The 57,671-nt window shown below is 69.2% G+C and carries 49 protein-coding genes and 1 tRNA gene (2 of these 50 cut by a window edge); 33 read left to right on the top strand and 17 right to left on the bottom strand.

The window, feature by feature from the left end; translation table 11 throughout:
• The 6 genes from AAG565_RS00300 to AAG565_RS00325 form a co-directional block, all read left to right on the top strand.
• Nucleotides 1-182 carry the 3' portion of an HAD hydrolase-like protein gene (locus AAG565_RS00300; protein ID WP_348817529.1) on the top strand. 538 nt of this gene lie to the left of the window's left edge, so only the last 182 of its 720 coding nucleotides appear in the window; the start codon falls outside the window, past its left edge; the stop codon is at nt 180-182.
• Between the two features lie 144 nt (nt 183-326).
• A complete protein-coding gene (locus tag AAG565_RS00305; RefSeq protein ID WP_348817530.1) occupies nt 327-833 on the top strand; it encodes a YeeE/YedE thiosulfate transporter family protein in 507 nt (168 codons plus the stop codon).
• The gene (locus AAG565_RS00310; RefSeq protein WP_348817531.1) at nt 830-1,450 is read left to right on the top strand and encodes a YeeE/YedE thiosulfate transporter family protein; all 621 of its coding nucleotides are present in this window, start codon (nt 830-832) and stop codon (nt 1,448-1,450) included. Before AAG565_RS00305 ends, AAG565_RS00310 begins: the two co-directional genes overlap by 4 nt.
• A complete protein-coding gene (locus AAG565_RS00315) occupies nt 1,447-1,698 on the top strand; it encodes a hypothetical protein (protein WP_348817532.1) in 252 nt (83 codons plus the stop codon). Before AAG565_RS00310 ends, AAG565_RS00315 begins: the two co-directional genes overlap by 4 nt.
• A gap of 9 nt (nt 1,699-1,707) precedes the next feature.
• Nucleotides 1,708-2,346 carry a hypothetical protein gene (locus AAG565_RS00320; RefSeq protein ID WP_348817533.1) on the top strand — a complete coding sequence of 213 codons (639 nt, stop codon included), beginning with the start codon at nt 1,708-1,710 and terminating at the stop codon, nt 2,344-2,346.
• Nucleotides 2,347-2,374: 28 nt separating this feature from the next.
• Nucleotides 2,375-3,361, top strand: a complete 987-nt coding sequence (locus tag AAG565_RS00325) for a rhodanese-like domain-containing protein (RefSeq protein WP_348817534.1) — start codon at nt 2,375-2,377, stop codon at nt 3,359-3,361.
• 51 nt (nt 3,362-3,412) lie between these two features.
• Here the strand turns inward: AAG565_RS00325 and AAG565_RS00330 are convergent, their stop codons facing one another.
• From AAG565_RS00330 to AAG565_RS00340, 3 genes are read right to left on the bottom strand one after another with little or no spacing between them, the layout of a single operon-like run.
• Nucleotides 3,413-4,156, bottom strand: coding sequence for an amino acid ABC transporter ATP-binding protein (locus tag AAG565_RS00330; protein ID WP_348817535.1), 744 nt, complete (start codon nt 4,154-4,156; stop codon nt 3,413-3,415).
• Nucleotides 4,149-5,084, bottom strand: coding sequence for an amino acid ABC transporter permease (locus tag AAG565_RS00335; protein WP_348817536.1), 936 nt, complete (start codon nt 5,082-5,084; stop codon nt 4,149-4,151). Before AAG565_RS00335 ends, AAG565_RS00330 begins: the two co-directional genes overlap by 8 nt.
• Entirely contained in the window at nt 5,084-5,905 is an 822-nt protein-coding gene (locus AAG565_RS00340; RefSeq protein WP_348817537.1) for a transporter substrate-binding domain-containing protein, read from the bottom strand. The genes AAG565_RS00335 and AAG565_RS00340 overlap by 1 nt, the downstream gene beginning before the upstream one ends.
• Before the next feature lie 59 nt (nt 5,906-5,964).
• Here AAG565_RS00340 and AAG565_RS00345 point away from each other — a divergent pair, with 59 nt between their 5' ends.
• Genes AAG565_RS00345 through AAG565_RS00375 form a run of 7 tightly spaced genes read left to right on the top strand, consistent with a single transcriptional unit; the run spans nt 5,965 to nt 13,910 of the window.
• A complete protein-coding gene (locus AAG565_RS00345) occupies nt 5,965-7,179 on the top strand; it encodes a hydrolase (RefSeq protein ID WP_348817538.1) in 1,215 nt (404 codons plus the stop codon).
• Between the two features lie 4 nt (nt 7,180-7,183).
• The gene (gene astA / locus AAG565_RS00350) at nt 7,184-8,197 is read left to right on the top strand and encodes an arginine N-succinyltransferase (protein WP_348817539.1); all 1,014 of its coding nucleotides are present in this window, start codon (nt 7,184-7,186) and stop codon (nt 8,195-8,197) included.
• Between the two features lie 12 nt (nt 8,198-8,209).
• Complete coding sequence (astD, locus tag AAG565_RS00355; protein ID WP_348817540.1) at nt 8,210-9,679, top strand: succinylglutamate-semialdehyde dehydrogenase; 1,470 nt, start codon at nt 8,210-8,212, stop codon at nt 9,677-9,679.
• A 7-nt stretch (nt 9,680-9,686) separates the two neighbouring features.
• A complete protein-coding gene (gene astB / locus AAG565_RS00360) occupies nt 9,687-11,030 on the top strand; it encodes an N-succinylarginine dihydrolase (RefSeq protein ID WP_348817541.1) in 1,344 nt (447 codons plus the stop codon).
• A complete protein-coding gene (locus tag AAG565_RS00365; RefSeq protein ID WP_348817542.1) occupies nt 11,030-11,488 on the top strand; it encodes a GNAT family N-acetyltransferase in 459 nt (152 codons plus the stop codon). The genes astB and AAG565_RS00365 overlap by 1 nt, the downstream gene beginning before the upstream one ends.
• Nucleotides 11,489-11,526: 38 nt before the next feature.
• Complete coding sequence (locus AAG565_RS00370; protein WP_348817543.1) at nt 11,527-13,197, top strand: AAA family ATPase; 1,671 nt, start codon at nt 11,527-11,529, stop codon at nt 13,195-13,197.
• Nucleotides 13,194-13,910 (top strand): general secretion pathway protein GspB, encoded by a 717-nt coding sequence (locus AAG565_RS00375; protein ID WP_348817544.1) that lies wholly within the window; start codon nt 13,194-13,196, stop codon nt 13,908-13,910. Before AAG565_RS00370 ends, AAG565_RS00375 begins: the two co-directional genes overlap by 4 nt.
• A gap of 5 nt (nt 13,911-13,915) precedes the next feature.
• Here AAG565_RS00375 and AAG565_RS00380 read toward each other — a convergent pair whose 3' ends face one another.
• Nucleotides 13,916-15,118: an aspartate aminotransferase family protein gene (locus AAG565_RS00380; protein ID WP_348817545.1), complete on the bottom strand. Its 1,203-nt coding sequence runs from the start codon at nt 15,116-15,118 to the stop codon at nt 13,916-13,918.
• Nucleotides 15,119-15,387: 269 nt separating this feature from the next.
• A tRNA-Ala gene (locus tag AAG565_RS00385) sits at nt 15,388-15,463 on the bottom strand.
• An 80-nt stretch (nt 15,464-15,543) separates the two neighbouring features.
• On the opposite strand from AAG565_RS00385, the gene AAG565_RS00390 reads away from it, so the two are divergent.
• Both AAG565_RS00390 and AAG565_RS00395 read left to right on the top strand, forming a co-directional pair.
• Entirely contained in the window at nt 15,544-17,760 is a 2,217-nt protein-coding gene (locus tag AAG565_RS00390) for a S8 family serine peptidase (protein ID WP_348817546.1), read from the top strand.
• Nucleotides 17,761-17,817: 57 nt separating this feature from the next.
• A complete protein-coding gene (locus AAG565_RS00395; protein ID WP_348817547.1) occupies nt 17,818-18,042 on the top strand; it encodes a hypothetical protein in 225 nt (74 codons plus the stop codon).
• Between the two features lie 74 nt (nt 18,043-18,116).
• On the opposite strand, the gene AAG565_RS00400 is transcribed toward AAG565_RS00395, so the two are convergent.
• The 3 genes from AAG565_RS00400 to AAG565_RS00410 form a co-directional block, all read right to left on the bottom strand.
• Entirely contained in the window at nt 18,117-20,273 is a 2,157-nt protein-coding gene (locus AAG565_RS00400) for a DUF1631 family protein (RefSeq protein WP_348817548.1), read from the bottom strand.
• A 191-nt stretch (nt 20,274-20,464) separates the two neighbouring features.
• The gene (locus AAG565_RS00405) at nt 20,465-21,028 is read right to left on the bottom strand and encodes an HNH endonuclease (RefSeq protein ID WP_348817549.1); all 564 of its coding nucleotides are present in this window, start codon (nt 21,026-21,028) and stop codon (nt 20,465-20,467) included.
• Nucleotides 21,029-21,149: 121 nt separating this feature from the next.
• Complete coding sequence (locus AAG565_RS00410; RefSeq protein WP_348817550.1) at nt 21,150-22,541, bottom strand: undecaprenyl-phosphate glucose phosphotransferase; 1,392 nt, start codon at nt 22,539-22,541, stop codon at nt 21,150-21,152.
• Nucleotides 22,542-22,821: 280 nt separating this feature from the next.
• Here AAG565_RS00410 and clpB point away from each other — a divergent pair, with 280 nt between their 5' ends.
• Genes clpB through AAG565_RS00430 form a run of 4 tightly spaced genes read left to right on the top strand, consistent with a single transcriptional unit; the run spans nt 22,822 to nt 31,030 of the window.
• A complete protein-coding gene (gene clpB / locus AAG565_RS00415; RefSeq protein WP_348817551.1) occupies nt 22,822-25,416 on the top strand; it encodes an ATP-dependent chaperone ClpB in 2,595 nt (864 codons plus the stop codon).
• A gap of 24 nt (nt 25,417-25,440) precedes the next feature.
• Nucleotides 25,441-27,990: an MMPL family transporter gene (locus AAG565_RS00420; protein ID WP_348817552.1), complete on the top strand. Its 2,550-nt coding sequence runs from the start codon at nt 25,441-25,443 to the stop codon at nt 27,988-27,990.
• 53 nt (nt 27,991-28,043) lie between these two features.
• Complete coding sequence (locus AAG565_RS00425; RefSeq protein ID WP_348817553.1) at nt 28,044-28,670, top strand: ABC transporter substrate-binding protein; 627 nt, start codon at nt 28,044-28,046, stop codon at nt 28,668-28,670.
• Nucleotides 28,667-31,030, top strand: a complete 2,364-nt coding sequence (locus tag AAG565_RS00430) for a TonB-dependent receptor (RefSeq protein WP_348817554.1) — start codon at nt 28,667-28,669, stop codon at nt 31,028-31,030. The genes AAG565_RS00425 and AAG565_RS00430 overlap by 4 nt, the downstream gene beginning before the upstream one ends.
• Before the next feature lie 212 nt (nt 31,031-31,242).
• On the opposite strand, the gene AAG565_RS00435 is transcribed toward AAG565_RS00430, so the two are convergent.
• On the bottom strand, nt 31,243-34,014 hold the full coding sequence (locus tag AAG565_RS00435; protein ID WP_348817555.1) for a hypothetical protein: 2,772 nt from the start codon (nt 34,012-34,014) through the stop codon (nt 31,243-31,245).
• Nucleotides 34,015-34,211: 197 nt separating this feature from the next.
• Between AAG565_RS00435 and AAG565_RS00440 the strand changes: the two genes are divergently transcribed.
• From AAG565_RS00440 to AAG565_RS00500, 13 genes are all read left to right on the top strand, one after another.
• A complete protein-coding gene (locus AAG565_RS00440; RefSeq protein WP_348817556.1) occupies nt 34,212-34,454 on the top strand; it encodes a FeoA family protein in 243 nt (80 codons plus the stop codon).
• 3 nt (nt 34,455-34,457) lie between these two features.
• Nucleotides 34,458-36,290, top strand: coding sequence for a ferrous iron transporter B (locus AAG565_RS00445; protein ID WP_348817557.1), 1,833 nt, complete (start codon nt 34,458-34,460; stop codon nt 36,288-36,290).
• On the top strand, nt 36,287-36,538 hold the full coding sequence (locus AAG565_RS00450; protein ID WP_348817558.1) for a DUF6587 family protein: 252 nt from the start codon (nt 36,287-36,289) through the stop codon (nt 36,536-36,538). The genes AAG565_RS00445 and AAG565_RS00450 overlap by 4 nt, the downstream gene beginning before the upstream one ends.
• Before the next feature lie 92 nt (nt 36,539-36,630).
• Complete coding sequence (gene mfd / locus AAG565_RS00455; RefSeq protein ID WP_348817559.1) at nt 36,631-40,026, top strand: transcription-repair coupling factor; 3,396 nt, start codon at nt 36,631-36,633, stop codon at nt 40,024-40,026.
• A gap of 23 nt (nt 40,027-40,049) precedes the next feature.
• Nucleotides 40,050-40,646 (top strand): CsiV family protein, encoded by a 597-nt coding sequence (locus AAG565_RS00460; protein ID WP_348817560.1) that lies wholly within the window; start codon nt 40,050-40,052, stop codon nt 40,644-40,646.
• Between the two features lie 96 nt (nt 40,647-40,742).
• A complete protein-coding gene (locus AAG565_RS00465; protein ID WP_348817561.1) occupies nt 40,743-41,369 on the top strand; it encodes a TetR/AcrR family transcriptional regulator in 627 nt (208 codons plus the stop codon).
• Nucleotides 41,366-42,364: a 3-oxoacyl-ACP synthase gene (locus AAG565_RS00470; protein ID WP_348817562.1), complete on the top strand. Its 999-nt coding sequence runs from the start codon at nt 41,366-41,368 to the stop codon at nt 42,362-42,364. The genes AAG565_RS00465 and AAG565_RS00470 overlap by 4 nt, the downstream gene beginning before the upstream one ends.
• Before the next feature lie 5 nt (nt 42,365-42,369).
• Nucleotides 42,370-43,878 carry an AMP-binding protein gene (locus AAG565_RS00475; RefSeq protein ID WP_348817564.1) on the top strand — a complete coding sequence of 503 codons (1,509 nt, stop codon included), beginning with the start codon at nt 42,370-42,372 and terminating at the stop codon, nt 43,876-43,878.
• On the top strand, nt 43,853-45,040 hold the full coding sequence (locus AAG565_RS00480; RefSeq protein ID WP_348817565.1) for a transporter: 1,188 nt from the start codon (nt 43,853-43,855) through the stop codon (nt 45,038-45,040). Before AAG565_RS00475 ends, AAG565_RS00480 begins: the two co-directional genes overlap by 26 nt.
• A complete protein-coding gene (locus tag AAG565_RS00485) occupies nt 45,019-46,236 on the top strand; it encodes a transporter (RefSeq protein ID WP_348817566.1) in 1,218 nt (405 codons plus the stop codon). Before AAG565_RS00480 ends, AAG565_RS00485 begins: the two co-directional genes overlap by 22 nt.
• An 8-nt stretch (nt 46,237-46,244) precedes the next feature.
• A complete protein-coding gene (locus AAG565_RS00490) occupies nt 46,245-47,693 on the top strand; it encodes a chitobiase/beta-hexosaminidase C-terminal domain-containing protein (RefSeq protein WP_348817567.1) in 1,449 nt (482 codons plus the stop codon).
• Between the two features lie 8 nt (nt 47,694-47,701).
• On the top strand, nt 47,702-48,454 hold the full coding sequence (gene phbB, locus AAG565_RS00495; RefSeq protein ID WP_348817568.1) for an acetoacetyl-CoA reductase: 753 nt from the start codon (nt 47,702-47,704) through the stop codon (nt 48,452-48,454).
• 4 nt (nt 48,455-48,458) lie between these two features.
• Nucleotides 48,459-49,676: an MFS transporter gene (locus tag AAG565_RS00500; RefSeq protein ID WP_348817569.1), complete on the top strand. Its 1,218-nt coding sequence runs from the start codon at nt 48,459-48,461 to the stop codon at nt 49,674-49,676.
• Here the strand turns inward: AAG565_RS00500 and AAG565_RS00505 are convergent.
• The 8 genes from AAG565_RS00505 to cysM are packed head-to-tail and all read right to left on the bottom strand — an operon-like array spanning nt 49,661 to nt 55,944.
• On the bottom strand, nt 49,661-50,446 hold the full coding sequence (locus tag AAG565_RS00505; protein ID WP_348817570.1) for an S-methyl-5'-thioinosine phosphorylase: 786 nt from the start codon (nt 50,444-50,446) through the stop codon (nt 49,661-49,663). The genes AAG565_RS00500 and AAG565_RS00505 overlap by 16 nt on opposite strands.
• Complete coding sequence (locus AAG565_RS00510) at nt 50,443-51,000, bottom strand: hypoxanthine-guanine phosphoribosyltransferase (RefSeq protein WP_348817571.1); 558 nt, start codon at nt 50,998-51,000, stop codon at nt 50,443-50,445. The genes AAG565_RS00505 and AAG565_RS00510 overlap by 4 nt, the downstream gene beginning before the upstream one ends.
• Before the next feature lie 2 nt (nt 51,001-51,002).
• Nucleotides 51,003-51,989, bottom strand: a complete 987-nt coding sequence (gene nagZ / locus AAG565_RS00515) for a beta-N-acetylhexosaminidase (protein WP_348817572.1) — start codon at nt 51,987-51,989, stop codon at nt 51,003-51,005.
• Entirely contained in the window at nt 51,973-52,452 is a 480-nt protein-coding gene (locus AAG565_RS00520; protein WP_348817573.1) for a L,D-transpeptidase, read from the bottom strand. The genes nagZ and AAG565_RS00520 overlap by 17 nt, the downstream gene beginning before the upstream one ends.
• On the bottom strand, nt 52,442-52,921 hold the full coding sequence (locus AAG565_RS00525; RefSeq protein ID WP_348817574.1) for a CYTH domain-containing protein: 480 nt from the start codon (nt 52,919-52,921) through the stop codon (nt 52,442-52,444). Before AAG565_RS00525 ends, AAG565_RS00520 begins: the two co-directional genes overlap by 11 nt.
• Nucleotides 52,922-52,935: 14 nt before the next feature.
• Nucleotides 52,936-54,264: a 23S rRNA (uracil(1939)-C(5))-methyltransferase RlmD gene (gene rlmD, locus AAG565_RS00530; RefSeq protein ID WP_348817575.1), complete on the bottom strand. Its 1,329-nt coding sequence runs from the start codon at nt 54,262-54,264 to the stop codon at nt 52,936-52,938.
• Nucleotides 54,261-55,046 carry a 3'-5' exonuclease gene (locus AAG565_RS00535; RefSeq protein ID WP_348817576.1) on the bottom strand — a complete coding sequence of 262 codons (786 nt, stop codon included), beginning with the start codon at nt 55,044-55,046 and terminating at the stop codon, nt 54,261-54,263. Before AAG565_RS00535 ends, rlmD begins: the two co-directional genes overlap by 4 nt.
• A 7-nt stretch (nt 55,047-55,053) precedes the next feature.
• Complete coding sequence (gene cysM / locus AAG565_RS00540) at nt 55,054-55,944, bottom strand: cysteine synthase CysM (protein ID WP_348817577.1); 891 nt, start codon at nt 55,942-55,944, stop codon at nt 55,054-55,056.
• 56 nt (nt 55,945-56,000) lie between these two features.
• On the opposite strand from cysM, the gene AAG565_RS00545 reads away from it, so the two are divergent.
• A protein-coding gene (locus AAG565_RS00545) for an ATP-binding protein (protein ID WP_348817578.1) crosses the window boundary here: on the top strand, nt 56,001-57,671 show its 5' portion. 624 nt of this gene lie beyond the right edge of the window; only the first 1,671 of its 2,295 coding nucleotides appear in the window; the start codon lies at nt 56,001-56,003; the stop codon falls past the right edge of the window.

Below are 57,671 nucleotides of genomic sequence, written 5' to 3' on the forward strand. Positions count from 1 at the left end.
TCGATGCGCAGACCGCGCGCAATTCCGGCATCCGCTTCTGGGCCGTGCCCTATGGCTACAACGGCAGCACGCCGATCGAGGCGACCCGCCCGGATCGCCTGCTGTCCCACTTCGGCGAGCTGCTCGAACGGACCGCCGCGCCCGCCCGTGCCCTTGCCGGCCGCGCTGCCACGACCCGCTGATCGTTGTCACGGTCCCACGCCGATTGACGGGGGCACCTCACGGGTGTACAACACCGGTACCCGCAGGGGTATCCAACCCCGACGGAGGAGAGCATTCGATCAACCCGGTGCCGCAATGGACGGCGGGAGCGCTGCATGAATGGCATGCCCAAACCCCTTTGGAATCCTTACGCGGCCGGCGTCCTGCTCGGCCTGGGCTTGCTGCTCACGTTCATCCTGACCGGCCATGGCCTGGGTGCCAGTGGCTTTTCGACCTCCCTGGCCGCGAGTGCCAGCCACGTGATCGCCCCGGCCGCCACCGAGGCCAATCCCTACTTCGGCCCGATGGTCGAGGACAGCAGTCTGTTCGATCTGTGGATCACCTGGCAGGTCATTGGCGTCGCCATTGGCGCGCTGGTCGGCGCGATCAGCGCGGGCCGCTTCCGCTGGACCATCGACGGCCCCACCCGCCTGTCCATCGCCCGCCGCCTGCTGCTCGCCGTGATCGGCGGCGCGATCGCCGGCTTCGGTGCACGCCTGTCACTGGGCTGCACCAGTGGCCTGGGCCTGTCCGGCGCGGCGACGCTGGCCTCCGCGGGCTTCCTGTTCCTGATCGGATTCTTCGCCACCGGTGCGGCCTTCGGCCTGCTCATGAAGAGGTACTGGCAATGACGCTCCCGTTCGATTTCAGCGGCCCGGTGTCCGGCCTCCTCTGCGGCGGCATCTTCGGCTTCGCGCTGGAGCGCGCCGGCTTCGCCAGCGGCTGCAAGCTCACGGCGCAGCTGCGCTTCACCGACTGGGCCGTGTTCAAGGTCATGTTCACCGCGATCCTGGTGGCCGCGACCGGTCTGTGGCTGCTGCAGCTGCTCGGGCTGATGGCCAAGGAGGACATCTTCATCCCCACCACCTATTTCTGGGCCACGCTGCTCGGCGGCGTCGGCGTCGGCGCCGGCATGGCGATCGGCGGCTACTGCCCCGGCACCTCGGTGGTCAGCTTCATGTCCGGACGCATCGACGGTCTGGTGTTCTTCCTCGGCATCCTGTTCGGGACGATCGGTTTCGCCGGCGCCTACCGCTGGGTCGAACCGCTGATGGAAGCGCTGCCGGGTCCCGAAGCGCAAACCGTATCCGAACTGCTCGGCGTGCCGGACTGGCTGATCCTGATCGCGCTCGGCGCCGTCTTCGCGGCGGTGGCCTGGTTCACGCGTGCGCCGGCAACGGCCGGGCCGTCCCGTTCCACCGCTGCACCGACCCTGCCGCACACCGCCGCGGCGCGGAGTTTCCAGTGAAGAAGCCTCCCTCGACTCGTCTCTCCGCATCGCTCGGCGGCCTGCTGCTGGCGCTGGGCAGCGTCGCCGCACTGCCTGCGGCGCAGGCCGAAGACCCGGCCGGGACGCCGCAGGCGACGAGCGCGCCCGACGCGACGCCCGGCAAGCCGGCGTCCGGCAACGAATCCGCCGACGACAAGGAACGGCCGTCCAGCCCCTGCGCGCCGAAGAAGAAAAAGCGCAAGAGCCCCTGCGCCGTCGGCGGCTGAGCCGCGCCGATGCGCGCCGCAACGGTCGAATGGGAATCGCGACGCGCCCTGACCGGTGCCGCACGGGCGGCTGCGCAGCTGATGGACATCACCACGCGGCTCGCACGCCGCGGAACGACCGTACCCGGCCTGCTGGTCGGCGACGCGCCGGTCACGCACTGGACTCACTATCCCGCCGCCGACGCAGTGGACGAGGCGCATCGTTACCGCTACTACTACCACACGCATCCGCGTTGCCCGCGCGGTGAGCACGGTCATTTCCATCTGTTCCGCCACACCGGTCCGGAGCGGGCCGCGACGCACCTGCTCGGCATTGCCGTGAACCCCGTGGGCCTGCCGCTGCGCCTGTTCACGACCAATCGCTGGGTCACCGACGAACGGCTGCAATCCGCGCCGGTGGTCCTCGGTCATCTGCAACGCTTCCGGATGGAACGCCCACGCCGTCTGCTGCCGGTGCATCGCTGGCTCAGAGCCCTGGTCACGCTGTTCGCGCCGACCATCGCCCGCGTCGTCCACGCACGCGATGCGCGCATCGCGCGCGCGCGGCCAGGCTTCCTCGAAGACCGCCGCACGGAGGTCCTCAGTGACGCACGCATTTCCCTGGAGCAGCAGGTCCGTCGCATCGAGCGCCTGCTTCAGCAGCCATGAAACACGCCCTCACCCTCGGAGAACCCTCATGAAGCTGTTCAACCCTGTCAAGCTGAGCGGCGCCGTGCTGGCGGGCCTGCTGGCCCTGCCCGCCTTCGCCGAAACGCCATTGCCCGGTCCGGTCGTCAGCGCGTCCTGGCTCAAGGATCATCTGAACGAGGTCGTCGTCCTCGACGTGCGCGACGACCTCAAGACCTTCACCGCCGAGCCCGAGTTCGAAACCGACGCCAAGACCGGCCAGAAGAAACTCACCTCGGTCGGCGGCCGCATCGAAGGCTCGCTTCCGGTGGACTTCAACAAGATCCGCGTCGATCGCGAAGTCGATGGCAAGAAGATCACCAAGATGCTGCCGGGCAAGACCGAGTTCCAGGACATCATGCAGGCTGCCGGCTTGAACAAGGGCATGCCTATCGTGATCGCCTCCACCGGCGACGATGCCGGCCAGGTCGAGGAAGCCACGCGCCTGTACTGGTCGCTGAAGGTCTATGGCGAGGACAACATGGCGGTGCTGGACGGCGGCGTCGCCGCCTGGCTCGCCGCCGGCAACCCGGTGACGACCGCCGCGGCGAGCGTTACGCGCGGCAACTGGGAAGCCGCCGATGCACGCACCGACCTGATCGCAGACACCGCGGACGTCGAAGCCGCAGCGAAGAAGAAGGTCCAGCTGATCGATGCGCGGCCGCTGCCGCAGTACCTGGGTCTGAGCTACAAGAAGCCGGCGGTGCTCGCCGGAGGCCACGTCGCCGGCGCGAAGAACTATCCGACCGACGTGCGCTTCAAGGCTGCCGGCCCCGCGCAGACCTTCCTGAGCGCGGACGAATACCGTTACGTGATGAAGGCGCAGGACGTGAAAGTGGATGCGCCCAGCATCAGCTACTGCAACACCGGACACATGGCCTCGGGCATGTGGTTCATCCAGAGCGAAATCCTCGGCAACCGCAAGGCGCGGCTGTACGACGGCTCGATGCACGAGTGGACCACGCTGGGCAAGCCCGTGGTCGGCGTCGGCGGCTGAGACATCCGTATCGCGCAGCGGGCGGCCGGACCGCCGCCCGCTGCGCCCGCCTCAGCCATGCAGGATCTGGCCGAGGAATTCGCGCAGACGTGGCGGTGCCTGCGGACCGAAGAACCGCTCCGGCACATCGACATGGGCGATCTCGCCCGCTTCCATGAACACGACGCGGTCGGCGACCGCGCGGGCAAAGCCCATTTCGTGGGTCACGACACACATGGTCATGCCTTCGGCGGCGAGGTCCTTCATCACGTCGAGGACTTCGTTGACCTTCTCCGGGTCGAGCGCGCTGGTCGGCTCGTCGAACAGCATGATCGACGGATTCATCGCCAGCGCCCGCGCGATGGCGACGCGCTGCTGCTGGCCGCCGGACAGCTGGCCCGGATGCTGGTCGCGCTTGTCGGCCAGTCCGACCTTGTCGAGCAGGTGCAGCGCGCGCTCGCGCGCCGCAGCCTGGTGCAGGCGACCGACCACCCGCGGCGCGAGAGTCAGGTTGTCGAGCACGGTGCGGTGCGGGAACAGGTTGAAGGCCTGGAACACCATGCCGACATGACTGCGCAGGCGGTTCAGGTTGGTGCGCGGATCGTGCACCGCCTCGCCGAGGACGTGGATCTCGCCGTGTGTGATCGGCTCCAGTGCGTTGAGCGTGCGCAGCAGCGTCGATTTCCCGGATCCGCTCGGCCCGACGATGCACACCACCTCGCCCTTGGCCACCGTCAGCGACACGTCGCGCAGCGCGACGACGCCGTTGGCATAGGTCTTCGAGACGCCACGCACCTCGATCAGCGTCTCAGTCATGCGCGAACTTCCGTTCCAGGCGCCGCACCCACAGCGACAGCGCGCCGGTCAGCACCAGATACATCGCCGCGACCGTGAACCAGACCTCGAAGGGGCTGAACGTGGAACTGACCACCTCGCGGCCGGCCTTGGTCAGGTCGGTCAGCGCCATCACCGACACCAGCGACGAATCCTTGATCAGGTTGATGAACTGACCGGCGAGCGGCGGCAGCGACTTCTTAAGAGCCTGCGGCAGGATCACGTGGCGCATCGCCTGCGGATACGAAAGCCCCAGGCTGCGCGCCGCTTCCATCTGCCCGCGCGGCACCGCCTCGATGCCGGCGCGCACGATCTCGGCGACATAGGCCCCGGTGAACACCGCCAGCGCGGCGACGCCGGCGGTAAAGGCCGACAGGTCGAGCACCGTGCCGACGAAGAAATAGAAGATGAAGATCTGCACCAGCAGCGGTGTGCCCCGGATCAGCTCGACATAGGTCGCCGCCAGCGCGCGCGCGGCCGGATTGGTGGCGACGCGGCCCAGCCCGGCCACCAGGCCGATGGCCAGCGCGAACAGCAGCGCCAGCGCCGACAGCTTCAGCGTCAGCCACAAGCCCCAGGCCAGCGGCCCGGGCGCGATGCCGTTGCGGATCGCCAGCACGTCGCCCTCGAAGACCAGATCGCCGTCGCCGACGATCAAGCGATCGAAGTCGGTCAGACTCGCCGACTCCGCCGTGCGCAAGGCGTTGAGGCGGATCGTCCGGCCGTCGTTCTCCAGCGCGACGAAGCCATCGAACGGTGCCTTGATCTCCTCGCCGTCGAAGCTGACGACGTACTGCGGCACGCGCTCCCAGTGCCAGCTGTAATCGACGCGCTGGCCGGCCGCGTGGATGCCCCACGCCAACGCACCGATCACCGCCGCGTACAGCGCATACCAGCCGGCGCGGCGCATCAGCCGCTCACGTTGGCCAGCCAGGCCGTGCTCTCGAACCACTTGCGGTACAGCGCGTCGTACACGCCGTCGTCGCGGATCTGGCGCAGGAAGTTGTTCAGCCAGTTGAGAAAGTCGGGATCGCCCTTGCGCACCGCCCAGCCCAGCGCCTCGCGCGTGAACGGTTCCTTGAGATGCACCAGCGCGTCGGGGAACTGTGCCGCATAGACGATGTTGTACGGCAGGTCATAGACGAAGGCATCGGCGCGGCCGCTGCGCACCTCCATCGTCGCCTCGGCCTCGGTCTCGAAGTTCTTGATGCGCGCCTTGGGCATGAAGCGGCGGGCGGCGATGTCGCCGGTCGTGCCGAGCTTGGTCGCGATCGTGTAGCGCGGATCGTCGAGCTGGCCGTACACCGTCACGGTGCCGGCGAGCCTGCGGTTGAGCAACACCGACTGGCCTATGGTGATGTAAGGATCGGTGAAGTTCACCTTCAGATTGCGTTCCGCGGTGATCGTCATGCCGCCCATCAGCAGGTCGAACTTGTCGGTCAGCAGCGCCGGGATGATGCCGTCCCACTGCGTGTTGACCAGCGTCAACTTGACGCCCATGGTCTTGGCCATCAACCGCGCCAGATCGACGTCGAAGCCGATGATCTCGCCCTTCTTGTCGCGCATCTCGAAGGGCATGTAGCCCGCTTCGAGCCCGACCCGCAGCTCGCCGCGCTTGAGGATCTGGTGGAGCGTCGATTTCTCCCACAGGGCCTGATCGGCGGCCCAGGCGGGCCAGCAGACCAGGGCCGCGAGCAGCGACATCAAGCCCCATGGGAGGAATTTCCTCATGCGCACACTTCTGGTCACGAGACACGATTAGACTCATTAGAACAGAAGCGGTCAGGCCGATGCGAGAGGACTTTTCTCCATTGCTGGCGTGGATCGATGTGCAGCTGCCGGAGCTGCGCGAGGCGCTCGTGCGCCTCGCCAGCCAGAATTCCGGCAGCTTCAACCGCGCCGGTGTGCGCGCGGTCGGCGAGCAGATGCGCGCACGGTTCGCGCCGCTGGGATGCCGCCACGAATGGATCGAGCTGCCGCCGCTGCGCACGACCGACGATGCCGGTGCGCTGTGCGAGACGCCCATCGCACCGGCACTGCGCCTGCGCCAGCGGCCGGACGCACCGCTGCAGATCTTCCTCGGCGGCCATCTCGACACCGTCTATCCGGCCGATCACCCGTTCCAGACCGTGCGCGCCGACGGCGACGACCTCTTGCACGGTCCCGGTGTTGCCGATCTCAAGGGCGGGCTGCTGGTGATGTGGGCGGCGCTGGCCGCACTGGAACGCAGCCCCTGGCGCGAGCGCATCGGCTGGGAGGTGCTGCTCAATCCCGACGAGGAGATCGGCTCGCAAGGTTCCGACCCGCTGCTCAAGGAAGCCGCGGCCCGCAACCGCCTCGGCCTCGTCTATGAACCGTCGCTGCCCGACGGCAGCCTCGCCGGCGCGCGCAAGGGCAGCGGCAATTTCGACGTGATCGTGCATGGGATCGCCGCGCACGCCGGCCGCAATCCGGAAGCCGGGCGCAACGCGCTGCGCGCGGCGGCCGAGGTGATCGCCGCGGTCGATCGGCTCAACGGCGAGCGCGACGGCGTGACGTTCAACGCGGGGTATGTCCACGGCGGCGGCCCGCTCAACGTCGTGCCGGACCTGTGCGTGTTCAAGTTCAACGTGCGCACCGCGCAGGCCGACGATGCGCATTGGGTACAGGGCCGGCTCGACCGGATCCTCGCGCACGCGCAGCGCGACGGCATCCGCTGCGAACTGCGCGGCGGCTTCACGCGACCGCCCAAGCTCGTCGATGCACGCCAGCAGCGCCTGATGGACCTGCTCGCCGACTGCGGACGCGCGCTCGGCACACCACTCGCGTTCAAGCCGACCGGCGGCTGCTGCGACGGCAACAACCTCGCCGCCTACGGCCTGCCCAACGTGGACAACCTCGGCGTGGTCGGTCGCGACATCCACTCGGACGCCGAACGCATGCGCGTGTCGTCCCTGACCGAACGTGCGAAGCTCTCGGCGCTGCTACTGCTGCGCCTGGCCAGCGGGGATTTGTCGTGGAGCTGATGCGATGAAGGTCATCCGCCCGATCCGCGCCGACGATCTCGACGCGCTGCTGCGCATGGCGCGCAGCGCCGGCGCCGGCTTCACCTCGCTGCCGCCGGAGCGCGAGACGCTGCGCGGCAAGATCGAGCGCTCGCTGCAGTCCTTCGCCGAGGACGTGCGTCGGCCTGGCCACCAGCGTTACATGTTCGTGCTCGAGGAGACCGACACCGGCACGGTGGGGGGCTGCTGCGCGATCGAGGCCGCCTGCGGTCTCGACGAGCCGTTCTACAACTACCACGTCGGCCTCACCGTGCATGCCAGCCGCACGCTCGACGTCTACAGCCGCGTGCCGACGCTGTACCTGTCGAACGACCTGACCGGCGCCAGCGTGCTGTGCTCGCTGTACCTGTCGCCGGACTTCCGCGCCGAGGGAGTCGGGCATCTGCTGTCGAAGTCGCGCTTCCTGTTCATCGCCGGCTTCCGCGAACGCTTCGCCGAAAAGGTGATCGCCGAGATGCGCGGCGTCTCCGACGATGCCGGCCGCTCGCCGTTCTGGGAGGGCCTGGGCCGGCATTTCTTCAGCATCGAATACGACGATGCCGAGCACATCGTCGGCCAGGGCAACAAGGCCTGCATCGCGGAGCTGATGCCCAAGCACCCGATCTACACGGTTCTGCTGCCGGCCGAGGCGCAGGCGGTCATGGGCAAAGTGCATCCGCACACGGCGCCGGCGCTGCGCCTGCTCGAACAGGAAGGCTTCCGCTACCAGGGCTACATCGACATCTTCGACGGCGGCCCCGCGGTCGAGGCGCCGACCGGCGAAATCCGCTCGATCCGCCGCGCCCGCAGCCTGCCGGTGCAGATCGGCGAAGTCACGGCCGGCGCCACGCCACACCTGATCGCCAATGGCCGGCTCGCCGACTTCCGCTGCGCGCTCGCACCACTCATGCCGCAACGCGATCGGCTGCTGCTTCCAGCCGAACTGGCGCAGGCGCTGAAACTCGCTCCCGGCGACGGCGCCCGCGTCGTCGCGCTCTGACCGGAGACTCTCGTGCTGACCGGACACCTCCACATCGACGGCCACTGGCGCGCGGGCCGCGGCGCGGCTTTCGAGCGCCTCGCGCCGCACGACCTGCACCGCATCTGGCAGGGCCAGGCTGCGGATGCCGAGGACGTGGACGAGGCCTTCCGCGCCGCGCGACGCGCATTTGCCGCATGGGCCGACCGCGACGTCGCCGAACGCGAGGCGGTCGCGCAAGCCTTCGCCGACGCGCTCCGGCGCGAAGCCGAGACGCTGGCACGCTGCATCGCCGAGGAAGTCGGCAAGCCGCTGTGGGAGGCACGCACCGAAGTCACCGCGATGATCGGCAAGATCGCGATCTCGATCCGCGCCTGGCACGAACGCACCGGCATGCAGGAACAGCCGACCGACTTCGGCCGTCATGTACTGCGCCACCGCCCGCACGGCGTCGTCGCCGTGTTCGGCCCGTACAACTTCCCGGGCCACCTGCCCAACGGCCACATCGTGCCGGCCCTGCTCGCCGGCAATACCGTGCTGTTCAAGCCCAGCGAGCAGACGCCGGCGACCGCGGAGCTGACCGTGCGCCTGTGGCAGCATGCCGGGCTGCCGCCCGGCGTGCTCAATCTGCTGCAGGGCGCGCGCGCGACCGGCGAGGCGATCGCTGCACACGCCGAGCTGGACGGACTGTACTTCACCGGCAGCTGGCGCACCGGCAGCCTGCTGCACCGCCAGTTCGCCGCCGACACGCGCCGCATCCTCGCGCTGGAGATGGGCGGCAACAATCCGCTGATCCTGCGTCCGGTCGCCGACCGTGACGCCGCGGTGCTCGACGTGATCCAGTCGGCCTTCATCACCTCCGGTCAGCGCTGCACCTGCGCGCGCCGCCTGTTCGTGCCGGCGGACGCCTGGGGCGACGACTTCCTCAAGCGCCTCGTCGAGGTCGCCGGCGCGCTGCGTGTCGATCGCTGGGATGCGGACCCGGCGCCCTATCTCGGACCGGTCGTCGGTCCGGCCGCCGCGCAGTCGATACTGACCGCGCAGGAGCGCCTGCTCGCCGGCGGCGCACGCAGCCTGCTGCCGCTGCGCCGGCTCGATGCCGGTGCGGCCTTCCTGTCGCCCGGGCTGATCGACGTCAGCGATGCGCGCGACGTGCCCGACGAGGAGCACTTCGGCCCGCTGCTGCAGGTCTATCGCTACCGCGACTTCGACGCCGCGATCGACGGCGCCAACCGCACGCGCTACGGCCTCGCCGCCGGGCTGATCGGCGACGACGAGGCCGAGTACGAACGCTTCTGGCGGCGCATCCGTGCCGGCATCGTCAACTGGAACCGGCCGACCACCGGCGCGTCGAGCGGCTATCCATTTGGTGGCATCGGCGCCAGCGGCAACCACCGGCCGAGCGCGTACTACGCGGCGGACTACTGCGCGTATCCGATGGCCAGCGCCGAGGCGCCACACAGCGTCCTGCCGTCCGCGCTGCCGCCCGGCGTGCGCCTGTGAGACGGCGATGAGCACCGCGATCGAAGCCAACTTCGACGGCCTCGTCGGCCCGACCCACAACTACGCCGGCCTGTCGTTCGGCAACGTCGCGTCGGCGCGCAACGCCAGTGCGGTGTCGAACCCGCGCGAAGCCGCGCGTCAGGGACTGATGAAGATGCGCGCGCTGGCCGATCTCGGGCTCGCGCAGGGTCTGCTGCCGCCACAGGAGCGCCCGCATCTGCCGACGCTGCGCCGTCTCGGTTTCACCGGCACGGATGCGCAAGTCCTGGCCAAGGTGCGGCGAGACGCGCCGGGTCTGCTCGCCGCGGTGTCGTCGGCCTCGGCGATGTGGGCGGCCAATGCGGCGACGGTGTCACCGAGCGCCGACTGTGCCGATGGCCGCGTGCACTTCACGCCGGCCAACCTGTGCGCGAATCTGCACCGTGCGATCGAGGCCGAGACCACCGCGCGCATCCTCAAGGCGATCTTTCCCGACCCGAGCCTGTTCGCGCACCACCCGCCGCTGCCGGCGACGCCCGCGCTGGGCGACGAAGGCGCAGCCAATCACACGCGGCTGTGCGCGCAGTACGGCGCGCCCGGCCTGGAGCTCTTCGTCTATGGCCGCGGCGGCGACGCCGAGCCCGCGCCCACGCGCTACCCCGCGCGGCAGACGCATGCGGCCAGCGCGGCGGTCGCGCGGCTGCACGAACTGTCCGTGCCCGCGACGTTCTTCGCCCAGCAACGTCCCGAAGCGATCGACCGCGGCGTGTTCCACAACGACGTCATCGCCGTCGGCAATCGCGAGGTACTGCTCTACCACGAACAGGCCTTCGTCGATCCGCAGGCGCTGCGCGCATGGGTCTGCACCCACTTCCACGGCGACCGGCGCCCGGTGTTCGTCGAGATTCCGGCCGCCGAACTCGACATCGACGAAGTGGTGTCCTCGTACCTGTTCAACTCGCAGCTGGTGTGCCCGCCGGAAGGCGGCATGCGCCTGATCGTCGCGCGCGAGTGCGAGGAACATCCGCGGGTCTGGGCGGCGATCGAACGCATCGTCGGCGATCCGGCCAACCCGATCGATGGCGTGCATGTCTTCGACCTGCGCCAGTCGATGAACAACGGCGGCGGTCCGGCCTGCCTGCGCCTGCGCGTGGTGCTCGATGAGAACGAATGGGCGGGCGTCCATCCATCCGCATGGATGACGCCGGAGCGTCACGCCGAACTGAGTGCCTGGGTCGATGGTCACTACCGCGACCGCCTGAGCTTCGACGACCTCGCCGATCCGCAGCTGCTCGAGGAGAGCCGCACCGCGCTGGACCGGCTCACGCGCCTGCTCAAGCTGGGCAATCTCTACGACTTCCAACGAAACTGATGACCGTGCACTGGCGCTGGTACGAGTGGCCGGAACTCGACGCCGACACGCTGTATGCCTTCCTCAAGCTCCGCTCCGACATCTTCGTCGTCGAGCAGAATTGCGCGTATCCGGACATCGACGGTCTCGATCCGCAGTGTCGCCACCTGTGCGGCTTCGATGCGGACGGGGAGCTGCGCGCCTATCTGCGCCTGCTGCCACCGGGCCTGAAGAACGCGCATCCGGCGATCGGTCGGCTCGTCGTCGCCGCCCCGGCGCGCGGTCGTGAACTGGGCCGACGGATCATGCTCGAAGGCCTGCGTGCATGCGGACTACATTACCCCGGCCAGGCCGTGTTCCTGTCGGGCCAGCAGCACCTGCAGCACTTCTACGAGTCGCTCGGCTTCCGCGTCATCTCCGCACCCTATCTCGAAGACGGCATCCCGCACGTGGACATGCTCAGGGCGGACACGGCCTGAGTCGTTATACTCGCCGCGCCTCCGCTCCCGACCCCGCCGTGTACGTCGAGTACTTCCAACTCCGGGAACCGCCGTTCTCGATCACCCCGGACCCCGCCTATCTGTACCTGTCGCCGCGCCACCAGGAGGCGCTGGGACATCTGCTGTACGGCACCGGACAGTACGGCGGCTTCGTGCAGCTGACCGGCGAGGTCGGCACCGGCAAGACCACGATCATCCGCAGCCTGCTCGACCAGAAACTGCCGGACGTGGACGTGGCGATGATCCACAACCCGCGGCAGAGCGAACAGGAGTTCGTGCAGACGATCTGCGACGAGCTGCACGTCGGCTATCCGCGGCCGATCAGCCTGAAGACTCTCGTCGATGCGCTCAACGAACACCTGCTGCGCAGCCATGCGGCGGGCCGACGCACGGTGCTGATCATCGACGAGGCGCAGAACCTGCAGCCGGCCGTCCTCGAACAGGTGCGCCTGCTGACCAACCTGGAGACGGCGAAGTCCAAGCTGCTGCGCATCATGCTCGTCGGTCAGCCGGAGCTGTCCGCGCTGCTCGCGCGCGCCGAGCTGCGCCAGTTGTCGAGCCGCATCTCGGCGCGCTATCACCTCACGCCGCTGTCCGCGCAGGAAACCCGCGAGTACATCGAGCACCGGCTGCGCATCGCCGGGACGCGCGCAGAGATCTTCACTCCGGCAGCGGTCGAACTGATCCACCGCCAGGCGCGCGGCGTGCCACGCCTGATCAACATCATCTGCGACCGCGCCCTGCTCGGCGCGTTCGCCGGACGCATGCGCAAGGTCACGCCGGCAATCGCGCGCAAGGCCGCGCGCGAGGCCATCGGCGAGCTGCCGCTGGTGTTCGACCCCAAGGCACCGATCCGCTGGCGCTGGATCGAAACGGCCTGGGCGGTGGCGCTGCTCGGCTGCGTCGCGCTGTTCTGGTACAGCTTCACGCACGAGGAACCAATTTTTCCGACGCACAGCGCGGCACGCCGGCCGATGCCGCCACCCCCGCCGAGCGAGGACGCCACCGTCGTCTCGCAGCGCTCGGCCGCGGCCGCAGACGCGCCGGCGCCGCTGCTGATGCCGCGCCTGCCGACCGCGAGCCTGGCCGAACTCAACCGCGCAGCGCAGCCGCTTGGCGTGGTGATGGGCCGGCTGATCCGTCTCTGGACACCCCGCCCGACACTCGCGCGCGGCGAGAACATCTGCGATGCGCTGCATAACGTGGCGCTCGAGTGCTATCGCAGCAGCGGCACCTGGGCCGATCTCCGCCAGATGGACCGTCCGGCGATCCTCGTCCTCAACCTCGCCGGCGAGGGCCTGCAGCACCTGCTGCTGCTGGAGCTGGGCCGCGACCACGCCGTTCTGGACACGGTGCTCGGTCCGATGAGGCTGCCGATCGCGGAACTCGACCGGGTCTGGACCCACGAATTCCTCCTGCTCTGGCGCCGCGAGACGCACAGCATCCGCATCGACGACACCACGCAGGGCGCCGACATCGCCTGGCTGCAGCAGCGCCTGGTCGAGCTCGGTTACCTGCCTCCCGGCGAAACCCCTTCGGCAACGCTCACGCCGCCGCTCGCCGATGCGGTGCGTCGCCTGCAGAGCGATCGCGGTCTCGCGGTCGATGGCATTGCCGGCGTCCGCACATTGATCGAGCTGGGCGACGAACTGCCGGACACGCCGAAGCTCGGACTGGGACTGCCATGAGCTACATTCTCGATGCACTCAAGCGCGCCGAACACGAACGCAGCACCGGCGCCGCATCCGCATCACCGGCCGGCGATCCCGCCGATCCTGGTCTGGCCTTCCATCCGGCGACCCTGATCCTGGCCGGTGCGACCCTGTTCCTGGCCGGTCTGGGCGCGGCTGCGCTGCTGTTCAGGCTTGCCTCCGTCGCGCCGCCGGCCACGGAGCCGCTGCCCACACAGCGTTCCGCCATCGAGGCCCGACCGACGGCGAGCCCGATCGTCCAGGTGCTGGAGCAGCAGCCAGCCAGCGATCCGGTGCAGGCCGAGCCCGCGCTCGCCACCGCCCCCCCGCCGCTGGCACTGGACGAATACGGCCAACTCGACGACATCACGCCGGTGTTCCAGGGCAGCGCCGGTCCGGCGAAAGTGCCGGCGCCGAGTCCGGCGCAGGCCACCGTCGCCGACCCCGTGGCGCCGCAGGTCACCACCTTGCGGCTCGATGCGCCACAGCTCGATGAGATGCCTGCGGACTATCGCCGGCGCTTCCCCGACATCCAGGTGCAGGTCCATGTCCACGACGCCGACCCCGCGCGACGCTGGATCATGGTCGATGGACGCCGCTACGCCGAGGGCAGCGTACTCGCCCAGGGACCGCGGGTTGCGGAGATCCTCGCCGACGGGCTAATCCTGGAGTTCGACGGCCAGCGCGTGCACTGGCCGCTCGGCCGCTGAGCGCGTCAGCGCAGCCGGGCGCAGGCGCGCTCGAGGCGCGCGAGTCCCTCGGCCACGTCGGCTGCGCCGATGTTCAGCGCCGGCGCGAAGCGCAGCACGTCCGGACCGGCCACCAGCAGCCACAGACCCTCAGCCAGCGCGGCATTGACGATGTCCTTCGCGCGGCCCTTCCAGGCATCAGCCACCGGAGCACCGAGCAGCAGTCCCAGCCCGCGCGCTTCGCCGAACAGACCGTAACGCTCACCCAACACCCGGAGTCCTGCCGCGAGCTGCGCCGAGCGCTCGGCGACGTTGCGCAGTGTCTCGGGCCTGGCGACTTCCTCGAGCACCGCGTCGGCGACCGCACAGGCCAGCGGGTTGCCGCCGTAGGTCGAACCGTGCGTGCCGAAGGCCAGCACCTCGGCCAGCGCATGGGTCGTCAGCATCGCGCCAATGGGGAAACCGCCGCCCAGGCCCTTGGCCGTCGTCAGGATGTCGGGCGTCACGCCGAACTGCTCGTAGGCATACAGGCTGCCGCTGCGGCCGTTGCCGGTCTGCACCTCGTCGTAGATCAGCAGGGCCTGATGCTCGTCGCAGAGCGCGCGCACGCCGCGCGCGAACTCCAAGGTGGCCGGCAGCACACCGCCCTCGCCCAGCACCGGCTCCATCACGACTGCGCAGACCGTGTCGTTCATCGCCGCCTTGAGCGCGGCCAGGTCGTTGTACGGCAGATGACGGATGCCACCCGGCAGCGGCTCGAAGCCCTGCGTGTACTTGGCCTGGCCACCGACGCTCACGGTGAACAGCGTGCGCCCGTGGAAGGCGTTGTGGAACGAAATGATCGTGTTCTTGTGCGGCCCGAAGCGCGTGTTGCCGTAGCGCCGCGCCAGCTTGAACGCCGCCTCGTTGGCCTCGGCGCCACTGTTGCAGAAGAACACCTTGTCGGCGAAGGTCAGCGACACCAGCCGCTGTGCCAGGCGCAGCGCGGGCTCGTTGGTCATGACGTTCGACAGATGCCAGAGCTTGCCGGCCTGTTCCGTCAGCGCCGCGATGAGCTTCGGGTGCGCGTGCCCGAGGCCGGTGACGGCGATGCCCGCGGCGAAGTCGATGTACTCCCGGTTCTGCTGGTCCCACAGGCGCGAACCCTGTCCGCGCACCGGCACGATGCCGGCCGGGTTGTAGTTGGGCACCATCACCTCGTCGAAGGTGGCGCGTGTGACGCTGGACATGTCGGTCAACCTCTCGTCGTCAGACCGCTGGAGCGAGGGAACCCATGCGCAGCTGCCTGCGCCGGTTCCCGAAACCCTCGCCCGATCGGCTTCGTCGTTTCGAAGCGTACTGTCTGCGAGCCGGAAACGACACAGGCGGCCGTGGCCGCCCGTGTGCTGGCTGATCTCGTCGGCGGCGCGGAAGCAGGATCGGAGTCCCGGGCTTCCCGCCCGCGCGAGCCCGCGAATGCGGCGCTCGACGCCGCGCCCGCGGATACCTGAAACCTCGTTGGTGGAGCGGAGGAGGATCGAACTCCCGACCTTCGCATTGCGAACGCGACGCTCTCCCAGCTGAGCTACCGCCCCACGCGAGGACGGGTATTCTACTCATCGCGCGGCAAAACACCAGTCCGCCGTCCGATCGTGCTGGCCAGGAGCCCTGAAACATGCACAAACCACACCGCTGGATGTCCTCGTCGATCCGTCTGCTCGGTGTGCTGGTGGGCCTCCATGCCGCCGCCGTGCAGGCCGCCCGCTACACCGAACCGCGGCTGTTCCGTCCCGATGAAGTCCTCGTGCAGTACGACTCGGACATCACCGCCGTGCAGGCCAAGTCGGGTTATGCGGCCACAGGCATGCAGGTCGAGCGCACGCTGCTCGACGGCCGCACGCACCTGCTGCGCCTGCCTTCGTTCACCGACATCGAGGGTGCACGAACGGTACTCGCGGCAAGGCCCGGCGTGCTGCACGTCGAACCGAACTATCTGCGCCAGCGCCGCATCGAGCTGCCCGACGATCCGTTGTTCTCGCAGCAATGGGGTCTGTACAGCACCGGCCAGCGTAACTTCGTCTGCGACCGTGACAATTCGCCGTGCAGCAGCCGCGACGAACTGGCGAGCATTCCCGGCGCGGACATGAACCTGCTTGCGGCCTGGGACCCCGCCGGCGACGGCAGCTTCCCGCGCACCGGCAGCCGCTCCGTCGTGGTCGCGGTGATCGACGACGCCTTCGACCTGACGCATCCGGACCTCGCGGCCAACTTCATCGCCGGTCGCGACCTCGTGGACAAGGACAACGATCCGAGCCCCGACCGCGACGGCCTGCTCGATCACGGCACGCTGGTCGCCGGCAGCCTCGGCGCCATTGGCAACAACGGCACCGGCATCGCCGGCGTCGCGTGGAACGTATCGATGATGCCGCTGAAAATCGGGCGGATCAACCAGGGCGCCGTCGAACTCAGCGAGGACGCGATCCTCGACGCCTACGACTACGCCAGAACCCACGGCGCGCAGATCATCAATGCCAGTTATGGCGGTCCGAGTTTCTCGGCGATTGAAAAATCCAAGATCGAGGCGCTCGCCAGCGCCGGCATCCTGTTCGTGACCTCGGCCGGCAACTTCAATTCCAATCTCGACTATTCCGTGGCCGCCTATCCGGCGAACTACGACGTGTCCAATGTCGTCGCGGTGGCTGCCACCAATCGCCAGGACAACGTCGCCAGCTTCAGCCAGTTCGGACCGCTGAGCACCGATGTCGCGGCCCCCGGCCTGCAGATCGTCACGACGAGCCTCGGCGGCGGCTACGTCACCGGCGACAGCTGCGGCACCGGCCCCTGCGGCGTCAACGGCACGTCGTTCTCGGCGCCGCACGTGGCCGGCATCGCGGCACTGATCAAGTCCGTGCACCCGGACGCGGACTACCGCGAGATCCGCGCGCGCCTGATCGAGGGCGCGGAAGCGGGGGTCGATGGCGGCGACGTCGCCGAACTGACCGCCGGCGGCCGTGTCGATGCCGCCAACAGCCTCGAGCTCGCCCCGCGGCCGGCGCTGATCCTGCGCTCGGTGAAATTGATCGACGACGGCAATCAGCGGCTCGATCCGGGCGAGACCCTCGACATCGAGATCGAAGTCGCCAACCTTTGGCTGGCCGCTGCGGATGCGAGCGCCGAACTGATCGCACCGGGTGGCATCGAGGTGCTGAGCGCCGCGCAGCCCCTGGGCACGCTGGCGCAGGACGGATCGGCCAAGGTCCGCTTCTCGGTGCGGGTGACGAACTCCGTGGCCAGCCCCTATCAGGATCTGCCGTTCGCGGTCCGGCTGCGCGCCAACGGCGGCGCCTACCAGGCGCAGCGCCCGTTCCGCCTGGAGCTCGCCGAGCTGAGCCTGGGCACGCCCGTGAACGAAACCCTGTCCAAGGGCCTGCACGACGAGTTCCACACCTACCATCTCGACCTGGCCGCACCGCTGCCGCGCAATGCGAAGCTGGTGATCCGCAGTTCGGCCGCCCAGGACATCGACGTGCTGGTGAAGTACGGCAGGCCGGCGCAGTACGACATCGATCTCGGCGCACCGCCCGAGGACGATCCCACCTTCTTCACCGACGCCGACAAGGTCGGTGGCGGCGAAGACGGCAACGAGACGGTCACCATCGACAACCCGCGTGCCGGCACCTACTACGTGACGGTGCTCAACTACGCGCTGGCGGATTCACTGCCGTACACGCTCGAAGCCCGCCTGGAGAGTGGCGGCGGCTCGGGTGGCGGCGGCGTGGATCCGAGGCTGAGTGCGGTTCTGCTGCTGTTCGCGCTGGCGCGCCGCGGGCGCGGGATGCGCGCCATTCGAGGACCTTCGCCGGAGGGACTTCCCGACACGAAAAAAGCCTGATAAAAACGCGCGCAAATGAGGGCTGCCCGGACGGGCCACTTCGAGGAATCCAGCTGAATGCCGCGCAAACCCAAGAAGCCGCAGACACAGGCCGAGACACCGAAGACGTTCGATGAGTTCACCGACGACGCCGAGGCCGGCGAGGATGAGGTCGTAGGGGTTGACGAGACGCCGGCCGCGGTCCACGAGAAATCCCGCGACTGGCGCGACGTGGAGAAGTACAAGGAAGAGCGCGCGCTGCGCCGCCTCGTCGATGACGACCTCGATCTGGCCGAGCTGTGAGACCCGCGAGGCGGATCAGGACACGATGCCGTGACCCCGCTGCCGGCCGCAGCGCCCTGGGACGCTGCGGACGCTCACTGACCCGGACGGCCTTCGACGGTCGTCCAGACCACCGGATCGACCACGCGCTCGAACGACAGCTCGCCAATCCGGGCGATCGCGCTCTGCAACTCGGGCGACGGATCGATGGGCGCCGCCGAGCCATCGACCAGTGCGGTGGCGAGCGCGGTGGCACGCAGCTGCAGGAAGCGCTCCTCCATGTAATGCCCGAACATCACGGTGTTCTGCACCGGGTAGTAACCCTTCACGCGTACCCAATGCTTGGTCTGGGCCACCGGCTCCCACAACGTGAACCAGCTGCCCGGCACCAGCAGGATCGACAGCAGACCTTGCAGTTCCTTTTCCGGCGGCAGCGGGGCCGCCGCCGTGGCGGCTTCGTCCACCGTGTCCGCGGCCGGCGCGCCGGTGCGGCCGGCGCCGGCCTCGACGAGCTCCAGGTAAGCCTGCAGCAGACCCGACAGCACCTCCTTGAGCCGCTCCTCCGAGAACCCGATCGCCGCCAGCCGGCGCGAGATCGCGGCGACGAGCTCGGCCTCCTCGGCCGCGCGCTCCTCGGCGTGCCGCCCCGCGTCCGGCCGCAGGCTGTCGAGCACGCGATCGACCAGGCGCATCGTCTCGGTCCAGGACGCACCGTTGACGCCGCTGCGGATGTAATCGAGACACAGCAAGGGACCAAAGCCGGACAGCATCAGACGGAGCACGCCCGAGGGCAGCGGCCGTTCGCCGATGCGCCGCCGGATCTCGTGCGCGACGATGCGCCGCACGCGCTCGACCCGTGCGCGGTTCTTCTTCTGCTGCATCTCTTCCTGCTCGCGCAGGAAGGCTTCCGCGGTGCGCTCGTCCACCCCCTCCGGCCGCGCGGACTCGCGCAGTGTGGCCGGATCGAGGTTGAACGCCTGCACCATCGCATCAATCAGTCCCTGCAGCTCGCCGACCATCTGCGGCGACGGCGCCGCCTCGGCCGAGCCGAACTGCAGCAGCATCTCGAACAAGTCGTTGAGCGTGCGGCGTGCGGCGTGGTTCGGATCGTGGAAGAAACGCGGATCGGCCACGGCCGCCTTCAGCATCGGCAGCTGCAGGCGCGCGAGCACCGGCTTGAGATTGTCCGGCAGCCGCGGGTCGCGGTAGTACGCGTCGAACATGCGCGCAACCAGCGCCACGTTCTCCGGCGGCAGCCACGCGGGTGCCTGCGGGCGGCGTCCGTGTTCGTAACTGCCGAGGATCTGCGCGACATCCTGCGCCAGCATCGAGTCGGTGTAGGTGCCCGCGCCGCCGACCGGCGCCAGATGACCCGCCTGACGCGCCGCGAGTCCGCCCGGCACCGCACCCGCGCCCATCGCCGACATCCCTGCGCCGCCGGTCGCCGGTGCGCCGAAGGCGCCCATCGTCGCCCGGTCCAGCTTGCCGGCCCAGGAGGGCACACCGCTGTCCTGCGGCAGGCCACGCGGCGCGCGCCGCGATTCGGGACGCGCCGGCGTCGGCGCATCCAGGCTCGGTTCGATGCCATGCACGGCGAGCAGCTGGTTGGCGCCGACGAACACCTCGGACAGACGGCCGACGACCACGCGGTCGAACAGCTTGTAGATCACCAGCTTGATCGGGAAATCGACCGGCAGATCGCGCATCGAGTTCTGGAACGCATGGATGATGCGCTGTGGCGACATCGACTCCGGGGACAGGCCCGCGCCCGTCATCTCCGCGAGCCGCGCGATGCGGCGCTGCAACTCGACCAGCTCGTGCGCATACAGCGATGAAGCCTTGGCCTGCATGTTGTTGACCGCGATGCGCTCCTCGAGCACGTCGCCGTCCTCGAGCGACCACTGCGACATGTCGTCGAGCCGTCCCGCGGCATTTTCGGCCTCGTCCTCGCCGATGCCGGCCAGCGCCGCCTGCAGTGCCTCCTGGAAGGCCTGGACGATCTTGTTGCGCTGCACGCGCACGATGCGCATCGTGTCCAGATACAGGCGCTGCTCGTCGCTGGCACGCGCCTTCTCGGCCGAATCGAACAGGATGTCGTCGGCCTTCTCGAACATTTCGCGCAGCTGCTCGCTGAGCACCGAGACGGCCATCTGATGCAGTGCGGAAACGATCGGGTTGGCCTTGGACGCAGCCTTGCCCTCCGCCTGCGCGGATGCACCCTGACCGGCCCTCATCTGTGCCTGTGCACTCATCATCGCTCTCGCCCCAACCCCGTCACCCGAAGGACCCGCCGGAGACTGCGACCGATCGGCGCGCGACCCGACCGGGCTTTATTGAACCTTGTGTCACTTTTGGCAACCTTACGTCAATTCTGACAAAAGTTCACTAGCGAAATGGCCCCCATGCGCCGCGCGGCGCAACCCGCCCGATCGTCGGCAGCGGCTCACAGGCAACGCGCGTGCTTGGGTGCGTGTGCCAGCAAAAACTCCATCTGATCCGCGAGGATGCGGCGGTTCGACAGGATCAGATACTCGGCCAGGTTGGGCGTGTAGGGCACCGCGAGCAGCTTCATGCGCGCCTCCTCGGGGGTGCGGTCGTCCTTGCGCTGGTTGCAGTCGCGGCAGGCGGTGACGCAGTTCTCCCAGCCATTGTGTCCGCCGCGCGACGCCGGAACGACGTGATCGCGGGTCAGCTGCGCCGCTGGATACTGGTGGCCGCAGTACAGGCACAGGTGGCGGTCGCGCTGGAACAGCGTCCGGTTGGTGAGCAGCGGGACACCGCGCCGATGCCTGCGCGAGCGGTCGGCGACCGCGATGATCGAACCGATCTCCAGCGTCGACCGCCGGCCGCTGCGGGCGTTGACCCCGCCACGGATCAGGAAGCGTTGCGCACCGGCTTCCCAGCGCACGCGGTCGCGGGCATACAGGACCACCGCGGTTTGCCACGGGATCCAGGATACCGGCATGCCACCGGCATCGAGCTTGAGTATGGCCGGAATGTTCTCCATCCCGTATCGGGAGTCCGCACGCTGCAGCACAGCCGTCACTGGCCGGGGCGCACAGTCAACCATTTCCAGATGACAGGTGACCGACGATATCGCCGACGCTCACTGCCGGCAAGCGCTGCGCTCAAAACGCGTTGCGGTCGCGCAGCACCATGACCAGCGTGCGGAACAGGATCTGCAGATCGAAGGCCGGCGACCAGTGGCGGATGTAGTAGAGGTCGTACTTCACGCGCGCCTCCATGGTCGCCAGCTCCGCCGAAGGCCCGCGCAGGCCATTGATCTGCGCCCATCCGGTCAGGCCCGGTTTGACTTTGTGCCGCAGCATGTAATGGCGGATGGCCTTGCGGTAGAACTCGTTGTGCTGCACCGCGTGTGGTCGCGGACCGACCAGGCTCATGTCGCCGCGCAGGACATTGACCAGCTGTGGCAGCTCGTCCAGCGAGGTCCGGCGCAGGATCCGGCCGACACGGGTGACACGCGGATCGTCGCGCGACACCTGCACGATGCGGTCCTCTGGATCGTTGATCCGCATCGTGCGGAACTTGAAGACATCGAACGCCTGCCCGTTGAGCCCGTAACGCTTCTGCCGGTACAGGATGGGGCCCGGCGAATCGAGCCGTACCGCGACGGCGATCGCCGCCAGCATCGGCGACAGCAGGATCAGACCGATCAGCGCACTGATGAAATCGAAGACATGCTTGTAGAGCCCGTGGACGCCGAACAGGGGCGTTTCGGCGATACGCAGCATCGGCACGCCCTCGACCAGCGACAGCTCGCTGCCGACGAATTCGTCGAGCGCAAGATCGGGCACCACGTACACCGACGCCGTGGTGTCGCCGAGTTCATCCATGATCTCGATGACGCGCTCGGCACCGCTGCGCGGCAGCATGATGAACACCACCTCGATGCCATGCTGCGCGACATAGCCCTTGATCGCCGACACCGCACCGAGCCTCTGCGCCCCGGCCGGATGCTGCCCGTCGCGCACGGTGCCCCGTTCGTCGAAATAGCCATGCAGCTCGTAACGCTCGGAGGCACGCAACACGTCGATCAGCGGTCGCACCGAACCGCTGATGTTGAGAACGACGGCGCTGCGGCGCACGACCGTATGTGGGACATAGCGGCGGGCGAAGCCGCGCGCGACGATATTGAGCACGATCAACGCGGCCGGGGTCATCACCGCCCAGGCCAGCAGGACGACACGCGAGATGATTTCGGAGAACTTGGCGACGTAGGCGACGAACAGCAGCAGGCCGACCAGACTCATCCACCGGTACAGCAGCTGCGTGCCTTCCGAACCCGGCTTGCCGACCCGCCAGGCCGCGAGCAGGTCGATGCGCCCGAGCAAGCCGAACGCGAAAACCCCGGCGAGCAGGGTCAGCAACGGGTACGGGGCGGCGTTCGGCACGCCGTAGGCGCGCATCGTCAGCTGCAGGATGGCCACCACCACCGCCGCATAGAGCAATCCCTGGATCACGAACGCGGCGCGGCCGGCCTTGGCCGTCGCACCCGGCACCACAGTCGTCCCACCCGACAACCACATCTCGATCACCGCAAAGGATCCCTCAGCCGTACGAGCCTGCTCTCCCTGGGGCATTCCGGCCCCGAATTGCGGTTCTTCCTCGGCGCTCGACCTCTGGCGGGTCACGTCCGGCTCCGGGCCGTCTTTGCGCACTTGTACTTGTTGGGCGATGAGCGTAGCACAAATGCGGACGAACGGCGCCCGTCCGGCCCGACTTGAAACGGGCGCGCCGGTCCGCATCTTGAGAGGCCATCACCCCAACCGGATCGCACCCATGCGGATGGACAAGCTCACGAGCCGCTTCCAGCAGGCGCTGGCCGACGCACAGTCGCTGGCCGTCGGCCGCGACAACCCGGCCATCGCGCCGGCGCACCTGATGAGCGCGCTGCTCGACCAGGACGGCGGCTCGACGCTGCCGCTGCTGCAGAACGCCTCGGTCAACGTCGATCTGCTGCGCAGCAAGCTGGCGCAGGCCCTCGACTCGCTGCCGCGGCTGGGCCAGGCCACCGGCGAGGTCAACGTCTCCGCCGAACTCTCACGCCTGCTCAATCTCACCGACAAGCTGGCGCAGAAGCGCAAGGACCAGTACATCTCCACCGAGCTGTTCGTGCTCGCCGCGGTGGACGACAAGGATGCCGTCGGCGAGGCGCTGCGTGCGGCGGGGGCGCGCAAGGAACTGCTCGAAAAAGCCATCGACGCGATCCGCGGCGGACAGAAGGTGGACAGCCAGAACGCCGAGGACCAGCGTCAGGCACTGGAGAAGTACACGATCGACCTGACCGCGCGCGCATCGGCTGGCAAGATCGACCCGGTGATCGGCCGCGACGAGGAGATCCGCCGTGTCATCCAGGTGCTGTCGCGCCGCACGAAGAACAACCCCGCGCTGATCGGCGAACCCGGCGTCGGCAAGACCGCGATCGTCGAAGGCCTGGCACAGCGCATCGTCAACGGCGAAGTGCCGGAGTCGCTGAAGAACAAGCGCCTGCTGACGCTGGATCTCGGCGCACTGATCGCCGGCGCCAAGTTCCGCGGCGAGTTCGAGGAACGCCTCAAGGCCGTGCTCACGGATCTGGCCAAGCAGGAGGGCAACATCATTCTGTTCATCGACGAGATCCACACGCTCGTGGGTGCAGGCAAGGCCGAGGGCGCGATGGACGCCGGCAATATGCTCAAGCCGGCGCTGGCGCGCGGCGAGCTGCACTGCATCGGCGCGACGACGCTGGACGAATACCGCAAGTACATCGAGAAGGACGCCGCGCTGGAACGGCGCTTCCAGAAGGTCTTTGTCGGCGAACCCAGCGTCGAGGACACCATCGCGATCCTGCGTGGCCTCAAGGAACGCTACGAGGTGCACCACGGCGTCGATATCACCGACGGCGCGCTGATCTCGGCGGCCAAACTGTCGCAGCGCTACATCACCGACCGCAACCTGCCCGACAAGGCCATCGACCTGGTGGACGAGGCCGCGTCGCGCATCCGCATCGAGATCGACTCCAAGCCCGAGGCGCTCGATCGCCTGCACCGCCGCCTGATCCAGCTCAAGATCGAGCGCGAAGCGCTGAAGAAGGAGGACGACGAGGGCGCGAAGCGCTCGCTCGCCGAACTCGAAAAGACCATCGAGTCGCTGGAGCGCGAGTACGCCGACCTCGAGGAAAAATGGAAGGCCGAGAAGGCCAGCGTCGCCGGCTCTGCCGGGGTCAAGGAGGAACTGGAGCGCGCGAAGCAGGACTTCGAGATCGCGCTGCGCGCCGGCGACCACGCCCGCGCCTCCGAGATCCGCTATGGCCGCATCCCCGAACTGGAGCGCCGGCTCGCGCAGGCTTCGACGGTGAGCGAGGGCGCGCCCAAGAAGTTCGAGCTGCTGCGCAACAGCGTGACCGAGGACGAGATCGCGGAAGTCGTCTCGCGCTGGACCGGCATCCCCGTTTCCAAGCTGATGGAAGGCGAACGCGAGAAGCTGCTGCGCATGGAAGACGCGCTGCACCAGCGCGTCGTCTCGCAGGACGAGGCGATCACCGCAGTGTCCAACGCGATCCGCCGCTCGCGCGCCGGCCTGTCCGACCCGAACCGCCCGATCGGTTCCTTCCTGTTCCTCGGGCCGACCGGCGTCGGCAAGACCGAGCTGTGCAAGGCGCTCGCCAGCTTCCTGTTCGACACCGAGGAAGCGATGGTGCGCATCGACATGTCCGAGTTCATGGAGCGGCACAGCGTGTCGCGCCTGATCGGCGCGCCGCCGGGCTATGTCGGCTACGACGAGGGCGGCTACCTGACCGAGGCCGTGCGCCGCCGGCCCTACTCGGTGATCCTGCTCGATGAAGTCGAGAAGGCACACCCGGAAGTGTTCAACGTGCTGCTGCAGGTGCTCGACGACGGCCGCCTGACCGACGGCCAGGGCCGCACGGTCGACTTCCGCAACGCGGTCGTGGTGATGACCTCGAATCTGGGCTCACAGCTTATTCAGGAAATGATGAGCCGCGACGCGGGTCAGGACTACGCCGCGATCAAGGAGGCGGTGATGGGCGTCGTCTCGCAGCACTTCCGCCCGGAATTCATCAACCGCATCGACGAGGCGGTGGTCTTCCATCCGCTGGGCGCCGCGCAGATCCGCAGCATCGCGCGCATCCAGACGCAGAACGTGGTCAAGCGCCTGGCCGAGCGCAGCATCGCGCTGGACTTCAGTGACGCCGCGCTCGACAGGCTCGCCGAGGCCGGTTTCGATCCGGTCTACGGCGCGCGGCCGCTCAAGCGCGCAATTCAGGCGCTGGTTGAAAATCCGCTGGCACGGGCGATTCTCGACGGCCAGTTCGGCGCCGGCGATCGCATCACCGTCGATGCCGGCAAGGAAGGACTGGCTTTCCGGCGCATGTAAGCGCACTGCCCGTACACTGCGCGCATGCAGGCATCCGCGCGCAGACCCGCGACCGCGCCCGTCGACCGCTGGGCCACGGCGACTGCCGCGCTGGTGCGCGCGTCCTTCGACGGCGCAGGAACGGTACTGGCCGCCTACGCGCTGCTGCTGACGCTTGCCGTCGCGGCGATCGCCACGCATCTGCGCGTCGATGCCGATCCGGCCGCGCTGATGGCCGACGAGCTGCCGTGGCGGCGCGCGGCGCTGGAACACGAACGCGCGTTTCCCGACCTGCACCGGCAGATTGTCGCGGTCTTCGACGCGGACACGGAGGACGCGCGGCGGCTGCTCGCGGAACTGCACGGCTGGCTTGCCGATGCGCCGCTGCGCGCGATCGTCGCGCCGCAACTCGATTCGTTCTTCGAGCGCCACGGCCTGCTGTACCTGGACCTGCCGCAGCTCGAAGCGCTCGCGGCCGATCTGGACGCCGCGCAGCCGCTGCTCGGCCGCATCGCACGTGACCCGACCGTCGCCGGTCTGTGCCGCACGCTGCTGGCGCTGCTCGACCACGCCGACGCGCTGCCGCCGGAACGCGTCGAGCGCTTTGTCGATGCGATGGCCCGCAGCGTGGCGTCGGCCGCCGGCGAGCGGCAAACGGCGCTGGAATGGACCCAGCTCGCGATGGGCACGGCGGAGTCGCCCCGCCGCCAATTCATCTCCTTTCTTCCGCGCGATCGCTCGTCCGAGGACGAGGCCTTGCGTGCCGTGCGCGCGGCGGTTGCGCAGCTCGGCGCGCAGTGGCCGAAGGTGCGGCTGACCGGCGAAATCACCGAGTGGGACGACGAGCTGTCGGCGGCCGCGGACGGCGCGCTCCTGTCCGCCGCGCTGTCGCTGGCTTTGGTCACCCTGCTGCTGCGGGTCGGCCTGCACTCGTGGCGCCTGGCCGCCATCGCCCTCGCCGCGCTGGTCTGCGGCCTGATGCTGACGGCGGCAGCGGCGGCACTCGCGGTCGGCCGCCTGAACCTGATCTCGATCGCGTTCGCCGCCCTCTACATCGGCCTGGCGATCGACTTTTCCGTGCACCTGCTGCTGCGCTGGCGCGAACTGCGCCTCTCCGGCGCCGACGCGCGCGACGCTGCCGCCGCGGCCGGACGCGACGTCGGCGGCGCGCTGCTGCTGTGCGCGCTGACCACCGCCGCCGGCTTTTACGCCTTCGTGCCGACCGCGTTCCGGGGCGTGTCGGAACTGGGCCTGATTTCCGGCACCGGCATCCTCATCGGATTGCTGACCAGTCTCACCTTGCTGCCGGCGCTGCTGCGCTGCGCCGGTCCGATGCAGGCCGATGCCCTGCAGATGCCGGCTGTGCTGCTCGACTGGCCGCATCGACGCCGAGCCGCCGTGCTCGCCGCCGCCGCGGCCTGTGCCGCGGCAGCCGCGCTGGCACTGCCGCTGCTGCGCTTCGACTACAACCCGATGCACCTGCGCCCGCCCGACACCGATTCGCAGCGGATCTACGAAGAGCTGGTGCACGGCGCCGACACGCCGCTGACGGCCGTCGTGCTCGCCGCCGACGCCGCTGCCACTCAGGAACAGGCCGAGCGCCTGGGACAGCTGCCGGTCGTGCGCGAAGCGCGCTGGCTGGGCAGCCTGCTGCCGCAGGACCAGGACGCCAAGCTGGAGGTGATCGCGGACCTAGCGCTGTCCGCCGGCGCCGCCCTGCCGGCGGCGCTGAAGCTGGGCGCCGCCGACGTATCGCGCGACCGCGCGGCGCTGCAGGCACTGGCCGAGCGCATCGGGGCAATGGATGCCCCGCCACCGGCCTGGCAGCGCCTGGGCGAGGCGATCGACCGCTGGCTCGCCGCACCCGGCGACGCGAACGTGCTGCGCGACCAACTGCTCGGCGGACTGCCGGGTCTGCTTGCGCGCCTGCACGCGTCGCTGCAGGCGCAGCCAGTGACGGCCGATGCCCTGCCTGCCGATCTGCGCGCGCAGTGGCGCAGCGCCGACGGCCGCTACCGCATCGAGCTGGTGCCGGCGCAGAACCTCGACGACGACGAGGCGCTGCGCCGCTTCGCCGACACCGTCGCCGCCGCGGCGCCCGACGCCAGCGGTGCCCCGCTCGAATACGTCGCCGGCGCGCGCACGGTGCAGCGCGCGTTCGCGCAGGCGTTCATCGCCGCAGCCGTGGCGATCGCCGTGCTGCTGCCGCTGCTGCTGCGCAGTTTCGCCGACAGCCTGCGCGCGGCGGCGCCGCTGGCGCTGGGTGCGCTGCTCACCGCCGGCCTGTGTGCGGCGATCGACCTGCCGCTGAACTTCGCCAACATCATCGCGCTGCCGCTGCTGCTGGGTGCGGGCCTCGACAACGGCGTGCACCTGATCTGGCGCGCCCGCCACGCTGGCGGCAGCCCGCTCGCCGGCAGCACCGGGCGCGCGGTACTGGTCGCGGTACTGACCACGCTGTCGAGCTTCGCCTCGCTGGCGTTTTCGCCGCACCGCGGCATGGCGAGCTTGGGCTTGATGCTGACGCTCGGTCTGTCGATCATGCTCGCCTGCAGCTTCCTGGTCCTGCCGGCGCTGCTCAAGCCGCGCCCGTGATCCGTTTCCGGACCGGACGTGCCCCTGCCGTGTCGTGCTGCCGTCATACCCGCATGCGCCTGCCGATCTGCCTGTGCCTGCTGCTGTTCATGATGCCTGCCGCCGCCGAACCGGCCAGCGCGAGCGTCGAGCGGCTGCACGCCGCGCTGCTCGAATCGATGCGCGGCGGCGTGCAGATGAGCTGCGCGCAGCGACTGCAGCTGCTGGATGCGGCGGTCGGCGACAGCTTCGACGTCGCCGGTCTCGCGCGTCTGGTCCTGCGCCGGCACTGGGCGTCGCTGGACCGGCGCCAGCAGGCGACGTTCGTCGAGCTGCTCCGGCGCAACATCGGCCTGAACTACGCGCAGCATTTCGCACGCCATGCCGGTGAGCGCTTCGAGACCACCGGCGAAACCGCCGTCGAAACGGCAGCCGACGGGCAGCGTCGGGTCAGCGCACGGCTGCTCGCCGCGGACGCGGAGCCGGTGAGCTTCGACTATGTGTTGACCCCGTCCGGCGATTCGTGGCGCATCGTCAACGTCTTCGCCGACGGCGTCAGCGACGTGGCGCTGCGGCGCAGCCAGTACGACAGCGTGGTCGGCCGGCAGGGTGTCGCGGCGCTGCTCGAACAGGCCGCGGCGCAGAATGAGGATCTGCTGCGCCGCTGCAACCAAGCGTCCAGGACAGGGGAATCGGGATGAAGCTGCGTCGCTTTTGGGTCATCGTCGCCGGCCTGCTGCCGCTGCCGCTGCGCGCGGAAACGATGGCCAGCGCCGTCAGCCTGCCCGACGTCGTCGTCACCGCGCAGAAGACCGAGCAGGCCATCGAACAGGTCGCCGGCTCGGTGAGCGCCCTCGATGGTGAACTGGCCGAGCAATCCGGCGCGATCGGATTCAAGGACCTGCAGTCCTATGTCGGCAACGTCGTCATCGCGCTCGACCCGATCGGCGGCGAGTTCTACGTGCGCGGCTTCGGCACGCTGTCGACCAACACCGCATTCGAGCCCTCCGTGGCAACGATGATCGACGGCGTCTACTACGGCCGCTCGGTGTTCCTGTCGGCGTTCTTCTTCGACATCGAGCGCATGGAAGTGCTGCGCGGGCCGCAGGGCGCGCTGTTCGGCAAGAACAGCACGGCCGGCGTGTTCAATCTGGAGACCGCAGATCCGGAACCGGACAGCAGCGCCGGCGCCGAACTGTTCCGGGGCGACGACCGTTACGCGGTGCGGCCGACGCTCAACCTCGCACTTGGCGAAGGCTGGTCGCTGCGTCTGGCCGGCGCCTACAGCGCAGCGGACGGCGAGCTGTACAACACCGCGCTGGCACGGCGCGAACTCAATACCCGCGAGAAGAGCGCGCGCCTGCGCCTGCGCTACGCCCCGTCCGCGGACTGGTCGGCCGAACTGGGCGCGTTCAACTCCGCGCAGGGCATGAACTACAACCTGTTCCAGCTCGTCGAAGTCTCGGACGCGATGCTCGCGGTGATCCGCAGTTACGACCCCGACGTCGAGGCCGGGCGCGATTTCCGCAACTCGGCCAACGTGCCGGCGCGCGGCGAGGCGCAGCTCGACGGCCTCAACCTGACGATCCGCGCCGATCTGGCCGCACTGGCCGGCATCGACGCGCTCGAACTGACCGCGATCAGCGCCTGGGCCGAGCATCGCCAGCTGGCGCGCGATCTCGACGCCGATTTCTCCGGCGCGCCGGTGATCCGCGACAGCCTGATCGGGTCGAGCCCGTACATGCAGCGCAGCCAGGAGATCCGCGTGGCCGGACACCACGGCTCGCTGCTGGGCTGGGGCGATGGAGTCGACTTCGTCGGCGGCATCCACGTCTTTGAATCGCGCCTGCGCGCCAACGACCTGTTCGAGCTAGAAGACCTGGGCGCCGCGTTCGCGTACTTCAGCGCGGTCTATGCCGCGCAGCTCGAAAGACAGGGCGTGCCGGGCGGTCCGGTCGGCGGCATCGCCGGCACGCTCGGCCGTCCGCTCGGCGAGATTCTGGCGCTGCTCGACCCGGCCCTCGGCAACCTGCCGGGCGGACGCCAGAACGCCTTCGTCAGCCTCGACCAGAACGGCCACAGCTACGGCCTGTTCGGCCAGATCGAGCAGCACGCCACACCGCACTGGTCGCTGATCGGCGGCCTGCACCTGGGCCGCGAATACAAGGAAGGCGATTTCTCCAGCGAGTCCGACAGTCTGGTGATCCGCGCGGTCGCCGACCAGAACAACCACCACTCGCACCGCGAACGCAACGAGAACGAGGTCTCGCCCAAGCTCGGCGTGAAGTGGTCACCGGCGCGCACGTCCAGCGTCTATGCCAGCTGGTCGCGCGGCTACAAGAGCGGCGGCTTCAACGCACTGCCGCTGAACGACTCCAACCTCGAGTTCGACGCCGAGCGCGCATCGAGCTGGGAACTGGGCGCGAAGACGCGCCTGCTCGACGGCAGCATGCGCCTGTCGGCGGCGCTGTTCAGCACCGACTTCGAGCGCCTGCAGCTGTCCACGTTCCGCGGCGCGAGCTTCCAGATCCTCAACGCCGGCGCGGCGCGCTCGCAGGGCGCGGAACTGGACGTCAACTGGCTGACCGCGCTGCCGGGCCTGGCGCTGTACGCTTCGCTGGGCTATGCCGACGCGCGCTACACGCACTATCCGGACGCACCCGCACCGGCCGATGCGGAAAGCGAGTCGCAGGACCTGAGCGGCCGCCGGCTCGCCTACGCGCCGCGCACGACCGCTGCGCTGGTGCCGTCGTACACCCTGCCGATCGCCGGCGGCCGCGCGACCGCGGCCTTCGCGATCGACTGGCTGTACCGCTCGGACCGCTATCTGGATATCGACCTGGACCCGCGCACCTACCAGCCGGCGACCAACGAAATCAACGCGCGCCTGACCGTCGGCGCGCCGAGCCGCCGCTGGCTGCTCAACGTCGCCGCGCGCAACCTCACGCAGATCACGATCTTCGAGCAAATCCTCGACCAGCCGCTGGCGCCCGGCAATTTCGCCGGCATCCGCTCCGACCGCGGACGCGCACTGACCAGCACGCTGTTGGCGCGCTTCTGAGCAATACGGGCCTGCGCATGCGCGCACCCGGCGTTCGCGAAGAAACTTGAGCCCGTTCGGGCCGAGTGCCGCACGCACAGCGTGCGGTGTATCGAGGCCCCAGCGCCGGCCGGTCTCGATACGCGGCGCTTCGCACCGCTACTCGACCCGAACGGGACGAGGGACTGCGATTCTGTTTCTTGAGAGCGCGGCTGCTGCCGACGAGGCGCGGTTCAGGCGCTGCCGGCGCGCCGCCGCAGTGCGCCGCCGAGCAGCAGTGGCATCAGCAGGGCCCAGCCGAGCGCGCCGCCGAAACGGCCGGCATCCGGCTGCGCGCCGCCGCCCAGCGGCGGCTGGTTGGGCGGCGGCGCCGGAGTCCCGGAATCGTCGCAGATCGCGGTGCCGCGCAGCCGGTATTCCGCGCTGGAGCTGCTGTCGACAGTCAGGCCGGCGCCGTCGGCCGCGGAACTCGTCCGCACGACGGTCGACAGGCCGGTCAGCGTGCTGCCGTCGACGAAGCCGAGCGTGGCCTTGTCGAGCACGATCACGATCGTGCCGTCCGGGCTCCAGCTCGAGGTTTCGTCCGGCGTGCCGTCCGGCAGGTAGGTGCCGACGGTGTCCTCGATCGAACCCTTGCGACCATACTCGAAGCGCGGCGGGCCGTCCGTCGTGACCATCGCGACATAGCGCACGCCGGAGCCGTCCGGCGCGTCGTAGTAGGTGGCCCAGCGCGTGCCCGGCGGCGGCTGCGGCGACAGCGAATCGACCTTCATCGTCAGCACCAGCTTGCCCGGCATCTCGCGGGGTTCGGACAGCGCCGCGAACTGCAGCTCGTGTCCGGGCACGCCGCTCGACGTGCTGTCGCTGGCGCTGTCCGTGTACAGCGTGATGCCGGGGATGCCGCAGGAGCTTTCCTCGGCGAGCGCGATGACCGGCAGCTCGACCGGATTGCTGTGCACGCCCGCGCCCTGCGCGTTGACGGCAACGACGCGGTAGCGGTAGCGCGCCACCGCCGGGTCGGCGCCGAAATCGTCGTAGCGCGCCTTGCTGGTTTCGCCGATCAGCACCTCGTCGGCATCGCTGCTGCCGCGGTAGACCTTGTAGCCGCTGATTGCGCTACCCATGCTCGCCGGCACGCGCCAGCTCAGGTGCGCCGCGAGCGGATCGCGTTGCCCCGACAGGCACGCGGCCCGCGGCGGCGCCGGCAGCACCGGATCGTGCGCGGCGAGCAACGGCTTGCCGCCGATCTGCCGCGCGATCGACGCCTTCGCGCTGAAGGTGTTCGCAGCACCGGTCTCGCAGTCCTTGACACAGCCGTCGGCGAATCCGTACAGCGCGTGGCCGGCCGCATCGATCGTGATTTCGTTGAAGTCGAGCAGATTGCGCTGCTTGGCGCCGCCGCCGCCGAGCCAGATGCCGGAATGGCGCTGCACCGGCGCATCGGGCGTGGCATTCACGCTGTGCCAGCTGCGGCCGCCGTCGTAGGTGGTGGCGACGAACGCGAACCAGTCGCCAGGGAAATCCAGCGCCTGGAAGTTGCCGCCCTGCGTCGTACCGATGAAGCCGCAGGCTGCGCGATCCGGATCGCCGGCGACGGCTTCCGGGAACACTGCGTTGACGATGCGCTGCGCAGCGCCGATGTCGTAGCGGTTGGTCCAGCTGCGGCCCTGGTCCTGCGATACGCTGACGTAGGGATGGCCGTTGCCGTCGACGCTGCAAAAGTACAACGTGCCGTCGCCGGCGATGCCCAGCGACGGATCGGCCGGGCCCGGTGTCGTATCCGGCACGCGCCGCACTTCCCAGGTCACGCCGCCGTCGTCGGACACGGTGACGCACTGCTGGTCGCCGCAAGCCTTGACCGGCACGTAGACCGTGCCGTCCGGCGCGACCTTGACGTGACCGTGAATGCCGCCGAAGCCGTCGGTCTGCGCGTTGTAGATCGGAAAGCCGGTCGGGAAGGTCAGGCCGCCGGTGTCGCTGCGCGCGCAGAACGCCGTAAAGCCGGCCTGCGAGCAGTAGTACACCGCGCTGCCGCCGTTGAGCGGCGTGCGCAGCGCCGCGAGCGATGCGGGGTATGGACCGGCGCCGACGGTCTGGTGATCGTAGCCGCCTTCGGGCGGGCTGATCTGTCCCGGCGTCCAGGTGTCGCCGTCGTCGTCGGTGTAGGCGTACAGGCTGTTGAGACCGACCGCGGTCGGCGGCACCGGCACCGGGACGTGCATCTGCGAGACGTGCGTGCGGCCGGTGGCCGGGTCGGTGAACAGGATCGGGTCGGAGGTGATCACACCGGTGTAGACGAAGCTCACGTCTTCCCACAGCGGGTCGCAGACTTCCGGCAGCGGCTCGGCCAGCAGCTCCGGATAGGTCGCACGCAGCGTGGTCGTGCCTGACAGGTACATCACGCGGTTGGTTTTCGGATTGAAGCCGATCGACGGCTCGCCGGTGTTGCCGTCAATGTCGTCCGGAGCGCCCCAGGCGACGTATTCCGGCGCAGATCCCGGTGCGGCCGGCGGCACCGGCGCCTGCTGCGGACTCGCCAGCCGCAGCGTCGCCTCGAAGCTGCCGCCGAATACCGTGAACGGCACGCCGCGGATCGTGTAGGTGCCGTTCTTCGCACCGATGATCGCGTTCTCCGGATCGGAGGCGGTGCCGGCGGTGGTCACCACTGCGCCGGACTCGTCGAAAATGCGGAAGTCGTAGTCCTCGAAGGGATTGTCCCAGCGCCACTGCAGCACGACGACATCATCTGGATGCGCGGCCAAGTAGGCGGCCGACAGATCGACCGTCAGCGTGTAGACATCGCAGGGCAAGGCCGGATCGACGCACTTCTCGTCGGTGACGATCGCGCCGGCCGAGGCGTTGCGCACCGGGAACGGCCCGGCGCTGTAGGCCAGCTCGCGGCTGCTGTCGCTGATCGTTCCCGTCGCCGGCGTCGCCGCGAGAACGTCTGTCAATGGCAGAGAACACGCCGCGGACAGAGCCGCAGCGGCAAGATGCTGACGCATGGTCACTTCCCCCGAAATGCGCGAGTCCGCCCCGGACCCGCTGACTGTATGCAAGTGAAGCAATTATGACGCCAATCGACGGGCGGCACGCGACGACGGACGAGCTGCTGCCGGATCGTCGGTTCGGACGAGACAGGCGCGGCCATCCGATGTATCATGAGAATCATTCTTATCCGCATGCCCGCCGGATTGTCCCCATGCGCCTGACCGAACTCCCCTACCACGCCACCGCGATCGTGCGGACGGTCGAGGGCGTCGGCGCCGGCGACAGCATCGCCCACCGCCTGCGCGATCTGGGCTTCGTCGAAGGCGAGCCGGTGCGCGTCGTCGCGCACGGCCCCTTCCAGCGCGATCCGCTGCTGGTGCAGATCGGCTTCACGCGCTTCGCGCTGCGCCGCGCCGAGGCGCAGCGCGTGCGCGTCGATATGGCCGCTGCGTAACGGATGGACAGCGCCCTGCATATCGCCCTGGTCGGCAACCCGAACTCGGGCAAGACCGCGCTGTTCAACCGCCTGACCGGAAGCCGCCAGAAGGTCGCCAATTACGCCGGCGTCACCGTCGAGCGCAAGGAAGGCCGCTTCGTCGCGCCGTCGGGCCGCCACATCCGCGTGCTCGACCTGCCCGGCACCTACAGCCTCGCCGCGACGAGTCCCGACGAGGCGGTCACGCGCGACGTGTGCATGGGCCGCTTCGACGGCGAGGCGCGCCCGGACCTGCTGCTCTGCGTCGTCGACGCGACCAATCTGCGCCTGCACCTGCGCTTCGTCCTCGAACTGCAGCAGCTAGGACTGCCGATGGTGCTGGCGCTGAACATGAGCGATGCCGCCGCCAGGCGCGGCATCCGCATCGACCGCGAGCGCCTGCAGCAGCGCCTGGGCCTGCCGGTGGTCGAGACCGTCGCGGTACGCCGCCGCGGCACCGAGGCGCTGGTGCGCCAGCTCGACGCCGCACTGCCGCAGGTTCCTCCGGCACCGGCCGCGGACGCCGACCTGCACGCGCAGGTCAGCCGCCTGCTCGCCGACTGCGTCAGCATCCCCAGCCGCACCGCGCGCATCGACGACGCCCTCGACCGCTGGCTGCTGCACCCGAGCCTGGGGCTGGCGTTTCTGGTCGTACTGCTGTTCGTGATGTTCCAGGCGGTGTTCTCCTGGGCGACGCCGCTGCAGGACGGCATCGACGGTGCGATCTCCTGGCTCGGCGTGCAGCTCGCCGCCGTGTTGCCGGATGGTGCGCTCAAGAGCCTGCTGATCGACGGCATCGTCGCCGGCGTCGGCAGCGTCGTCGTGTTCCTGCCGCAGATCCTGATCCTGTTCCTGTTCATTCTCGTCCTCGAGGAATCCGGCTATCTGCCGCGCGCCGCCTTCCTGCTCGACCGCCTGATGGTCGGCGCCGGGCTGACCGGGCGCTCGTTCATCCCGCTGCTGTCGAGCTTCGCCTGCGCCGTGCCCGGCATCATGGCTACGCGCACGATCCAGGACCCGCGCGACCGCCTGGCGACGATCCTGGTCGCGCCGCTGATGACCTGCTCGGCGCGCCTGCCGGTCTACGCGCTGCTGATCGGCGCGTTCATTCCGCAGCGCAGCGTCGCCGGCTGGTTCAACCTGCAGGGCCTGGTGCTGTTCGGCCTGTATGTCGCCGGCATCGCCTCGGCGCTGCTGGTCGCGCGCGTGATAAAGAGCCGACGCAAGGACGAGGCCGAGCACGCGCTGCTGCTGGAGCTGCCGGGCTATCGCGTGCCGCATCCCTTCGACATCGCCATCGGCCTGTGGGAACGCGCGCTGGTCTTCCTGCGCCGCGTCGGCACCATCATCCTGTCGGTGACGGTGCTGCTGTGGCTGCTGTCGAGCTATCCGGCGCCGCCGCCGGACGCCACCGGCGCAGCGATCGAGTACAGCTTCGCCGGCCGCATCGGCCAGGCCCTGCACGTCGTGTTCGCGCCGATCGGTTTCAACTGGCAGATCTGCATCGCGCTGGTGCCCGGCCTCGCAGCACGCGAAGTCGCGGTCAGCGCGCTGGCGACGGTCTATGCGCTGTCCGCGACCGCGGACGACTCCGCCGCGCAGCTGCTGCCGATCATCTCCGCGCAGTGGTCGCTGGCCACCGCGCTGTCGCTGCTGGCCTGGTACGTGTACGCCCCGCAGTGCATCTCGACGCTGGCGGTGATCCGCCGCGAGACGCAGTCCTGGCGCACCGTCGGACTGGCCGCCGGCTATCTGTTTGCCCTCGCCTATCTCGCCTCGCTGGTCACCTACCAGCTCGCCCGTGTGCTGACATGACCGCCTACGCCTGGTTCGAGTTCGCGGTCATCACGGCGCTGGTCGGCTGGAGCGCGTGGACCGTGTTCGGCCGCTTGCTGCCCGGTGCGCGCAGTCGGCTGCTGCGCGCGCTGGGCAAGACGCCGCAGCCAGCGCCATCCGCGGCCTGTGGCAGCAGCTGCAGCGCCTGTTCCGGCTGCGTCGCTGTGTCCCCGGCCGCCGTGCGCAAACCCGGTGAAGCGCCGGTGCGCCTCGACGCGCTGCGCTGACACCGCGCCGGGCCGATCGGGCCCGTGAGATAATCGCGCACCCATTTTCCATCGGTGCGGCCGGGCGCGTTCCGACACGGCTGCGTGAATCCGTGAGCTTCTCTCCGCTGAATCCGCCTTTCGCGCCCGACGGCACGACGCGCTGGCCCACCCTGCCCGGTGCCGCGGCCGCGCTGGCGGCCGCGGCCGCCAGCCTGCGCCACGATGGCCTGACCGTCGTGCTGGTCGCCAACGAGCAGCACGCCTACCGCGTCGAGGAGGAACTGCGTTTCTTCCTGCCGCGTGAGCTGCCGCTGCTGCATCTGCCCGACACCGAGGTCCTGCCCTACGACCAGTTCTCGCCGCACCAGGAGATCCTGTCGCAGCGGATGAGTGCGCTGCACCGTCTGCCACAGATGCGCCGCGGCGTGCTGCTGACCACCGCCGACCAGTTGATCCAGCGTCTGCCGCCGCGCAGCTGGCTCGACAGCCGCGCATTCCAACTCGCACTCGGCGACAAGCTCGATCCACTGCGCTTCCGCGAACGCCTGGTCGCGGCCGGTTACCAGTCCGTGTCCGAGGTGCAGGCGCAGGGCGAGTTCGCCGTGCGCGGTGCCCTGATCGACCTGTTTCCGATGGGCAGCGAGACGGCCTATCGCATCGACCTGTTCGACGACGAGATCGAGACGATCCGCAGCTTCGATCCGGAGACGCAGCGCAGCCAGGACAAGGTGACGGAAATCCGCCTGCTGCCGGCGCGCGAGTTTCCGACCGACCGCGACGGCATCGAGACCTTCCGTGGCAATTACCGCGAAACCTTCGCCGGCGATCCGGCGCGCTCGCGCATCTACAGCGAGGTCAGCCGCGGCCTGATGCCGGGCGGCATCGAAGCCTGGCTGCCGCTGTTCTTCCCGGCCCAGACCACGGCGACGCTCGCCGATTATCTGCCCGAGAACGCGCTGCTGATCGCGCTCGACGATCTCGACGCCGCGCTCGTCGAGGACTGGCGCCAGATCGAGGAACGCTACGAGCGCTATCGCGGCGACATCGAGCGACCGCTGCTCAAGCCCGCGGCGCTGTTCCACACGCCCGCGCAGGCGCTGCAGAACATCGCAGGCTTCGCACGGATCGAACTGGCCGGCGGCGATCCCGGCGTCGAAGTGCTCGCCAGCGGCGCGGAAGCGGTCCGCGGCGCACTGGCCGCGCGCGCCGACCGCGTGCTGTTCGTGGCCGAATCGGCCGGACGGCGCGAGGCACTGCTCGCCTGGCTCAAGCCGCTGGGCATCCTGCCGCGCGACTACGCCGACTGGGCCGCGTTCGCCGGCGATAGCAAGCGCTACGGCATCACGCTCGGCCCGATCCAGAACAGCTTCCGCCTGTCCGCCGACGGCATCACGCTGGTTTCCGAGACCCAAGTCTTCGGCCTGCACGCGCCGGCACAGCAGCTGCGCCGGCGCGGGCGCATCCGTGATCCGGAAACGATCCTGCGCGACCTGTCGTCGCTGCTGCCCGGCGCGCCGGTCGTGCACGTCGAGCATGGCGTCGGCCGCTACCTCGGGCTGCAGCGTCTCGACGCCGGCGGCGTCGAGGCTGAGTACCTCGTCCTCGAGTACGCCAACGACGGCAAGCTGTACGTTCCGGTCGCTTCGCTCAACCTGATCCACCGCTACACCGGCGGCGAACCGGAAACCGCGCCGCTGCACAGTCTCGGCTCGGACCGCTGGGCCAAGGCACAGGCGCGTGCACGGGAGAAGGCGCACGACGTCGCTGCAGAACTGCTGCAGGCACAGGCGCGGCGCATGGCCAAGCCCGGCCTGGCACTGGAGTTCGACGAGGCCGAGTACGCGCGCTTCTGCGAGGGCTTCCCGTTCGCGCCGACGCCGGACCAGCAGTCCGCGATCGATGCCGTGCTCGCCGATCTGCGCGCCGAACGGCCGATGGACCGCGTCGTCTGCGGCGACGTCGGCTTCGGCAAGACCGAGGTCGCGCTGCGCGCCGCCTTCGTCGCCGCGCGCGGCGGCCGCCAGGTCTGTGTGCTGGCGCCGACGACGCTACTGGTCGAACAGCACGCCAAGAACTTTGCCGACCGCTTCGCCGGCTTTCCGATCCGCGTCGCCGCGCTGTCGCGCATGCGCACGACCAAGGAGCAGAGCGCCCTGCTCAAGCAGCTCGCAGAAGGCAGCCTCGATGTCGTCATCGGCACGCACCGGCTCCTGCAGGACGACGTACGCTTCAAGAACCTGGGCCTGGTGATCGTCGATGAGGAGCATCGCTTTGGTGTGCGCCACAAGGAACGCCTGAAGAACCTGCGCGCCGAGGTCGATCTGCTGACGCTGACGGCGACGCCGATCCCGCGCACGCTCAACATGAGTCTCGCCGGCCTGCGCGAACTGTCGATCATCGCCACACCGCCGGCCTCGCGTCTGGCGATCAAGACGCAGGTCTCGGAGTGGAGCAACGCACTGGTCCAAGAGGCCTGCCTGCGCGAGCTGCGGCGCGGCGGCCAGATCTACGTGCTGCACAACGAGGTGCGCGACATCGAGTCGTTCAGCCGCAAGCTGCAGGAGCTGGTCCCGGAGGGCCGCGTGCGCCACGCCCACGGCCAGATGCGCGAGCGCGAACTCGAGCAGGTGATGCTCGACTTCTACCATCAGCGCTTCAACATCCTCGTCTGCACGACGATCATCGAGTCCGGCATCGACGTACCGACGGCGAACACCATCATCATCGACCGCGCCGACCAGTTCGGCCTCGCGCAGCTGCACCAGCTGCGCGGCCGCGTCGGCCGCAGCCACCACCGCGGCTACGCCTACCTGCTCGTCCCGAGCCGGCGCGCACTCAATCCGGATGCCGAGAAACGCCTCGCGGCGATCGAGACGCTCGGCGACCTCGGTTCCGGTTTCGCGCTGGCCACGCAGGATCTCGAAATCCGCGGTGCCGGCGAGCTGCTCGGCGCCGAGCAGTCCGGACAGATCGAGGAAGTCGGCTTCACGCTCTACGCGGAGCTGCTCGCGCGCGCGGTCAAGGCGATCAAGACCGGCAAGCTCGACGACACGCCCTTCGGCCACGCCGGCTGCGAAGTCGATCTGGGCACCGCCGCGCTGATCCCCGACGACTACATTCCCGACGTGCACACACGCCTGACGCTGTACAAGCGCATCGCCGAGGCCGGCGACGAGACCGGACTGCGCGAGCTCAAGGTCGAGATGATCGACCGCTTCGGCCTGCTGCCGCCGCCCTGCGAGCGCCTGTTCGAGGCCGCCGAGCTGCGCGTGCTGGCGCAGGCCCTGGACCTGAAGAAGATCCGTGCCGGCAACCGCTCGATCACCGTCGAGTTCGGCACACAGCCACGCGTCGATCCGGTGAAGATGATCCGCCTGATCCAGTCGCAGCCCAAGGTCTACAAGCTCGAAGGCCAGGCGCGGCTGCACTGCTTCGGCAACTTCGATGATGTGACGGCACGCGCGCCGCGTGTACAGGCGCTGTTGGCTACACTGCGTGAGGCGTAAGACGTGAGACGAATGGGAAGCGCATGAAGAACTGGATCGCAGCGAGCGTGTTCGCAGTCATGCTGGCGGTGCTGAGCCGGCCGGCGCTGGCCGAGACCTATCGCGTCGATCTGATCGTGTTCCTCGACAAGTACGCGTCCGGCGAGGCGGGCCGCGCTGCACAACCGTCCGCGGAACCGGCGATCGCGCTCGACGACACTACGGCGCTGGCCGCCGCCGGGATCACGCTGCTGCCGGACGCGCAGTTCGGCCTGCAGGAACAATGGAACCGGTTGCGCAACGCCGCGCGCTTCCAGCCGTTGATCCGGCTGGCGTGGACGCAGAAGGATCCACCGTCGGAACGCGGGCCCGCACTGAAGCTGCGCAGCGGACCGTTGCTCAACGTGTTCGATGCGGCGACCGCCAGCGCCTACACGCAGGCACAGGTCGATGGCAGTGTCGCGCTGCTGCTGAACCGCTACCTGCAGGTCGATGCCGATCTGCGCTACACCGTGCCGTCCGGCGACGGCTTCACGCAGTACGACCTGCGCGAGCGCCGGCGCATGCGCCGCGACGAACTGCACCACCTCGACAGTGCCAAGCTCGGCATCGTCGCCAAGGTCTCGCGCGCCGAGCCCTGAGGCGGCAACCGGCCGAGACCTCCCGAGCTTGCCAGGCGGCTGCGTTCCGGATCATGATATGAGACATGACTCATCTGTCATGTCTGTTCTGACCCGATGCCCGCCGAGACCGCCGCTGGCCCGACCCGACCGCTGACCGCGCGCGGCGAAGCGACGCTGCGCCGCCTGCTCGACGCCGCCGAAGCGGAGTTCGGCGAGCGCGGGTTCCATGCCGCCTCGGTCAGCTCGATCACGGCGCGCGCCAAGGTCAGCCAGGGGACGTTCTATATCTACTTCCCGAGCAAGGAAGCGATCTTCAGCGCGCTCGTCGATCAGATCGGGCATGCGCTGCGCAAGCACATGGCCCTGGCCGTCGCCGAAGACACCGACCCGCTGCTCGCGCAGCGTGACGGCCTCGAAGCCTTTCTCGACTTCGTGCAGCGCCATCCCGGGCTGTACCGCATCGTGCAGGAGTGCCAGTTCGTGGACGAACCGGCGTTCCGCACCTACTACGAGCGCCTCGCCGAGGGTCTGTCGCGCAGCCTGCAGCGCGACGTCGGCCCGGGCGGCTTGACGCCCGGCGACGCACAGGTCCGTGCCTGGGCGATCATGGGCATCGGCCATTTCCTCGGCCTGCGCTACGGCCTGTGGCAGAAGACGCGTCCGCGCAAGGCGGTCATGGACGAGGTGATGTCCTTCATCGGCCACGGCATCGCGGCCAAGACGTCCGGGGCGCGGCGGTGATTCTGCGCGGCCTGGGCATCTATCTGCCGCAGCAGCGGCTGACTGCGGCCGACATCGCCGCGGCCAGCGACGTGCCCGAAGCGATCGTGCGCGGCAAGCTCGGCATCGACGGCAAGACCATCCCCGGCCCGGACGATCACAGCAACGCGATGGGCATCCGCGCCGCGCGGATGGCGCTCGCCGATGCCGGCATCGAGTCCCGGCAGATCGACGTGCTGATCTCCATCACCGAGGAGCACAAGGAATATCCGGTCTGGACCGCCGGCATCCACGCGGCGCACGCACTCGGCGCCGAACACGCCTATGCCTACGACATCGGCCAGAAGTGCGGCAGCGCGGTGCTCGCACTCAAGCTCGCGCGCGACGCGCTCATCGCCAACCCGGAGATGAACGCCGCGCTGATCGCAGGCGGGTATCGCAACTGCGATCTCGTCGATTATGCCGATCCGGCGACGCGCTTCCTCAACAACCTCGCCGCGGGCGGTGGCGCTGCGGTGGTGACCCGCGACGGACCGGGCTTCGAAATCCTCGGCGCCGGCTTTCGCACCGACGGCAGCTTCGCGGAGGACGTGATCGTGCCGGTGGGCGGCACGCGCGAGCCGCTGACCGCCGCCAACCTGCACCGCTTCCACTTCACCGTGCCCGACCCGCAGCGCATGAAGTCGCGCCTGGAAGCACTCTCCCTGGACAACTTCGTCGCGGTGATCCGCGAGGCCTGCGAGCGCAGCGGCGTGCGCAGCGAGGACCTCGCCTACGTCGCGATGCTGCACATGAAACGCAGTGCGCACGACACCGTGCTCGCGCGGATCGGCGTCGCCGGCGAGCGCTCGATCTACCTGTCGGACTACGGTCACATCGGCCAGATCGATCCGCTGCTGTCGCTGCAACTGGCCCGTGATCAGGGGCGCCTGCGCGATGGCGACACCGTCGTGCTCTGTGCCGCCGGCATCGGCTACGTCTGGAATGCGCTGTGCCTGCGCTACCGTGCGCCATGAACACCGTGAGTCCGCCCGTAAACCTGCTCAGTGACGCGGCCCTGCGCGACGACCGGCCGGCGCTGTGGTGCGACGGCCGCTGGTACGGCTACCGCGAGCTGGATGCGCGCGCCGCACGCCTGGCCGCCGTGCTCGCCGCTCAGGGCATCGGCAGGGGCGATCGCGTCGCCATCCTCGCGTACAACCACCTCGCCCACATCGACCTGATGCTCGCGGCGCCGCGACTGGGCTTCGTGTTCATGCCATTGAACTACCGGCTCAGCGCAGCCGAGCAGCGCGAACTGGTCGGCCGTGTCGCGCCACGTCTGCTGCTGGCGGACGCCGCGCACGCTGGCGCAGCCGCTGATCTGCACCTGCCGATCTGGCCGCTCGACCAGCACGAGTCGCGGCTGGACACGGCGACCGCGCCGATCCGGACAACCGCCGTCGATCGTGACGACATCCACATGCTGCTGTGCACCGGCGGCAGCACCGGCGTGCCCAAGGCTGCGCGCATCCCGTACCGGCAGATCCTCGCCAACAACCGCAACACGGCGGCAGGATGGGCGCTGCGCGCCGACGACTGCGCGATCCAGGCCACCCCCTGCTTCCACGCCGCGCTCAACGTATTCACGACGCCGCTGCTCGCGCTCGGCGGCCGCGTCGCACTGCTCGACGCGTTCGAGCCAGGCCGTTACCTGCACGCACTCCAAGCCTGCGGCGCGACCTTGATGTTCATGGTGCCAACCATGTACCAGATGCTCGCCGAGCATCCACGGTTCGCGACGACGGAGTTCTCGCGCCTGCGCTGGGCGATCGCCGGTGGTGCACCCTGCCCGGCGCCGCTGCGCAGCCGCTATGCCGCGCGCGGCCTGCACTTCCGCCAGGGCTACGGCATGACCGAAGCCGGCGTGAACTGCTTCCATCTGCCGCTGGACGAAGCGCAGCAGCATCCTGATTCGGTCGGCTATCCATTGCCCGGCACGCAGGCGATGATCCGCCGCCCCGACGGCACGGCCTGCGCCGAAGGCGAGGTCGGTGAACTCACGCTCGCCGGCGAACACGTCTGCGCCGGCTACGAAGGCCGCGACGAGGAGTGGCGGCAGGTGTTCCGCGACGGCTGGCTGTGGACCGGCGACCTCGCACGCCGCGACGCGGCCGGGCGCCACTACATCGTCGGCCGCCGCAAGGAGATGTACATCTCCGGCGGCGAGAACGTGTACCCGGCCGAGGTCGAGGCCGCGCTGGCGCAGCTGCCGGACGTGGCCGAGTGCGCGGTGGTCGGCGTGCCCGACGCGCGCTGGGGCGAGGTGGGTCTGGCCGCGGTGCGTCTCGTCGCCGGTGCCCGCACCGATGCCGACGCACTGCGCGCGCAGCTCAAGCAGCGCCTGGCCGGCTACAAGCTGCCGCGCCATTTCCTGTTTCTCGACGAACTGCCCAAGAGCGGCGCAGGCAAGCTGCACAAGCCTGCAATCCGCCAGATCTTTGAACGTGCGTCCGGAGGTTTGCATGAGGGGAGTCATCCGCGCGACTAGCGCTGCACTGCTGCTGATGGCGGCGCGCGCACAGGCCGATGTCGCGGACACCACGCTGGGCCGCTACCTGCCGCTCTACCCGGGCCTGTACCTGGACCTGCGCGACGCTCACGACCCACGCGATCGCGTGTTCGACGCCGGCGGCGACGAGCGGGACACGGCGACTCCGTCGCTGGCCGGACACAGTTCGTTCCCGCTGCACGAGGTGGCGGCGCGATTCACCTGGACCTTCCCGCTGTTCGAGAGCCAGGGCGTACCGTTGCTGTCGTCGCGCCTGCACACCGCGCGCGCGACACTGCGCTACGCCCGCGTGCGCGCGCGAGGCCGCCTTGCGGACTATGTCGGCAGCCGCGACGACCTGACGGATGACGGCAGCGGTGTCGGTGACACGACGCTGGAGTTTGGGACCTTCCTGTGGGGTGGCAGCGACTGGCGCAGCGAGGCCAGCGCGCCCGGCGGTGCGGGCCTGCTGCTGCTCGGCATCAACGTGCCGACGGGTGTCTACGAGCACGAGGCCCCGGTCAACGCCGGCACCAACCACTGGGCATTTCATGCACAGCTCGGCGGCGCGGTGCGTCCATGGGCCGGCGCACTGTTCGAGGCGGGTGCCGGCTATCGCGTGCATCTGGTCAACTACGAGCCGCAGTTCGGTGGCCTCGCTCCGTCCGAACAGGGCGATGACGCCTGGATCGATCTGAGCCTGGCCCAGCGCTTGCTGCCGGGCCTGCACCTGAGCGTGTCGCTCGCCGAACGACGCGGCCGGGCCAATCGCTACGACGACCCGCAATACGCGCCCAACGCACCGGCGGCACCGCCGAACTCGGACACCTACCCGACACCCGGGCGCTACGCGGACGACGGCACGTCGCTGCGCAGCGCCGGACTCGCACTGCACTGGTTCGCGACGCAGCGCGTGCTCGTCTCGGCGGGTTATGTGCGACCGCTCGCCGGCCGCAGCGGCGAGTTCGACCTGCCGTTCACCAGTCGCAGCCCGGCCGGCTGCATCGAGGGTGCGGTGACCTGCACGACCAGCCCGGGCGAGACCGTGCGCGTCGATGGACTCGGGCCGGCGCGCAGCTATGCGTCCGACCACTGGGCCGTGAGCCTGCGCTACAACTTCGGACAGGGGGATACGTTCACATGCGTCGGCTGCTCCCGCTGATCGCGGCACTCGCGACCGGTCTGCCCGCCACCGCGAAGGCCGGCATCGTCTTCACGCCGCACCTGTCGGAGTACTCACGCCTCGCACCGGGCCAGTACACCGAATTCACGCTGATCACGACCGAGATCGAGGAGGTCTATGACCGCGAAGGCAGGAAGGTGCATGTCGGTGCGCCGTTCATCCCGCCCGGCGACAGCGTCGATGCGACGCTGCTGCTGCTCAAGTACCTGTGGATCGGCAACGTCTTCCGCGACACCGGCGTCTGGTACCTGAACGACCATCCGCAGTTCTGCCGCATCATCGGCACGCTGGGTCACCAGCAGGCGACCGGCAACGCGGTCAAGCGTGACCTCACCGCCGGCCAGCACTCCGGTGCGAGCGGACTGGGTGATCTGTTCGGGCTGTGCGGCATCTACGGTGACGAGTACCGCTGGGGTCCGGTCAAGCTCAGCCCGATGCTGGCGACGACGGTGAAGTTTCCGATCGGCCGCTACGACACCGAGTCCTTGCTCAACACCGGCACGAACTACTGGAGCTACATCCCGCAGTTCGCCGTTCACGGCGAGCTGTTCGGGCGCGTCTATCTCGATGGCACCTTCGCCTGGCAGTTCAACGGCCGCAACGACACGCCGGCCTTCGGCGGGCTCACGCCGACACGGCCGGCCGACGTGCGCAACCTCGAGATCAACGCGGCGTGGAAGTTCAATGAACACTGGTTCGCCGATGTCGGCTGGTCGCACCGCGAAACCGTCGGCCCGAACCGCTACGAGAAGTACTCGCTCAACATCAAGGACCAGCCGCTGCCGCCGACCAGCGCCTGCAACTCCACCGGCAATCTGCTCGGCGTGGTCGTGCCGCCCGAGATCTGCAACTCGGCCGAGTACTTCTATCTCAGACCGCGACCCGGACCGTACGAGGATCGCGGCGTCGAAGGCACGCTGCTGACCGCGGGGCTCTACTACATCTATCGCACCTCGACCGTGCTCAACCTGCGCGTCGCCAAGCCGATCTCCGGCCGCGGCGGCCAGATCGACGCGATCTACGACGTCTATGCGCAGGACCCGGACAGCCCCGGCGCTACGCCGATCCCCGGCGCGGCGCAGACCTCGACGCAGAACGCAGTGCAGGAAGCCGCGGCGGTATCGGCCTCGCCTTACCTGGAGCTGCGCATGGTCTACCTGTTCTGGGCACCGTGATGATGAACATGAAGTCTCCCGTCTCCCGCTTCGCGTTTCCGGTCGGACTGGTCGCGCTGTGTGCGCTGCTGGGCGCCTGCGCGCCGCGCGAATGGCTGCTGCCGAAGCTCGGCGTCGAAGCGCCGCAGCTGCGCGACTTCCCGGCCGACTTCACCCCGCCGCTGTCGGCAGAAACCGGACGACCGATGCCGGGTTTCGGCGGCAAGGGTGATTCGCTGCAGCACACGCCGGTGATCTTCATCCACGGCAACACCGTCTCGGCGCGCTTTTGGCTGCCGGCGCGCGAATACTTCCTGGACGCCGGTTATCAGCCCAACGAGCTGTGGGCACTGGGCTACGGCTGGGACAACGTGCGCTACTTCGACAGCAACGACCTGTCGGTCGAGAGCGTCGAGCGCATCGTCAACGGCGTCACCGCCTACCTGTCGAAGACCAGCGGTCGCGAAGTGCGGCAGGTCGATATCGTCGCGCACTCCCTGGGCGTCACACTGGTGCGCCAGTGGATGAAGCAGACCAACAGCTGGCACCGCGTGCGCAACTTCGTCGCCGCCTGCGGTGCCAACGACGGCGTGTGGACCGCATGGCCCGACGCGCGCGGGCAGAACCGCGTCGTGTCCTACGAGCTGGCACCCGGCAGCCCCTGGCTCGCGCAGCTCAACCGCGGCGGCGAGACGCCGGGCCCGACGCGTTACATGACGCTGTACGATGGCACCGGCTGGGGGGACGTGCTGTTCCCGCCCCCGAGCCAGGACAGCCCGGCGCTCGACGGCGCGCACAACGTCGCCTTCAACCGCGAGCACGGCACCTACTTCGACCACCTGGAGCTGCCGCGCGTGCCCGAGACGATGAAGCTCATCGTCGAGTTCCTGCGTGCGGCGCCGGAACCGCTGCCGATGGAACCCGCACCGGTCATCGTCCGCGACGGCGACGTGCTGCGCACGGATCAGACCGAGGCCAGGCTGTACTGCGCGCAGGACGGTGACTACCCGTCACTGGCGAGTCCCGCGCAGGAAACCGTCGCGCTGGCCGCCGGATCGCTGACGACGTGCTTCGCGCACAACGCCCACAGCGGCTGGTCCAGTCCCATGGCGCACTTCAAACGCGCCGCCACAGCCGTCTCCGACCTGCCGCTGACGCTGCATGCGCAGCCACCGCCGGGGGCCTACGAGCAGCCGCTGTCGGTCACGCTGGCCGCGAGCGACCCCGAGGCCTACGTGGTGTATAGCATCGCGGGGCCGCCCGGCGCCGGGTCGCCGCTGTACCGCGATCCGGTCTATCTCTCCGGTCCGGTGCGCCTGCAGGCGCGGGCGATCGCAGCGGACGGCCGCGTCAGCCCGCCGCTGCAGCTCGACTACGACATCAGCCTCGAACTGATCGAACGTCGCCACACGCTGCAGCGTCAGTTCGAGCCCGATACCGAAGTCTCCTACGACGCCAGACGCAGGAAAGGCCGATGAGCACGCAGATGAACTCCACACCTCTCAAGGCCGTCGTCACCGGCGGCACCGGCGCGATCGGCACCGAGATCTGCCGCGCGCTCGCGCAGACCGGCATGCAGGTCGTCGCACTGGGCCACCCTGCGGAAGCCAGCCGCATTCCCGAGTGGGAACGGGCGCGTGCGGCCGAAGGGCTGAGTATCGGCGTGGAACTCGCCGATCTCGCCGACGCCGAGGCGGCCACGCGGGCGATGCAGTGTGCGCAGCAGCGGCTCGGCACGATCGACGTGCTGGTCAACGCCGCCGGCATCACGCGCGATGCGCGCTTCACGAAAATGACCCTGGAGCAGTGGCGCGCCGTGCTGGCCTCCAACCTCGACAGCGTGTTCCACTGCTGCAAGCCGGTGTTCGCCGACATGTGTGCGCGCGGCTTCGGCCGCATCGTCAACATCGCCTCGGTCAACGGCCAGAAGGGCCAGTTCGGGCAGGCGAACTACTCCGCGGCGAAGGCCGGCATGCACGGCTTCACGATGGCACTGGCGCAGGAAGGCGCCCGATACGGCGTGACCGTCAACACGGTCTCGCCGGGCTATGTGCGCACCCCGATGACCGCGGCGATCAAGCCGGACGTTCTGCAAACGATCGTCGCGCAAGTGCCGGTCGGGCGCATGGCCGAACCGGCGGAGATTGCGCACGTCGTCGCCTTCCTGTGCGCGCCGGAATCCGGCTACGTCACCGGCGCGAACATTCCGGTGAACGGCGGCCTGTACATGTCGGCCTGACGCCATGATCACCGCCGCCCAGCGCAGCCAGGTCCTGATCGTCGCCGCCGCGGCGCTCGGCTACTTCGTCGATCTCTACGACATCGTCATCTTCGGTGTCGTGCGCGTCGCCTCGCTCGCCGAACTCGGCCTGACCGGCGACGAGAGCACGCGCTGGGGCATCACGCTGCTGAACCTGCAGATGATCGGCATGCTGTTCGGCGGCTTTGCCTGGGGCGTGGTCGGCGACCGCATGGGCCGGCGCTTCGCGCTGCTGGCGACGATCACGCTGTACTCGCTGGCCAACCTCGCCAACGCCTTGGTCACCAGCGTCGAACAGTACGCGGTCCTGCGTCTGCTGGCCGGCATCGGCCTGGCGGGCGAACTGGGCGCCGGCGTCACGCTGATCGCCGAACTGCTGCCCAGACACCGGCGCGGCTACGGCACGACGATCATCGCCTTCCTCGGCCTGCTGGGCGCGCTGACCGCGTCGTTCAGCGGCGATCTGCTGCCGTGGCGCGCGACCTACGCGCTCGGCGGCGGAATGGGCCTGGCGGTGCTCGCGCTGCGCTGGGCGGTGCTGCAGGAATCGCCGATGTTCGAGCAGCAGCAGGCACGCGGTGGTGGCCGGGCACGGCTGCTGCTGACCCAGCCGCGCCTGGCGCTGCGCTTCGTCGCGGTCACCGCCGTCGGCGTGCCGATCTGGTATGCCTCGGCGCTGTTCGTGAATTTCGCACCCGAGTTCGGCCGCGCGCTCGGCTTCTCCGCACCGCTGGCGGTCGCCGACGTCCTGCGCTGGCAATCGGTCGGACTGGCGCTGGGCAGCGCGCTGTCCGGCGTGATCAGCGAAGCGCTGCGCAGCCGCAAGCGCGTGATCGGCGCCTGCCTCGCACTCATGGCGGCGCTCACGTCGGCGCTGCTGCTCACGCCGGGCCTGAGCGCCAGCGGCTATTGCCTGCTGATGTTTGCGATGGGCCTCGCCCAGGGCTACTGGACGGTGTTCCTCGGCACCGGCGCCGAGCAGTTCGGCACCAACGTGCGCGCGACGGTGTCCACTTCGGTGCCCAATCTCGTGCGCGCCGCGACCGTACCGGTGACGCTCGCACTCGGCGCGCTGTCACCGAGCCTCGGCCTGATCCCCGCGACGCTGGCGATCGGCGCGGTGGTGTTCGTGCTGGCCGCGCTGGCCCTGCTGAGCCTGCGCGAGACCTACGGCATCGAGCTCGACTACGCGGAGACCTGAGCGAGCACCGGCAGCGCCCGCTCGAGGATGCCGCGCACCTTGGTCATGCCGGCGTCGATCGACTGCTCGATCTCGGCGTGGATGTCGCCGACGCCCTTGATGCCGGCGGCCCAGTTCACCGATACGGCGACGCAGGCGTAGGCGAGACCAAGCTCGGCGGCGAGCGCGGCCTCGGGCATGCCGGTCATGCCGATCATGTCGGCGCCGTCGCGCTGCAGGCGCCGCACCTCGGCGGCCGACTCCAGGCGCGGCCCCTGCGTCACCGCCATCACGCCGGCGCCGGCGACCGTCACCGACGCCGCCCTGGCGGCATCGAGCAGGATCCGCCGCAGGCGCGGCGCATAGGGCTGCGTGAACTCGACGTGCTGGAGCGCACGGCCCTCACGGCCATCCGCATACGTGTGCTCGCGGCCCCAGGTGTAGTCGATGACATCCTCGGGGATCGCGACCTCGCCCGGCGCGAACCAGTCGGCGATGCCGCCGACCGCGGCGATCGCGACGATGTCGGTCACGCCGGCCTGCTGCAGCGCCGCGAGGTTGGCGCGGTAGTTGATCGCGTGCGGCGGCAGCTTGTGGCCTTCGCCGTGGCGCGCCAGGAACACCGCGCGCACGCCGTAGGCGCGGCCGAACAGCAGCGGTGCGCTGGGCACGCCATACGGCGTGCTGACGCTGCGGCGTTCGTCGATCTCCAGTCCCGGCCACTGGTTCATGCCGGTGCCGCCGATGACGGCGACCAGTGGTGGCGTGCCTGCAGACGACGACGTGCTCATAAGTCCTTCACCGCGTAAATGGCCGGCAGCTGCCGCCAGTATTCCTTGTAGTCCATGCCGCAGCCGAACACGTAGCGGTCCTCGACCTGCAGGCCGATGAACTCGGCATGCGCGCCGCGCGCACGGCGGTCGTGCAGCTTCTCCGCCAGCACGGCGACCTTGAGCGAGGCCGGCGCGAAGCCGTGCAGCGCGTCGCGGATCGCCATCAGCGTGTGGCCTTCGTCGAGGATGTCGTCGATCACGATGACGTGCCGGTTCTCGACGCGCGCTGCGTCGGGCTGGCGCTTCCATACCAGGCCACCACCCTGCGTCGCGCCGCGATAGCGCGTCGCATGCAGGTAGTCGATCTCCAGCGGGAACGCCAGGCGCCGCGCGATCTCGGCGGTCGCCTGCAGCCCGCCGATCATCACGCACAGCAGCAGCGGATTGCGGCCCTCGTACTCGTGCGCGATCGCCTGCGCGAGCCGGTCATAGGCCGCCTGCACCGCGTGCTCGTCATGCAGGCAGTCGGCGCTGTGCAGAACCCGCATCGCGGCCTCGGGCGTCGTGCTCATGCTCAGTCCACCTCGCGTAGGTACAGGCGCTGCAGCCGCGCCGATGCGGCGCGGTTGGGCTTGAGGTCCTTGAGCGCATCGAGCAGGCCGACGACGGCGGCGCGGTCGTTGCAGACCGGCAGCATGTCGCAGCCGGCGGCGAGCGCCAGCCGCGCACGCGTCTCCATCGTGCCGGCGACGGCGGCGCCGCCCATCGACAGGTCGTCACAGAAGATCGCGCCGCCGAAACCGAGTTCGTGGCGCAGGATGTCGCGGATCCACTTGCGTGACAGCGACGCCGGCGTTTCGTCCACCGCCGTGTAGCGCACGTGGGCCATCATGATCGATTCGAGACCATCGGCCACGAGAGCCTGGAACGGCAGCAGATCCTGGGCGCGCAGCTCGCCTTCCGGCCGGCGATCGACCGGCAGTTCGATATGCGAATCGGCCCGCACCGCGCCGTGACCGGGAAAGTGCTTGCCGGTCGCCGCCATGCCGGCGGCGTTGAGACCGGCGCGAAATTCACGCGCCAGCTCGACGACGAGTTCGCTGCGATCGGCGAAGGCGCGATCACCGATGATCGTGCTGACTCCGTGATCGAGATCGAGCACCGGCGCAAAGCACAGGTCGATGCCGAAAGCGGACAGCTCGCGGCCGATGGTCTGACCGTAGGCGCGGGCGTCGGCCAGCGCCTGCGCCGGATCTTCGAGATAGCGGCTGCCGAGCGTGCGCATCGCCGGCACGCGCGAGAAACCGACGCGGAAACGCTGCACGCGCCCGCCTTCGTGATCGACCGCCAGCAGCAGCCGCGGACTGCGCAGCGCCAGGATGCTGTCGCACAGCACCTTGAGCTGTTCGTGGTCACGGTAGTTGCGCGTGAACAGGATCACGCCGCCGACCAGCGGATGGCTCAGCACCTCGCGGTCCTCGGCACTCAGTTCCATGCCGCCGACATCGACCATCAGTGGACCCAGCGGGGGGGCTTTCGACTTCTTATTCGTGGAGCTCAACTTCGGTTCTCGGGGGGACCAGCTCGAACAGCTCGATGACATCCTCGTTACGCAGCCGCACGCAGCCCTTCGACTGCGGCGTGCCCAGCGCGTCGGTGTACGGCGTGCCGTGCAGATAGATATAGCGGCGGAAGGTATCCACGCCGTGGAGACGGTTGCGACCCGGCTCGCAGCCCGACAGCCACAGGATGCGCGACAGGATCCAGTCGCGGCCCGGCTCGCGCGCGTGCAGCTCCGGCGTCCAGATCTCACCGGTCCAGCGCCGGCCGCGCAGTACCGCGCCGGACGGCAGACCGGCGCCTATCTTCGCACGCACGATGTGCCGTCCGCGCGGCGTGCACCCGGAACCGGTCCGCTCGCCGCAACCGTTCGTCGCCGTGGACACCGGATACTCCCGCAACAGACCGCCTTCGTCGCCATACAGGCGCAGCCGCTGCGCGCGGATATCGACTTCAATCCGCATCGTTCCAGGTCCGGCGGGGATGCAGTGCCAGCCACTGGTTGTAATAGCGGCGATCGTCGGTGACCTCGCGGCCCAGCCATGCCGGGCGCGCGAAGACCTGATCGACCGTCGCCAGCTCGACCTCGGCGACGATCAGGCCGGCGTTGTCGTTGAGGAACTCGTCGATCTCCCAGACCAGACCGTCGCGCTCCACATAGTGGCGGATCTTCTCCAGCCGGCCGACGCACAGCGTGTCGAGAATCTCGCGTCCCTCGGCCAGAGGAATCGCGTATTCGTACTCGGCACGCGCCGCGCCGACCACCGCGGCCTTGATGTTGAGCCGCGCCTGGTCGTTCTCGACGCGCACGCGCACCGACGCGCGCCCGGCTTCGCCGGACAGATAACCCTGCCGCATCTCGACCGAGCGCGACACTTCCGCACGCCAGCCGTCGCCGGCCACCAGAAACTTGCGTTCGATCTCCAACGCCATCTGCGCCTCCCGCCTCAGGCCCCGCGCACGAACAGCGCCATGCTCTCGACATGGCTGGTGTGCGGAAACATGTCCATCACGCCGGCGCGTGCCAGCCGGTAGCCGTGCTCGTGCACCAGCAGGCCGGCGTCGCGCGCCAGCGTGCCGGGATGACAGGACACATAGACCACCCGCTGCGGCTTGCGCGTGGCGACCACCGGCAGGATCTCGCGCGCGCCGGCACGCGGCGGGTCGAGCAGGACCTTGTCGAACTCCGCCTGCAGCCACGGCGCATCGGCGCTCGCATTGAACAGATCCGCCTTCTCGAACCGCGCATCGAGGCCGTTGCGCAAGGCGTTCTCCCGCGCGCGCCGGACCAGGCCCGCCTCGCCTTCGACGGCGATGACCCGGGCGCCGCGCTGCGCGAGCGGCAGCGAGAAGTTGCCCAGGCCGCAGAACAGCTCCAGCACGCGATCACCCGGCGCGAGTTCCAGCCAGTCCAGCGCCTGTTTGACGGTGCGCTGGCTGATGCGACCGTTGACCTGGATGAAGTCGCTGGGCTCGAAACGCAGGCGCAGTGCCGAACCGTCCGGCGAATACTCGAGCGGGCGTGCCTCGCCCAAGGCCCGGATGCTGTCCGGCCCGCCGGTCTGCAGGTAGATGTCGAAACCCTCGCGCGCGCCGAACTCGGCCAGCAGCTCGCGGTCCGCCGCACTGGGCGTCTCCAGCACGCGGAACACCAGCGCCACGGCGTCGGCGCAGGCGATCTCGATCTGTGGCACGCGGTTGCGGATCGACAGCCGCGCGATCAGCTCGCCGAGTGCGCGCAGCTTCTCGCCGACCCGTGGATCGAGCACCTCGCAACGCTCGAGCGCGGCCAGAAAGCTCGACTCGCGCTCGCGGAAGCCGACGAGCACGCCGCCCTTCTTCGGCACCATCTTCGCGCCCAGGCGCGCACGGCGGCGGTAGCCCCAGACATCACCGGGATCGTCACCGACCAGCGGCGCCGCGATCTCGTCGGGTGCGACCCGGCCGATGCGCGCGAGCTGGTCGAGCAGCTGCTTCTGCTTGAACGCGATCTGCTGATCCGGCGCAAGATGCTGCATCGAGCAGCCGCCGCAGACCCCGAAGTGTGCGCAGCGCGGCGCGACGCGGTGCGGGCTGGCCAGCTCGACGGCGACGCACTGGCCTTCGTCCGCATCCTTCGACGTGCGCAGGTACCTGAAGCGCACGCGCTCGCCGGGCAGCGCATCGGCGATGAAGGTCGCCTTGCCGGCGATGCGCGCGACGCCACGACCCTCGTGATCGAAATCGACGATCTCGGCGGCGAACTCGCCGGCGGGCGGGGGCTTGCGTCGCCTCATCCCCCGGCCCAGCCGTCGAGGAACTCGGCCCAGTGCGGCGCGTCGCTGTTATCGAGGAACGCCCGCACGCGCTGCTCTTCCTGCGCGTGACTCTCGTGCGTGAGGCGGCCGCGCATCAGCTCGAAGCGCAGATAGACCAGGTAGGTGTTGAGTACGTCGGTTTCACAGTAGGCGCGGATGTCGCGCAGACGCCCGGCGCAGAAGGCTTCGAACACCTTCGAGCCGTCCATGCCCAGCTTGCCGGGAAAGCCCAGCAGCAGCGCGATCTCGTGCAGCGGTGCGTTGTTGCGCCCGCCGTAGAGCGCCAGCACGTCCATCAGGTCGGTGTGGCGGAACTGGTAACGGCCCAGGTAGTTGTCCCACTTCGCCTCGCGGTCGAAATGGCCGGTGTCCCAGTACTTCGGCGCGACGCAGCCATGGATCAGGCCACGGTAGTGCAGCACCGGCAGGTCGAAGCCGCCGCCGTTCCACGACACCAGCACCGGGCGGTACTTCTCGACGCCGTCGAAGAAGCGCTGCACCAGCTCGCCCTCGCCGGCATCCTCGTCGCCGATCGACCAGACCTTGAAACTTTCGCCCTGACGCAGGGCCACGGAGATCGCGACCACGCGCTGCAGGTGCGCCGGCATGAAATCGTTGCCGCGCTCGGCCAGGCGCAGGGTCTTCATCGCCGTGGCGACTTCGGCGTCGTTCATGCCGTCCAGGCCGAGCAGGCGTCGCCCGCCATCGAGGTCGGGCACGGTTTCGATGTCGAAGACGAGGATCGGATCGCGCAGCGACATGGACGCCTCAGGCCGGGAACACGCCGGTCGAGATGTAGCGGTCGCCACGGTCGCAGACGACGCTGACGATGGTCGCGTCCTCGACCTCGCGGCAGATCTGCAGCGCCGCCCACAGCGCGCCCCCGGAACTCGGCCCGCAGAACAGGCCCTCGACGCGGCCGGCCAGGCGCATCGTGTCCTCGGCATCGCCCGCGCTGACTTCGATGACGCGATCGACGCGCTGACGCTCGAAGATCTTCGGCAGATAGGCCTCCGGCCACTTGCGGATGCCGGGAATCGAGGACTCCCCGTCCGGCTGCACGCCGACGATCTGCACCCCGGGATTCTGTTCCTTGAAATAGCGCGAGCAGCCCATGATCGTGCCGGTCGTGCCCATCGACGAGACGAAATGCGTGATGCGGCCGTCGGTCGCGCGCCAGATCTCCGGCGCAGTGCCCTCGTAGTGCGCGCGCGGGTTGTCCGGGTTGGCGAACTGGTCGAGCACCCTGCCCTTGCCCTGCGCCTGCATCTGCAGCGCGAGATCGCGCGCGCCCTCCATGCCCTCCTTCTGCGTCACCAGGATCAGCTCGGCGCCGAAGGCCTTCATCACCGCGCGGCGTTCGACCGACAGGTGCTCGGGCATGATCAGGATCAGCCGGTAGCCCTTCACCGCCGCCGCCATCGCCAGCGCGATGCCGGTATTGCCGCTGGTGGCCTCGATCAGCACGTCGCCCGGCCGGATCTCGCCGCGCTCCTCGGCGCGCCGGATCATCGAATACGCCGGGCGATCCTTGACCGAACCGGCCGGATTGTTGCCCTCCAGCTTCACCAGCAGCGTATTGCGGCCGATGCCCGGCAGGCGGCGCAGTTGGACCAGGGGCGTGTTGCCGATAAAGTCGGCGAGCGTGGGGTAAGTCATCGGCGCAATTATCGCCAATTTTCCGAGCAGGTTTCGCAGCGCATGGACGGGACAAGGTGAGGGAACGGGCCGACAGCACGGATGATGCGCCGCGCATCGGCCGGCTGCGGCGCTGGCCACCCGGCGGCAGCGGGCTACTGCTGCTGGGGCTGTCGTGCGCGGCGCTGGGCAGTCTGCCGCTCGTCCTCGGCGCCGAGCTGCCGCGGCGCTGGCAGATCGGCGCGCTGGTCGCCGGTGTCGGCGGACTGTGCCTGGCCGTCTGGCTGCTGCGCCGCATGGTGGCGGACCACTCGACGCTCATGCTGGGACTGCGTGCGCTCGCGCAGGGACGCAGCGACAACCGCCTGCCGGACGCGTTGCGCGGCCGCTATGGCGAACTGGCCCGGCTCGTCAACCGCGTCGGCGCCGAACTGGCGCGGCTTTCCACCCAGCTCGACGCCGGCGTCGCCGAACAGACCCGGCGCCTGCGCGAGGAACGCGACGCTCTCGCGGCCCAGAACCGGGCGCTGCGCGGCGCCGCCGCGCGGGCGCAGGAGGAAGCGCGTGCACAGAGCGAGATGCTGTCGAGCCTGTCGCACGAGCTGCGCACGCCACTGACCGGCATCCTCGGCTATGCCGACCTGCTGCGACGCTCCGGCCTCGACCCCGAGCAGCTGCAGCAGCTCGACACACTGGAGAAGTCGGCACGCTCGCTGCTGACGATGATCAACGACCTGCTCGACTGGACCCGGATCGAGGCCGGCCGCCTGCTGCTCAACGAGGAGACGGTCGATGTCATCGATACCGTCGAGGACACCTGCGCGCTGCTCGCACCGCTGGCCTACGAGAAGGAGCTGGAGCTGATCCGCATCGTGTATCACGACGTGCCCGCCCAGGTGCGCGGCGACGCGCAGCGCCTGCGGCAGATCCTCACCAACCTGTTGTTCAACGCGATCAAGTTCACCGAGCGCGGCGAGGTGGTGCTGCGCGTGATGCGCGAGCGCGAGGAGGCCGGGCGCACCTGGTTGCGCTTCTCGGTGACCGACACCGGCATCGGCATCGATCTGGAACAGCAGAAACGGCTGTTTCAGCCGTTCCGTCAGGTCGGACGTCCGCAGGGCGGCGGCAGCGGCCTGGGACTGTCGATCACGCGCAAGCTGGTCGAGCTGATGGGCGGCGAGATCGGGGTGGACAGCGCGCCCGGCAAGGGCTCGACCTTCACCGTCCTGGTGCCGTGCAAGCTCACGGCCGGGTCCGGCAGCCTGCCGAGCCATGATCCGCAGCTCGCCGACAAGCGTGCCTGGCTGTTCGAGGCGCACGCGACCACACGCCTGTCGCTGGTGCACTGGCTCGAATTCTGGGGCATCCGCGTACGCAGCTTCGCCAACGCCGACGACCTGGCCGCGGCGCTGCGCGCGTCCGATCCGACGGCGCTGCCCGAGCTGGTCATCGTCGGGCTCAAACCGGGCGATCGGAGTCTGCCGTCGTTCGCCGCGATCCTGGCGGCCTGCGCACAGCAGCAGCCGCCACTCCTCGCGCTGGTGGCTTCCGCCGCATTGCCGGTGCACGACGAGCTGCGCAGGGCCGGCGCCGCCGCCTGCCATCCCAAGTCGATCGGACGCCAGCGCCTGCACGACGAGATCCTGCGCCTGGTCAGCCGCGGACCGTCGCTGGCGGCGCCGCCGCTGGCCGGGCGCCGCGCCCTGGTCGCCGACAACAACGCCGTGAACCGCCGTTACCTGGTCGAA

The sequence above is a fragment of the Fontimonas sp. SYSU GA230001 genome, from assembly GCF_040066175.1.
Lineage (GTDB): Bacteria > Pseudomonadota > Gammaproteobacteria > Nevskiales > Nevskiaceae > Solimonas.

Bases quoted from the DNA above. Each gene is read 5' to 3' on its own strand.
- phbB (WP_348817568.1), top strand. From the start codon at position 47,702: ATGAACTCCACACCTCTCAAGGCCGTCGTCACCGGCGGCACCGGCGCG.
- AAG565_RS00380 (WP_348817545.1), bottom strand. From the start codon at position 15,118: ATGTCCAGCGTCACACGCGCCACCTTCGACGAGGTGATGGTGCCCAAC.
- AAG565_RS00390 (WP_348817546.1), top strand. From the start codon at position 15,544: ATGCACAAACCACACCGCTGGATGTCCTCGTCGATCCGTCTGCTCGGT.
- astA (WP_348817539.1), top strand. From the start codon at position 7,184: ATGAAGGTCATCCGCCCGATCCGCGCCGACGATCTCGACGCGCTGCTG.
- AAG565_RS00490 (WP_348817567.1), top strand. From the start codon at position 46,245: ATGAAGTCTCCCGTCTCCCGCTTCGCGTTTCCGGTCGGACTGGTCGCG.
- AAG565_RS00340 (WP_348817537.1), bottom strand. From the start codon at position 5,905: ATGAGGAAATTCCTCCCATGGGGCTTGATGTCGCTGCTCGCGGCCCTG.
- AAG565_RS00480 (WP_348817565.1), top strand. From the start codon at position 43,853: ATGAGGGGAGTCATCCGCGCGACTAGCGCTGCACTGCTGCTGATGGCG.
- AAG565_RS00420 (WP_348817552.1), top strand. From the start codon at position 25,441: ATGCAGGCATCCGCGCGCAGACCCGCGACCGCGCCCGTCGACCGCTGG.
- AAG565_RS00510 (WP_348817571.1), bottom strand. From the start codon at position 51,000: ATGAGCACGACGCCCGAGGCCGCGATGCGGGTTCTGCACAGCGCCGAC.
- AAG565_RS00440 (WP_348817556.1), top strand. From the start codon at position 34,212: ATGCGCCTGACCGAACTCCCCTACCACGCCACCGCGATCGTGCGGACG.
- AAG565_RS00345 (WP_348817538.1), top strand. From the start codon at position 5,965: ATGCGAGAGGACTTTTCTCCATTGCTGGCGTGGATCGATGTGCAGCTG.
- AAG565_RS00405 (WP_348817549.1), bottom strand. From the start codon at position 21,028: ATGGAGAACATTCCGGCCATACTCAAGCTCGATGCCGGTGGCATGCCG.
- AAG565_RS00460 (WP_348817560.1), top strand. From the start codon at position 40,050: ATGAAGAACTGGATCGCAGCGAGCGTGTTCGCAGTCATGCTGGCGGTG.
- AAG565_RS00435 (WP_348817555.1), bottom strand. From the start codon at position 34,014: ATGCGTCAGCATCTTGCCGCTGCGGCTCTGTCCGCGGCGTGTTCTCTG.
- AAG565_RS00450 (WP_348817558.1), top strand. From the start codon at position 36,287: ATGACCGCCTACGCCTGGTTCGAGTTCGCGGTCATCACGGCGCTGGTC.
- AAG565_RS00375 (WP_348817544.1), top strand. From the start codon at position 13,194: ATGAGCTACATTCTCGATGCACTCAAGCGCGCCGAACACGAACGCAGC.
- AAG565_RS00535 (WP_348817576.1), bottom strand. From the start codon at position 55,046: ATGTCGCTGCGCGATCCGATCCTCGTCTTCGACATCGAAACCGTGCCC.
- AAG565_RS00365 (WP_348817542.1), top strand. From the start codon at position 11,030: ATGACCGTGCACTGGCGCTGGTACGAGTGGCCGGAACTCGACGCCGAC.
- AAG565_RS00395 (WP_348817547.1), top strand. From the start codon at position 17,818: ATGCCGCGCAAACCCAAGAAGCCGCAGACACAGGCCGAGACACCGAAG.
- AAG565_RS00425 (WP_348817553.1), top strand. From the start codon at position 28,044: ATGCGCCTGCCGATCTGCCTGTGCCTGCTGCTGTTCATGATGCCTGCC.
- AAG565_RS00520 (WP_348817573.1), bottom strand. From the start codon at position 52,452: ATGCGGATTGAAGTCGATATCCGCGCGCAGCGGCTGCGCCTGTATGGC.
- AAG565_RS00335 (WP_348817536.1), bottom strand. From the start codon at position 5,084: ATGCGCCGCGCCGGCTGGTATGCGCTGTACGCGGCGGTGATCGGTGCG.
- AAG565_RS00485 (WP_348817566.1), top strand. From the start codon at position 45,019: ATGCGTCGGCTGCTCCCGCTGATCGCGGCACTCGCGACCGGTCTGCCC.
- cysM (WP_348817577.1), bottom strand. From the start codon at position 55,944: ATGACTTACCCCACGCTCGCCGACTTTATCGGCAACACGCCCCTGGTC.
- rlmD (WP_348817575.1), bottom strand. From the start codon at position 54,264: ATGAGGCGACGCAAGCCCCCGCCCGCCGGCGAGTTCGCCGCCGAGATC.
- AAG565_RS00465 (WP_348817561.1), top strand. From the start codon at position 40,743: ATGCCCGCCGAGACCGCCGCTGGCCCGACCCGACCGCTGACCGCGCGC.
- AAG565_RS00320 (WP_348817533.1), top strand. From the start codon at position 1,708: ATGCGCGCCGCAACGGTCGAATGGGAATCGCGACGCGCCCTGACCGGT.
- AAG565_RS00500 (WP_348817569.1), top strand. From the start codon at position 48,459: ATGATCACCGCCGCCCAGCGCAGCCAGGTCCTGATCGTCGCCGCCGCG.
- AAG565_RS00310 (WP_348817531.1), top strand. From the start codon at position 830: ATGACGCTCCCGTTCGATTTCAGCGGCCCGGTGTCCGGCCTCCTCTGC.
- AAG565_RS00445 (WP_348817557.1), top strand. From the start codon at position 34,458: ATGGACAGCGCCCTGCATATCGCCCTGGTCGGCAACCCGAACTCGGGC.
- astB (WP_348817541.1), top strand. From the start codon at position 9,687: ATGAGCACCGCGATCGAAGCCAACTTCGACGGCCTCGTCGGCCCGACC.
- AAG565_RS00400 (WP_348817548.1), bottom strand. From the start codon at position 20,273: ATGAGTGCACAGGCACAGATGAGGGCCGGTCAGGGTGCATCCGCGCAG.
- AAG565_RS00525 (WP_348817574.1), bottom strand. From the start codon at position 52,921: ATGGCGTTGGAGATCGAACGCAAGTTTCTGGTGGCCGGCGACGGCTGG.
- AAG565_RS00305 (WP_348817530.1), top strand. From the start codon at position 327: ATGCCCAAACCCCTTTGGAATCCTTACGCGGCCGGCGTCCTGCTCGGC.
- clpB (WP_348817551.1), top strand. From the start codon at position 22,822: ATGCGGATGGACAAGCTCACGAGCCGCTTCCAGCAGGCGCTGGCCGAC.
- AAG565_RS00430 (WP_348817554.1), top strand. From the start codon at position 28,667: ATGAAGCTGCGTCGCTTTTGGGTCATCGTCGCCGGCCTGCTGCCGCTG.
- AAG565_RS00505 (WP_348817570.1), bottom strand. From the start codon at position 50,446: ATGAGCACGTCGTCGTCTGCAGGCACGCCACCACTGGTCGCCGTCATC.
- AAG565_RS00325 (WP_348817534.1), top strand. From the start codon at position 2,375: ATGAAGCTGTTCAACCCTGTCAAGCTGAGCGGCGCCGTGCTGGCGGGC.
- AAG565_RS00330 (WP_348817535.1), bottom strand. From the start codon at position 4,156: ATGACTGAGACGCTGATCGAGGTGCGTGGCGTCTCGAAGACCTATGCC.